The sequence below is a fragment of the Streptomyces sp. NPDC014870 genome (assembly GCF_043081505.1).
Taxonomy (GTDB): Bacteria; Actinomycetota; Actinomycetes; order Streptomycetales; family Streptomycetaceae; genus Streptomyces.
Genome location: NZ_JBIBWQ010000009.1, coordinates 57,419 through 113,456, shown reverse-complemented (window position 1 = coordinate 113,456; position 56,038 = coordinate 57,419). Strand labels below are relative to the sequence as shown.

General features: G+C 72.5%; 51 protein-coding genes (1 of these 51 only partly in view). 26 read left to right on the top strand and 25 right to left on the bottom strand.

Annotated elements, in window-relative coordinates; genetic code table 11:
- On the top strand, positions 1-845 hold the 3' portion of the coding sequence (locus ACF09C_RS25240; protein ID WP_392094534.1) for a hypothetical protein. Its footprint begins 379 nt before the window's first position; 845 of the gene's 1,224 nt are visible here — the last part of the coding sequence; its start codon lies off the left edge, out of view; the stop codon is at positions 843-845.
- Between the two features lie 68 nt (positions 846-913).
- On the opposite strand, the gene ACF09C_RS25235 is transcribed toward ACF09C_RS25240, so the two are convergent.
- On the bottom strand, positions 914-1,801 hold the full coding sequence (locus ACF09C_RS25235) for a PhzF family phenazine biosynthesis protein (RefSeq protein ID WP_392094532.1): 888 nt from the start codon (positions 1,799-1,801) through the stop codon (positions 914-916).
- A 229-nt stretch (positions 1,802-2,030) separates the two neighbouring features.
- On the opposite strand from ACF09C_RS25235, the gene ACF09C_RS25230 reads away from it, so the two are divergent.
- Positions 2,031-2,474, top strand: coding sequence for a hypothetical protein (locus ACF09C_RS25230; RefSeq protein ID WP_392094530.1), 444 nt, complete (start codon positions 2,031-2,033; stop codon positions 2,472-2,474).
- A gap of 255 nt (positions 2,475-2,729) precedes the next feature.
- Here ACF09C_RS25230 and ACF09C_RS25225 read toward each other — a convergent pair whose 3' ends face one another.
- From ACF09C_RS25225 to ACF09C_RS25215, 3 genes are all read right to left on the bottom strand, one after another.
- Positions 2,730-2,870, bottom strand: a complete 141-nt coding sequence (locus tag ACF09C_RS25225; protein WP_392094529.1) for a hypothetical protein — start codon at positions 2,868-2,870, stop codon at positions 2,730-2,732.
- A gap of 65 nt (positions 2,871-2,935) precedes the next feature.
- Positions 2,936-3,118 carry a DUF397 domain-containing protein gene (locus ACF09C_RS25220; RefSeq protein ID WP_392094527.1) on the bottom strand — a complete coding sequence of 61 codons (183 nt, stop codon included), beginning with the start codon at positions 3,116-3,118 and terminating at the stop codon, positions 2,936-2,938.
- Positions 3,115-3,933, bottom strand: coding sequence for a helix-turn-helix domain-containing protein (locus ACF09C_RS25215; protein ID WP_392094525.1), 819 nt, complete (start codon positions 3,931-3,933; stop codon positions 3,115-3,117). The genes ACF09C_RS25220 and ACF09C_RS25215 overlap by 4 nt, the downstream gene beginning before the upstream one ends.
- An 81-nt stretch (positions 3,934-4,014) precedes the next feature.
- Between ACF09C_RS25215 and ACF09C_RS25210 the strand changes: the two genes are divergently transcribed.
- Together ACF09C_RS25210 and ACF09C_RS25205 are read left to right on the top strand one after the other, a co-directional pair.
- A complete protein-coding gene (locus ACF09C_RS25210; RefSeq protein ID WP_392094523.1) occupies positions 4,015-4,425 on the top strand; it encodes a hypothetical protein in 411 nt (136 codons plus the stop codon).
- Positions 4,426-4,518: 93 nt separating this feature from the next.
- On the top strand, positions 4,519-5,781 hold the full coding sequence (locus ACF09C_RS25205; RefSeq protein ID WP_392094521.1) for an FG-GAP-like repeat-containing protein: 1,263 nt from the start codon (positions 4,519-4,521) through the stop codon (positions 5,779-5,781).
- 95 nt (positions 5,782-5,876) lie between these two features.
- Here ACF09C_RS25205 and ACF09C_RS25200 read toward each other — a convergent pair whose 3' ends face one another.
- The 4 genes from ACF09C_RS25200 to ACF09C_RS25185 form a co-directional block, all read right to left on the bottom strand.
- Positions 5,877-6,320 (bottom strand): subtilase-type protease inhibitor, encoded by a 444-nt coding sequence (locus ACF09C_RS25200; RefSeq protein ID WP_392094519.1) that lies wholly within the window; start codon positions 6,318-6,320, stop codon positions 5,877-5,879.
- Positions 6,321-6,621: 301 nt separating this feature from the next.
- Positions 6,622-8,235, bottom strand: a complete 1,614-nt coding sequence (locus tag ACF09C_RS25195) for a transporter (protein WP_392094517.1) — start codon at positions 8,233-8,235, stop codon at positions 6,622-6,624.
- Positions 8,232-9,080, bottom strand: coding sequence for an ABC transporter ATP-binding protein (locus ACF09C_RS25190; protein WP_392094515.1), 849 nt, complete (start codon positions 9,078-9,080; stop codon positions 8,232-8,234). The genes ACF09C_RS25195 and ACF09C_RS25190 overlap by 4 nt, the downstream gene beginning before the upstream one ends.
- A 62-nt stretch (positions 9,081-9,142) precedes the next feature.
- Positions 9,143-9,820, bottom strand: coding sequence for a bifunctional DNA primase/polymerase (locus tag ACF09C_RS25185; RefSeq protein WP_392094513.1), 678 nt, complete (start codon positions 9,818-9,820; stop codon positions 9,143-9,145).
- A gap of 284 nt (positions 9,821-10,104) precedes the next feature.
- Between ACF09C_RS25185 and ACF09C_RS25180 the strand changes: the two genes are divergently transcribed.
- Complete coding sequence (locus ACF09C_RS25180) at positions 10,105-11,490, top strand: transcriptional regulator (RefSeq protein ID WP_392094511.1); 1,386 nt, start codon at positions 10,105-10,107, stop codon at positions 11,488-11,490.
- 18 nt (positions 11,491-11,508) lie between these two features.
- Here the strand turns inward: ACF09C_RS25180 and ACF09C_RS25175 are convergent, their stop codons facing one another.
- Positions 11,509-12,225 (bottom strand): helix-turn-helix domain-containing protein, encoded by a 717-nt coding sequence (locus tag ACF09C_RS25175; protein ID WP_392094509.1) that lies wholly within the window; start codon positions 12,223-12,225, stop codon positions 11,509-11,511.
- A gap of 240 nt (positions 12,226-12,465) precedes the next feature.
- Here ACF09C_RS25175 and ACF09C_RS25170 point away from each other — a divergent pair, with 240 nt between their 5' ends.
- Both ACF09C_RS25170 and ACF09C_RS25165 read left to right on the top strand, forming a co-directional pair.
- The gene (locus ACF09C_RS25170; protein WP_392094507.1) at positions 12,466-13,137 is read left to right on the top strand and encodes a DUF4097 family beta strand repeat-containing protein; all 672 of its coding nucleotides are present in this window, start codon (positions 12,466-12,468) and stop codon (positions 13,135-13,137) included.
- 165 nt (positions 13,138-13,302) lie between these two features.
- Complete coding sequence (locus ACF09C_RS25165) at positions 13,303-14,793, top strand: hypothetical protein (RefSeq protein ID WP_392094505.1); 1,491 nt, start codon at positions 13,303-13,305, stop codon at positions 14,791-14,793.
- A 51-nt stretch (positions 14,794-14,844) separates the two neighbouring features.
- On the opposite strand, the gene ACF09C_RS25160 is transcribed toward ACF09C_RS25165, so the two are convergent.
- A complete protein-coding gene (locus ACF09C_RS25160) occupies positions 14,845-16,143 on the bottom strand; it encodes an ABC transporter substrate-binding protein (protein WP_392094503.1) in 1,299 nt (432 codons plus the stop codon).
- Between the two features lie 225 nt (positions 16,144-16,368).
- Here ACF09C_RS25160 and ACF09C_RS25155 point away from each other — a divergent pair, with 225 nt between their 5' ends.
- Together ACF09C_RS25155 and purU are read left to right on the top strand one after the other, a co-directional pair.
- Positions 16,369-16,815 carry a hypothetical protein gene (locus tag ACF09C_RS25155; RefSeq protein WP_392094963.1) on the top strand — a complete coding sequence of 149 codons (447 nt, stop codon included), beginning with the start codon at positions 16,369-16,371 and terminating at the stop codon, positions 16,813-16,815.
- Positions 16,816-16,860: 45 nt separating this feature from the next.
- Complete coding sequence (gene purU / locus ACF09C_RS25150) at positions 16,861-17,712, top strand: formyltetrahydrofolate deformylase (RefSeq protein ID WP_362411743.1); 852 nt, start codon at positions 16,861-16,863, stop codon at positions 17,710-17,712.
- Between the two features lie 18 nt (positions 17,713-17,730).
- Here purU and ACF09C_RS25145 read toward each other — a convergent pair whose 3' ends face one another.
- Both ACF09C_RS25145 and ACF09C_RS25140 read right to left on the bottom strand, forming a co-directional pair.
- A complete protein-coding gene (locus ACF09C_RS25145) occupies positions 17,731-19,056 on the bottom strand; it encodes a maleylpyruvate isomerase N-terminal domain-containing protein (RefSeq protein ID WP_392094501.1) in 1,326 nt (441 codons plus the stop codon).
- A complete protein-coding gene (locus tag ACF09C_RS25140) occupies positions 19,053-19,634 on the bottom strand; it encodes a sigma-70 family RNA polymerase sigma factor (RefSeq protein ID WP_392094499.1) in 582 nt (193 codons plus the stop codon). The genes ACF09C_RS25145 and ACF09C_RS25140 overlap by 4 nt, the downstream gene beginning before the upstream one ends.
- 219 nt (positions 19,635-19,853) lie before the next feature.
- Here ACF09C_RS25140 and ACF09C_RS25135 point away from each other — a divergent pair, with 219 nt between their 5' ends.
- Both ACF09C_RS25135 and ACF09C_RS25130 read left to right on the top strand, forming a co-directional pair.
- Complete coding sequence (locus ACF09C_RS25135; RefSeq protein WP_392094497.1) at positions 19,854-20,228, top strand: STAS domain-containing protein; 375 nt, start codon at positions 19,854-19,856, stop codon at positions 20,226-20,228.
- Positions 20,229-20,281: 53 nt separating this feature from the next.
- Positions 20,282-20,794 (top strand): EF-hand domain-containing protein, encoded by a 513-nt coding sequence (locus ACF09C_RS25130; protein WP_392094495.1) that lies wholly within the window; start codon positions 20,282-20,284, stop codon positions 20,792-20,794.
- On the opposite strand, the gene ACF09C_RS25125 is transcribed toward ACF09C_RS25130, so the two are convergent.
- Positions 20,776-22,305 (bottom strand): class I adenylate-forming enzyme family protein, encoded by a 1,530-nt coding sequence (locus ACF09C_RS25125; RefSeq protein ID WP_392094493.1) that lies wholly within the window; start codon positions 22,303-22,305, stop codon positions 20,776-20,778. The two genes, ACF09C_RS25130 and ACF09C_RS25125, sit on opposite strands and share 19 nt — an antisense overlap.
- Positions 22,306-22,476: 171 nt before the next feature.
- On the opposite strand from ACF09C_RS25125, the gene ACF09C_RS25120 reads away from it, so the two are divergent.
- The 4 genes from ACF09C_RS25120 to ACF09C_RS25105 all read left to right on the top strand — a co-directional run bounded on the left by ACF09C_RS25120 (position 22,477) and on the right by ACF09C_RS25105 (position 26,571).
- Positions 22,477-23,667 carry an amidohydrolase family protein gene (locus ACF09C_RS25120; protein WP_392094491.1) on the top strand — a complete coding sequence of 397 codons (1,191 nt, stop codon included), beginning with the start codon at positions 22,477-22,479 and terminating at the stop codon, positions 23,665-23,667.
- Entirely contained in the window at positions 23,667-24,800 is a 1,134-nt protein-coding gene (locus ACF09C_RS25115) for an acyl-CoA dehydrogenase family protein (protein WP_392094489.1), read from the top strand. The genes ACF09C_RS25120 and ACF09C_RS25115 overlap by 1 nt, the downstream gene beginning before the upstream one ends.
- A 14-nt stretch (positions 24,801-24,814) precedes the next feature.
- A complete protein-coding gene (locus tag ACF09C_RS25110; RefSeq protein WP_392094961.1) occupies positions 24,815-25,702 on the top strand; it encodes an acyl-CoA dehydrogenase family protein in 888 nt (295 codons plus the stop codon).
- Positions 25,703-26,115: 413 nt separating this feature from the next.
- Complete coding sequence (locus ACF09C_RS25105; RefSeq protein WP_392094487.1) at positions 26,116-26,571, top strand: ATP-binding protein; 456 nt, start codon at positions 26,116-26,118, stop codon at positions 26,569-26,571.
- Between the two features lie 190 nt (positions 26,572-26,761).
- Here ACF09C_RS25105 and ACF09C_RS25100 read toward each other — a convergent pair whose 3' ends face one another.
- A complete protein-coding gene (locus ACF09C_RS25100; RefSeq protein WP_392094485.1) occupies positions 26,762-27,712 on the bottom strand; it encodes a cyclase family protein in 951 nt (316 codons plus the stop codon).
- A 102-nt stretch (positions 27,713-27,814) separates the two neighbouring features.
- On the opposite strand from ACF09C_RS25100, the gene ACF09C_RS25095 reads away from it, so the two are divergent.
- The 3 genes from ACF09C_RS25095 (at position 27,815) to ACF09C_RS25085 (ending at position 31,301) form a co-directional block, all read left to right on the top strand.
- Entirely contained in the window at positions 27,815-28,729 is a 915-nt protein-coding gene (locus ACF09C_RS25095) for an SDR family oxidoreductase (RefSeq protein ID WP_392094483.1), read from the top strand.
- Positions 28,730-28,817: 88 nt separating this feature from the next.
- The gene (locus tag ACF09C_RS25090; RefSeq protein WP_392094482.1) at positions 28,818-29,873 is read left to right on the top strand and encodes a Zn-dependent alcohol dehydrogenase; all 1,056 of its coding nucleotides are present in this window, start codon (positions 28,818-28,820) and stop codon (positions 29,871-29,873) included.
- Positions 29,874-29,984: 111 nt separating this feature from the next.
- Positions 29,985-31,301, top strand: a complete 1,317-nt coding sequence (locus ACF09C_RS25085) for an MFS transporter (protein ID WP_392094481.1) — start codon at positions 29,985-29,987, stop codon at positions 31,299-31,301.
- On the opposite strand, the gene ACF09C_RS25080 is transcribed toward ACF09C_RS25085, so the two are convergent.
- Positions 31,249-32,223: a GlxA family transcriptional regulator gene (locus ACF09C_RS25080; protein WP_392094480.1), complete on the bottom strand. Its 975-nt coding sequence runs from the start codon at positions 32,221-32,223 to the stop codon at positions 31,249-31,251. The two genes, ACF09C_RS25085 and ACF09C_RS25080, sit on opposite strands and share 53 nt — an antisense overlap.
- 135 nt (positions 32,224-32,358) lie before the next feature.
- Between ACF09C_RS25080 and ACF09C_RS25075 the strand changes: the two genes are divergently transcribed.
- The 4 genes from ACF09C_RS25075 (at position 32,359) to ACF09C_RS25060 (ending at position 36,942) form a co-directional block, all read left to right on the top strand.
- Positions 32,359-33,624, top strand: a complete 1,266-nt coding sequence (locus tag ACF09C_RS25075) for an MFS transporter (protein WP_392094959.1) — start codon at positions 32,359-32,361, stop codon at positions 33,622-33,624.
- A 38-nt stretch (positions 33,625-33,662) separates the two neighbouring features.
- Positions 33,663-34,178, top strand: coding sequence for a helix-turn-helix transcriptional regulator (locus ACF09C_RS25070; RefSeq protein WP_392094478.1), 516 nt, complete (start codon positions 33,663-33,665; stop codon positions 34,176-34,178).
- Between the two features lie 124 nt (positions 34,179-34,302).
- Complete coding sequence (locus ACF09C_RS25065) at positions 34,303-35,511, top strand: DUF2306 domain-containing protein (RefSeq protein ID WP_392094476.1); 1,209 nt, start codon at positions 34,303-34,305, stop codon at positions 35,509-35,511.
- Between the two features lie 123 nt (positions 35,512-35,634).
- Positions 35,635-36,942 (top strand): MFS transporter, encoded by a 1,308-nt coding sequence (locus ACF09C_RS25060; RefSeq protein ID WP_392094474.1) that lies wholly within the window; start codon positions 35,635-35,637, stop codon positions 36,940-36,942.
- Here the strand turns inward: ACF09C_RS25060 and ACF09C_RS25055 are convergent.
- Positions 36,917-37,468 (bottom strand): DinB family protein, encoded by a 552-nt coding sequence (locus ACF09C_RS25055; protein ID WP_392094472.1) that lies wholly within the window; start codon positions 37,466-37,468, stop codon positions 36,917-36,919. The genes ACF09C_RS25060 and ACF09C_RS25055 overlap by 26 nt on opposite strands.
- A 101-nt stretch (positions 37,469-37,569) precedes the next feature.
- Here ACF09C_RS25055 and ACF09C_RS25050 point away from each other — a divergent pair, with 101 nt between their 5' ends.
- Complete coding sequence (locus ACF09C_RS25050; protein WP_392094470.1) at positions 37,570-37,893, top strand: hypothetical protein; 324 nt, start codon at positions 37,570-37,572, stop codon at positions 37,891-37,893.
- Positions 37,894-37,907: 14 nt separating this feature from the next.
- On the opposite strand, the gene ACF09C_RS25045 is transcribed toward ACF09C_RS25050, so the two are convergent.
- The 4 genes from ACF09C_RS25045 to ACF09C_RS25030 form a co-directional block, all read right to left on the bottom strand.
- Positions 37,908-38,510 carry a flavin reductase family protein gene (locus ACF09C_RS25045; protein ID WP_392094958.1) on the bottom strand — a complete coding sequence of 201 codons (603 nt, stop codon included), beginning with the start codon at positions 38,508-38,510 and terminating at the stop codon, positions 37,908-37,910.
- Between the two features lie 78 nt (positions 38,511-38,588).
- A complete protein-coding gene (locus ACF09C_RS25040; RefSeq protein ID WP_392094956.1) occupies positions 38,589-39,311 on the bottom strand; it encodes an enoyl-CoA hydratase/isomerase family protein in 723 nt (240 codons plus the stop codon).
- An 82-nt stretch (positions 39,312-39,393) separates the two neighbouring features.
- Positions 39,394-41,625: an acetate--CoA ligase family protein gene (locus ACF09C_RS25035; RefSeq protein WP_392094468.1), complete on the bottom strand. Its 2,232-nt coding sequence runs from the start codon at positions 41,623-41,625 to the stop codon at positions 39,394-39,396.
- Between the two features lie 135 nt (positions 41,626-41,760).
- Positions 41,761-42,909, bottom strand: a complete 1,149-nt coding sequence (locus ACF09C_RS25030; RefSeq protein WP_392094467.1) for a flavin-containing monooxygenase — start codon at positions 42,907-42,909, stop codon at positions 41,761-41,763.
- 213 nt (positions 42,910-43,122) lie between these two features.
- Between ACF09C_RS25030 and ACF09C_RS25025 the strand changes: the two genes are divergently transcribed.
- Positions 43,123-43,575 carry a DoxX family membrane protein gene (locus tag ACF09C_RS25025; RefSeq protein ID WP_392094465.1) on the top strand — a complete coding sequence of 151 codons (453 nt, stop codon included), beginning with the start codon at positions 43,123-43,125 and terminating at the stop codon, positions 43,573-43,575.
- Positions 43,572-44,012, top strand: a complete 441-nt coding sequence (locus ACF09C_RS25020; protein WP_392094463.1) for a Zn-ribbon domain-containing OB-fold protein — start codon at positions 43,572-43,574, stop codon at positions 44,010-44,012. The genes ACF09C_RS25025 and ACF09C_RS25020 overlap by 4 nt, the downstream gene beginning before the upstream one ends.
- Here ACF09C_RS25020 and ACF09C_RS25015 read toward each other — a convergent pair.
- A complete protein-coding gene (locus ACF09C_RS25015; RefSeq protein ID WP_392094461.1) occupies positions 44,001-45,980 on the bottom strand; it encodes a protein kinase in 1,980 nt (659 codons plus the stop codon). The two genes, ACF09C_RS25020 and ACF09C_RS25015, sit on opposite strands and share 12 nt — an antisense overlap.
- A 167-nt stretch (positions 45,981-46,147) precedes the next feature.
- Here ACF09C_RS25015 and ACF09C_RS25010 point away from each other — a divergent pair, with 167 nt between their 5' ends.
- Complete coding sequence (locus tag ACF09C_RS25010; protein ID WP_392094459.1) at positions 46,148-46,555, top strand: SSI family serine proteinase inhibitor; 408 nt, start codon at positions 46,148-46,150, stop codon at positions 46,553-46,555.
- Between the two features lie 43 nt (positions 46,556-46,598).
- Here the strand turns inward: ACF09C_RS25010 and ACF09C_RS25005 are convergent, their stop codons facing one another.
- From ACF09C_RS25005 to ACF09C_RS24990, 4 genes are all read right to left on the bottom strand, one after another.
- Positions 46,599-48,848, bottom strand: a complete 2,250-nt coding sequence (locus ACF09C_RS25005) for an FG-GAP repeat domain-containing protein (protein WP_392094457.1) — start codon at positions 48,846-48,848, stop codon at positions 46,599-46,601.
- A gap of 120 nt (positions 48,849-48,968) precedes the next feature.
- Entirely contained in the window at positions 48,969-51,233 is a 2,265-nt protein-coding gene (locus ACF09C_RS25000; protein WP_392094455.1) for an FG-GAP repeat domain-containing protein, read from the bottom strand.
- 64 nt (positions 51,234-51,297) lie between these two features.
- The gene (locus tag ACF09C_RS24995) at positions 51,298-53,544 is read right to left on the bottom strand and encodes an FG-GAP repeat domain-containing protein (protein WP_392094453.1); all 2,247 of its coding nucleotides are present in this window, start codon (positions 53,542-53,544) and stop codon (positions 51,298-51,300) included.
- Between the two features lie 69 nt (positions 53,545-53,613).
- Positions 53,614-55,884 (bottom strand): FG-GAP repeat domain-containing protein, encoded by a 2,271-nt coding sequence (locus ACF09C_RS24990; RefSeq protein WP_392094451.1) that lies wholly within the window; start codon positions 55,882-55,884, stop codon positions 53,614-53,616.
- Positions 55,885-56,038 lie beyond the last annotated feature (154 nt).

Genomic DNA, 56,038 nt, shown 5'->3' with positions numbered 1-56,038 from the left:
TCGCCGCCTCGCTGTGGCAGGGGCCCCGTGCCGCGGGCGAGGCCGGTCTGGACGGCCTCGTCGACCGCCACGGCGTGGCCACGGTCCTCGCGGACCTGGGCACGGACCGCCCCGAGGACCGCCTCTTCCGCCTCCGGATGCGCTACCGCGCCGACGAGGACGTGACCGACGCCCTCGCCGACCCGGACCGGCAGGTCGCGCACCGCGCCCAGTGGTGCGCGGACGACCCGGACCGCCTGCGCGCCTACCTCGCCGAGGCACCGACCACCGAGGCGAAGCTGTGGGCGGCGTACGCGCTCCACGGCCTCACGGAGGACATGGCGGAAACCCGGTCGCTGTACGAGCGCCTGGGCCGCCCCCGCGTCGAGGTCGAGGACCTGGACGAGGACATCCGCGCCGCGATCGTCCACGAGTACGTCCCCGGCTGCGAGCCCACGAGCGACCCGCGGTGGCGGATCGAGGCCCTGTGCACCGAACCGCCCGCCCGCCCCGACGTCGACGACCGACTCCGCCGCGCCACGGCCGCCCTCACGGCCGCGGGCCTCGATCCGAAGCCCCCGGTCTCCTGCGGCGAGGACAACCAGCAGGGCGACGGGACGTACCACGTCATCGAGGCCGCCGGGCGCCGCCTCCACATCAGCACGCTGGGCCCCTTCGCCACGGACGAGGAGGAGGGTTACGAGGGCTCCCAGACCTCCGGCGCCCGCGAGGCCCTCGAAGCGGCGGGCTTCCACTGGATCGACTGGGACACCGGCGCGACCGTCGTCACCGACCTCTGCGTCTACTTCTTCGGCTCCCGCGGGCCCCTCACGGTGGGGGCGCTGCTCTTCTACTGGCAGGACTAGGACGGCCGTCGGCGGGAGCGGCCCTGACAGCTCGCTCCCGCTCCCACCAGGGCCGCCCGTCGTTCGGATCAGGCCGGGATGCGGGTCCCCGCGCCGCTGACCCGGATCCGCCGGTCGCCCGCCCGCAGTTCCACCGTGAGGACGCCGGGGCGTCCCATGTCCTCCCCTTGGTGGAGGGTGAGGACCGTGGCCTCGGGCACGAGTCCGAGCTCACGGGCATACGCGCCGAAGGCGGCGGCCGCCGCCCCGGTCGCCGGGTCCTCGACCACACCGCCCACGGGGAACGGGGCCCGGACGTGGAAGACGTCCGCGGAGGCGCGCCAGACCAACTCCAGCGTCACCAGGTCGAGCCGGTGCATGAGGGCCTCCAGGCGGGCGAAGTCGTACGCCAGGTGGGCCAGGCGCTCGCGGCTCGCGGCGGCAAGGACCAGATGGCGGGCGCCCGCGAAGGCGATGCGCGGAGGCAGGGCGGGGTCGAGGTCGCCGGCCGGCCAGTCGAGCGCGGCGAGTGCCTCTGCCAGGTCATCGGCCGCGATCTCCTCGACGTGCGGTTCGACGCTCGTGAGTGTGGCCCGCAGTACCCCGCCCTCGCGGGTCACGGTGACCGGCACAAGTCCGGCCCGCGTGGTGAACACCAGGGCGCCGGGGCCGATCCGCTCGCCGAGGGCCACGGCCGTCGCGACGGTGGCGTGACCGCAGAAGGGCACTTCCGCCTTGGGGCTGAAGTAGCGGATGGTGTACGCGCGCCCGGCGTCCGACGCGCCGGAGCCCGCTCCCTCGGACGGCGCTGTCAGGAACGCGCTCTCGCTGTAACCGACTTCGGCGGCGATCGCCAGCATGTCGTCGTCGCTGAGGCCCGTGGCGTCGAGAACGATTCCGGCGGGATTGCCTCCCTCGGGGTCGTCGGAGAAGGCGGTGTAACGCAGGACGTCGGGGGTTTCCCGTGTGGAGTTCATGTCGGCGCAACGGCGGGTATCCCCGGGGTGGTTCCCCAGGTGGGGACCGTCTCGGAACTCCGCTCCGTGGACACGATCTCCGATCCCGCCCTCGACGACTTGGAGGTGGTGCGCCATCGCACCGGATCGGACCATCGGTGGCCCGTACGGCGATCCGCTCCAGGACTTCATCAACCGCGGCTGGCCTCCGGGATACAGCCGGAACCTGGTCGCTCTCCTGCAAGGAGACGTGCTGGAGCGAATATGCGCTCTCGTGCCAGGAGTCGAGAACGGTCGGGCAGCGGAATGGCTCTGGGTCGCGGCCCATGTGCCGGCCGTGCGGGCCATGGAGTTCACCGCGCGTTCCGACGTGCTCGACGTGCCCGAACAGCACGCTCATGCCGCGGGTCTCACCGGGGACCTGCTCACAGCGGTGGCGACCGGACTGCGCGCCCGCCGCAGTCAGTCGCCGTCGGCGCCCTTCAGGGTGCTGCTGACGCCGGCTACCGTCCCCTGCTCACCCTCACTCGAACTCACCTCCTTCCTGGCGGAGGTAGAACCCGTCGTCGACCACTACTTCGACTCGGTACGGGCGGAAGGCGGCGCCGAGGCGGTGGCCGGAGGAACCGTGACGGCGATGCGGGACCAGTTCACCATCCTCGGCGAGCCGTGCGAGGAGGACCGGGGAGGCTGAGCGCTGCTCGCCACGATGATGACGTTCGAGGAGTACGGAAGCGCACTGCCGCAGCCCGGCCGCCCGCGGTGGCGGATGCCGCACAGGCGAAAGCGCGCCGAGTGGGCCGGGCGAGCGCATCAGGCGGGACGGATGTTCACGGCCGCTGCCGCGCTCGGACTGCTCCGTTTTGCCGATGAGGCCTTGCAGGCGATGCCGGATGGACCTTGGTCGCCTCGATCTCCGGGCGAGCGACCAAGGTCCACAGGGCGTGCCCTAGGCCTGCTGGCAGTACCAGACCGCGCCGTCCCACACCCAGTCGCCGCAGTTGATGTCGGCGTGACTGGTACCGGCGAAGCCCAACGAGATCACCGCGGTCATGGCCAGGACCGTGAGTGACTTGCGGAATGCGGACATGGTTCCCCCCTCGAATCGAAGTGTCGGCCCAAGGTAGGCCCCAACTCGCTCTAGGGGAGGACGAGTTACAGCCACTCACTGCCCGAAAGGAACCGGCTCCAGGCGTCGGGGGAGACGGTGAGGGCGGGGATGGCGGTGTCCTTGGAGTCCCGGACGTGGACGGTGTGGGGGCAGGTGGCGACCTCGACGCAGTTGCCACCCTGCTCGCTGCTGTAGCTGCTCTTGAACCAACTGAGGTCGTTGCTCATAGCTCTCGTGCCACCTGTTCGATCAGTGCTGCGGAATCTTCCGGGGTGAGGGCTTGTGCCCGCAGGGTGCCATACCGTGCGAACGCGTCACCCACGTCGGGTTGCTCGCTCAGAAAGTACCGGCCGCTCAGGCCTTCGACGTAGACGAGTTGGCTCCGCCGTTCAGCCGTCTCCAGCAGGATGAACGGTCCGCTGAGGCCGGCATGAACCTCGCGGTCCTCAGGCATCACTTGAATCTCGACATTGCGGAGTCGACCGACTTCGAGGATGTGCAGCAGGTTCTCCCGCAGGACCTTTCGGCCCCCGATGGGCCGGGTGAGCGCCACCTTTTCCAGGACGAACCTAATCAGGGGAGCCGGCTTGCGGTGGAACACGTCGTGCCTGCTCATCCGGGCGGCGACCATGTCCTCCAACACGTCGTCCTCCCATGGTGGACTTGCGCAACGGAAGACGGCTCGGGCGTAGTCCGGTGTCTGCAAGAGGCCGGGAATCAAGTGGTTCTCGTACGAGTGGATACCCGCCGCTTTCGCCTCCTCGGCCAAGTAGTCCTCGAACCAGGCGGCGACAGCGCTCGCCGTCACCTGTGGGGCGACCGCCAGAAGTGCACCTTGTGCACCCAGGTAGGCATCCGCGATCTCGACGAACTCCCCCTTGGCCCGTCGTTCCCCGCGCTCGATCATCGCCACCTGGGACTTGGAGTATCCGGTCTGCCGCCCCAGACCCTCTTGTGAGACCCCCGCCCGTTCACGGTAGAAGCGGAGGAGAGCGCCGAAGACCTGTGCGGCTCCCATGCTCTTCTTCTTCTCGTTGTTCACAACCGTCCTCCCGATCGCACAGCCCTGCACAAACAGGCTGTGGCCCTGGTCACAGTAGAGCGACGCCGCAAAGCTGGTGTCATGAATTCGCGCAAGTCACTTGACAGGGTGCCCTCTTGGGTTCCAGCCACCGGTCACGCCCTCCGTCACGCCGGCGTGCACTTCGACGCGGTCCGCATTGGCGGGTTCCTCGGGGAGGACGTCGCGTACCGGCTCATGGAGTTCACCGACTTCCGCGCCGGGCCGATCGTGCGGGAGGCCACCGGGGAGCGGAACCTGTACTTCCTGCTGCCCCCGCAGACCGCCGCCGCGCACGCCTGGCCGGCGCCCGCGCGGGCGCTGAGTCGGAGCGGGCGGAGCGAGGCGTTCGTCGGGGTGCCGGCGCTCGACGGGGCGACCTGGCCCCTGGACTGGCGGTCCCGGCCCACGGAGGAGGACCCGTTCGTGGAGCCGGGGCTGCTGCACCTGATGGTGACCCGCGCGGTGGAGTGACAGTCCTGCCCTGTACGGTCCCTGCCACGGCGTTCGGGTTGGGGGAGCCCTTGGGGCTCGGCTCGACGCCGCACTTCGGAGGGGTACCCGTACATGTTCAAGCTGTCCCGGCGCCGCCGAGGCGCGAAGGCCACCAGACCCGCCGCCCTCGGCCTTGCCGCGGCCGCCGTCCTCACCACACTCGGCCCGGCGGCCACGCCCGCCCAGGCCGCGCCCGAGGACTGCCCGAAGGGCTACTACTGCGTCTGGAAGACCGATCACGCCACCGGCGAGATGCTCAAGCTGACGAAGGACATGCCCACCCTCGGGTCCTGGGACAACAAGATCAGGGCGCAGTCGAACCGCACCAACAAGTACGTGTGCCAGTACGACGAGCCCCACTACCGGTCCTCGTACTGGAGCATGTCCGTCACGGAGCCCGATCCGGGCGGCACCGAGTGGGGCTACGCGGTTCCTTCGATGAGCTCGCTGAAGTTCGTCCCCACCTACCGGGAGTGCAGCGGACCCGCCTACCCTTCGTGGTCCACGTCCTTCGAGTCCCCGAACCGTTCCTCCTTCGCCAACCTGGACGGCGACCTCCGGGCGGATCTCGTGGTGCGCGACAAGGTGGGCCGCCTCTGGTTCCTCCCGGGTGACGGGACGGGGAAGCTGATCGGCTCCGGCGGCTGGAACGCGATGAACGCGCTTACCCGGCACGGCGACTTCTCGGGCGACGGCAAGGAGGACGTGATCGCCCGCGAGGCGTCGACGGGCAAGCTGTGGCTGTACCCCGGCACCGGCACCGGCGCCCTCGGGAGCCGCAAGCTGATCGGCTCCGGCGGCTGGAACTCCATGACCCAGATCACCGCCTTCGGGGACCTGTCCGGGGACGGTCGCTCGGACCTGCTCGCCATCGAGAAGTCCACGGGGAAGCTGTGGCTCTACCCGGGTACCGCCTCCGGCGCCCTCGGCGCCCGCAAGCTCGTCGGCTCCGGCGGCTGGAACACCATGAACGCCCTGGCCGCGCCCGGCGATCTGAACGGTGACGGGACGCCCGACCTGCTCACCCGGGAGGCGTCCACCGGCAAGCTGTGGCGCTACCCCGGCAAGACGGGTGGCGTCGGCTCGCGCGTGCTCATCGGCGGCGGCTGGAACACCATGGCCACGCTCGTCGGCGTCGGGGACACCGCTCGGGGGGACGGCCGCAACGACCTGATCACCATCACCAACAGCAGCGCCAGCACGTCCCTCACCGGCAACTCCTGCTCCGCGGCCGGCTGCATGATGGTCTACGCGGGCAAGGGCACAGGGGGCCTGGAGAAGGGGTACGGCGACGACTCCGACTACAACTGGGACGACATGAATGCCGTCTTCTAGGACCTGATCGCGCCGGAGGAGCCGGCGACGCCGTTCCGGTGAGGACGGTCCTCGGACCTCACCGGAACGGAGCACGCTCAGAACTCTTGGAACGGTCAGAACTCGAAGACCGTGCTCTTCCACATCCCGACGCTCATCTCGCAGGTGTTCCCGTACGTCGCCGACCACGTCACCCGCTTGCCCTTCCAGATGCCCTCGCCGGTGACCGTGACCGGGTCCCAGATGCGGGTGCACGGGGCGGCGGCGTTCAGGCGGGTCAGGCGGGCGAAGTCCCCGTCCACGGCGCTCAGCTCCTTGCAGGCCGCCGCCGGCGACGGGTGCGTGCCCTCGGCCGTGGGGGCGCAGCTCAGGGTCACCGCGCGCTCGACCGTCGCCGTCGCCGCGGACTCGCCCTTCGCCACGGAGAGCACGAGCGCCGACGGCGGGTACAGGCGCGTGGGCTCGGCCTGCGCGGAGGCCGGGGTCGCGGCGACACCGATCAGCGCGAGGCCGGTGGCGAGCGCGGTGGTGAAGGCGGTGTCACGGAGCAGGGGACGCATGGGAGATTCCTTTCGGGGCGGGTGCTGCCTGATTGCGCCCCGGAGTCTTGCCGATGCGGAGGGTGATCGCACATCCGTCGCCGCTTTCCGGTCACGACCGAACGTTCGGCCTGTTGGGGACGGGTGCGCCCCTCGCTGAGAGCGCTCCTGGCGCAGCTGGTCCAAGGTGGAACGACCAACTGGCCTGCGAAGATAAAGAATTGGTTCGAATTCGCACGACATTCGGAGGCGTCTGTTCGGCCGGAAGCCCGCGCCCGTGCACCTGCACGAGCACGGGCTTCCGGCCGCGTCAGCCGAGTCGCTACCCCTTGCTCACCGCCGCCAGGATCTCCGGCAGCCGGCGGGCCGTGCGCGGGGCCGCCAGTTTGAGGCCGATCCACAGGAACAGCGCGCCGTACAGCGTGCCCAGCGGCAGCAGGAGCCACAGCAGGGACGTCTCGTCCGTGACGTTCAGGTAGATCGCTGCGCCGATGACCGGGGCGCACAGCAGCGCCGCCGCGAACATGCCGCCGATGATCGAGATCCACGCGAGACCGCCCTGGCCCGGCGCCACGTTCTTGTACGCGCTGTCCTGCGGGATCGAGTACGGGAACATCGCCGAGGCCAGCGCCCCGACCCCCAGCATCGTGCCGAGCAGCGCGAAGGCCACGCCCAGCGCGTCCGGCAGCGACGACCAGGCGCCGGACACGGCCGCCGTGCCCACCGTCACCAGGACCGTGAACGGCATGGTGATCACCAGCAGCGTCAGCGCCCGCGCCCGCAGTTCGGCGTACGCGTCCGCGGGCGTGGAGATGGTCTGCGCGACCATCCAGAACGCCGAGGTGTCCTGCCCGAACTGGTTGTACATCAGCATGCCGAGCATCCCCGAGGCGAAGCAGGCCCAGTAGACCGAGCCCGCGCCCTGGAGCGCGTTGAACATGGGCACGATCGCGCCCATCGCGAGCGAGGTGATCCAGGCCATCTTCGTCTTCGGGTCGCGCCAGATGTAGCGCAGGCTGCGCTCCATCACCGGTCCCGTACGCCCGCCGGGCAGCAGCCGCGCGAGCCGGCCCGTGGACTCCCGGCCGCCGCCGGCCGTGTCCGGGGCCGCGCCGATGGTCGAGCCGTCCGGCTCGGTCATCAGCCGCACCAGGCTCCGCTGCCACCAGTAGAGGAGCACCCCCAGCGCGACGGCCGTGAGCAGCAACTGGGCCGCCGCGACCGCGTAGTCGCCCTGGCTCGCCGAGTCCACCGCCGCGACGGCCGACGCGGGCGGCAGCCAGCTCACCACCGCCGTCGCCGGTTCGAGCGACGACAGGCCGCCGGCCTGGCTGAGCCGCTGCGCGCCGAAGTTGACCGCCTGGATCCCGAGCGCGATCACCAGACCGCTCAGCACCGCGAGGTCACGGCCCTTGCGCGAGGTCAGCAGCCGTACGTTGGCGGCGGCGACGGCCCGCGAGAGCGCCACGCACACCAGGACCACCAGCGGCACGGCCAGGACCGCCGTCACGACGCCGCCCGTGCCGCGCGCGAGCGCGAGGGCCGCGCCCAGGCCGACGAGCACGGTGAACGCGGGGCCCGTGCCCACGAGCGAGGCCACGAGCAGCGCGCGGACCAGCGGCCGGGGGTGCAGCGGCAGCATCACGAGCCGCGACGGGTCGAGGGTCTCGTCGCCGCTCGGGACGAAGAGCGGCATCACAGTCCACGCCAGCGCCGTCACGCCGGTCAGCAGGATCGCGAGCGAGGCGGCGTCCGCGTACCCGCGCAGCAGGACGAAGCCGAGCAGCAGCAGCGCGCCGAAGAGGGCGGTGACGACGAGCGAGGTCACGTAGACGGCGGTCCGGGCGGCGGACTGCCGCAGCCCGTTGCGCAGCAGCGACAGCTTGAGCCGGACGAAGACCGACGTCAGAGAGTCGGGGGCGGGCGCCGTGGTCATCGGGCCGCACCTCCGCCGAGCCAGTCCAGGGACTGACCGGCCGACTCCCGCCCGTTCGCGCCGACCAGCTCCAGGAACGCGGCCTGCAGCGACGGCGCGTCGCCCCGGACGTCCGCGAGCGGGCCCTGGGCGCGGATCCGGCCGGCGGCCATCACGGCGACCCAGTCGCAGAGCGACTCCACCAGTTCCATGACGTGGCTGGAGAAGACGACGGTCGCGCCCGAGCCGGTGTACCGCTCAAGGACGCCCCGGATGGTCTGCGCGGACACCGGGTCGACGCCCTCGAACGGCTCGTCCAGGAAGAGGACTTCCGGGTTGTGCAGGAGCGCGGCGGCCAGGCCGATCTTCTTGCGCATACCGGTCGAGTAGTCCACGACCAGCTTGTTCTGCGCGCCCGCCAGGTCGAGTACGTCGAGCAGCTGCGCGGCCCGCTTGTCGACCTCGGCGCCGGGCAGCCCCCGCAGCCGCCCGGTGTACGCGAGGAGTTCGCGGCCGGAGAGCCGCTCGAAGAGCCGGAGCCCCTCGGGCAGGACGCCGATCCGGGCCTTGACCTCGGCGACCGATTCCGGGTCGCGCCACACGTCGTGCCCGGCGACCAGGACGCGGCCCGCGTCCGGCCGGAGCAGACCGGTGATCATGGAGAGGGTGGTGGTCTTGCCGGCCCCGTTGGGCCCGACGAGCCCGATGAACTTGCCCGCGGGCAGCACGAGATCGACGCCGTGCACGGCGATCTGCTGCCCGAAGCGCTTCCACAGCCCCTCGACGCGAACGGCGGGCACCGCTCCCGGCTCCCCGGGGGCGCTGCCCGCCTCTTCGTACATTCCGTCAGATGCCTGGTCAGGCATGGTCCGTCAGCCCTTCGATGGTCCCCGTAAACACGTACGAGGGTCACCCTAAGGGCCGTCTCTCAGGGGCGTCGGGCCCGTGCGGCCGCCGCTTCCCTTCCGCAGGCGTACGCGAGCGGGCTGATGAGTTCCTCGGCGTCCGGCAGCCAGCGGTTGGCCGGGGTGGGCCTGCGCGCCCACTGCACGGCGCCGTGCCCGCCGACCCGGGTGGGCGGCGCCGCCACGTAGAAGCCCTCGCCGCGCGTGGTCAGGTCGATCGACGCGGGGGCCCAGCCCAGCTTCCGTACCAGGTCGGGGACCTTGGCCGCGGCGCCCGGCAGGACGAAGAAGAACATCCGGCGGTCCGGCGTACAGGTCACCGGGCCGAGCGTGAGCTCCATGCGCTCCATCCGGGCCAGCGCCAGGAAGCCCGCCGACTCGGGCACCTCGATCGCGTCGAAGGTACGGCCCGTCGGCAGCAGGATCGACGCCTTGGGCTGCTTCGACCACATGCGCCGTGCCCCGACGGCGCTGCCGGTCGCCTGGGTCGACCAGTCGGGCCTGGCCGGGTGCGCACCGGGCGACGCGCACCCCTCGGCGCCGCAGGAGCACCGCTCCCGGCCTTCGACGGCCTCAAGCCAGGTCCCCGGGAACACGTCCCAGTGCCGCTCTTCCGCATACCGCACGGCGCTGTCCAGCAGCTGCTCGCCTCGCTGCTTGGGGATCTGTGCGGCTTCCGTGACTCCGATGGTCTCTTCCACGGTGAACTCAACTGCCGCCGTCACCTGGGGTTACGGGCGGCGTGCCGCGTCGTGTGGAGCATCGATCCTGCACGACGGGGCGCATGGGTGCACGGACGGGGGCGCGCGTGGGGCCGGGGAGCGGTGCCGGGGTAGCCAGAGGTGGGGGGTGTCGGCCGTGCCCCGCGCGAGGGGGTGACCCGTGGCCGATGCGTCCGGTTTCGCGTGTTCACATCGGCATTGACCGGATATCCGCCGGGCAGTGATCAGTTCTCTTCGATCACTCACGGCCTCAGGGGGTAGTCATGTCAGCAGCCAGGCCACTTGTCGCCCGCCAGCCGAACGAACGGCTGCAGGCGCTCATTCAGGAGGCCGCGTGTTCCAACGCGGGCCTCGCCCGCAGGGTGAACATGGTCGGGTCCGAGCGCGGTCTCGACCTGCGGTACGACAAGACGTCGGTGGCGCGCTGGTTGCGCGGGCAGCAGCCGCGCGGGCGGGCGCCGGGCATCATCGCGGAGGCGCTGGGCCGCAAGCTGGGCCGGACGGTCACGATCGACGAGATCGGGATGGCGAACGGCAGGAACCTGGCGGCGGGCGTGGGGCTGCAGTTCGCGCCGACCGTACTGGGCGCGATCGAGCAGGTCTGCGAGTTGTGGCGGTCCGACGTGGGGCGGCGGGACTTCCTGTCCGGTTCCACGGTCGCGGCCTCGGCGCTGGTGGAGCCGAGCCGGGACTGGCTGATCACGGGCGCGGACACGCATGTGGCGCGGTCGGCCGGGGCGCGGGTCGGGGTCTCGGACGTGGAGGCGGTCCGGGCGATGACAAGTGCGCTGGTCGACCTGGACCGGCGGTTCGGCAGCGGGCACGTGCGGCCGGTGGTGGTGCACTACCTGAACAGCGTGGTGGCGGGGCTGCTTTCGGGTTCGTACCGGGAAGTGGTCGGCCGGCAGCTGTTCGCGGCGGTCGCGCGGCTCACGGAGCTGGCCGGGTACATGGCGGTGGACACCGGGCAGCCGGGGCTCGCCCAGCGGTACTACATCCAGGCGCTGCGGCTCGCGCAGGCCGCGGGGGACCGGGCGTACGGCGGCTATGTGCTGGCCGCCTCGATGAGCCACCTGGCGGCCGAGCTCGGCAACCCGCGGGAGATCGCGCAGTTGGCGCGGGCGGCGCAGGAGGGCGCGCGGGGACGGGTGACACCGAGGGCGGAGGCGATGTTCTTCGCGGCGGAGGCCCGGGGGCACGCGCTCCTCGGGGACGCCCACTCCTTCGAGGCGGTCGCGGGGCGGGCCGTACGGGCCCTGGAGCGGGCGGAGCCGGAGTCGGGCGACGACCCGGCGTGGATCGCGCACTTCGACCACGCCTACCTCGCCGACGAACTGGCCCACTGCCACCGGGACCTGGGGCAGGCGGAGGCGGCGGCGCGGGCGGCCGAGGAGTCCCTGGAAGGCCACCCGGAGACGCGGGCCAGGCGGCGGGCGATCGGTCTGGTGCTGCTCGCCTCGGCGCAGGTGCAGCGGCGCGAGGTGGAGCAGGCCTGCCACACGGGCACGCGCGCCCTCGAACTCCTCGCGACGCTGCGGTCCTCGCGCGGGGCGGAGTATCTCGACGACCTGAAGGAGCGTCTCGACCCGTTCGCGGGGGAGCCGGTGGTGCGGGAGTTCGGGGCGCGGCTTGCGCTGCACGCGGCGTGACGGCGCGGGCGGTGCGCCTCAGGGTGTGGACTTCGTGTGGAGGACCTCGCGGGCCTGTTCTGCGGCGCGCGTGATGCTCTCGGCGACGAAGTCCATGAAGCGGGCGATGTTCTCCAGGCGTTCGGCGGCCGGGGTGTCGGCGCCGAGGACGCGGACGCCCTCGCGCGCGGTCGCGGCGAACTCGACGTTGGCCTTGGCGGCGGCCACCATCGACTGGTACCAGACGTCGGCGTCGGCGAAGTAGCGGTCGCGGCGGCGCTCGTCCCGCTCCCGGCGGACCAGGCCCTGGCTCTCCAGGAACGAGATGGCCTTGGAGACGGACGCCGGGCTCACCTGAAGGCGCTGGACGAGCTCGGCCGCCGTGAGGCTGCCCGTGTCGGTGGTGAAGATGCAGGTCAGAATCGACGCGGTCATCTTGGGCAGGCCCTGGCTCATGAGGAGGGTGGTGAACTGCTCCTCGTACGCGCGTACCGCCTCGGCGTCGCGGCCGTAGGGCTGCGGCGGCGTCTCCGTGCCCTTGGGGGTGGCCGGCCTGCGCCGGTGCGCGCGGTGCTCGGTGGCGCGGTGGGCCAGGTCGGCGCGGTAGCCGCTGGGGCCGCCGTTGCGCATCACCTCGCGGGTGATCGTCGAGGTCGGGCGGTCCAGGCGCCTGGCGATCTCCGCGTAGGCGAGGTCGTCGGCAAGGCCCAGCGCGATCTGCTGGCGTTCCTGCTGGGTGAGTCTGCCTCCCGGCACCGCGATCTCCCTTCGATCTGTTCTCCGTGGCGGCCAGCATAGCGTTCACTTCCCATCCAATGCAACGCGCGAGGATTGGTCCGTTGCGTTATCGCCTAGGTCGTTGCAATGAAATATGGGCTCTGGCCTGCACTAATGCTCATTGAGTGCAACGACCTTGTTGCGTGATCCGTGAACACAACGTAGCGTTTCTCTTGTCAGAAACACGGAGCACGGCACACGGAAGCCAGGAGAGAGACCATGAACAAGTTCGCCACCACCGCCCCGATCGCCGCCGTCGTCGACATCGCCGCCGGGCGCGTCCAGGTCATCGCCGCCGACCGGGCCGACGCCACGGTCGAGGTCCGGCCGGCCAACCCCGCGAAGAGCCGCGACGTGAAGACCGCCGAGCAGACCGCCGTCAGCTACGAGGACGGCGTGCTGCGGGTCACCACCCCGCCCGCCAGGAACGGTCTCCTCGGCAACGTCGGCTCCGTCGAGGTCACCGTCCAGGTGCCCGCCGGCTCCCGCGTCGAGGGCAAGGCGGCCGCCGCGGAGTTCCGGGGCGTCGGGCGGCTCGGTGACATCGCCTTCGACGGCGCGCACGGCGCGGTCAAGATCGACGAGGCCGCGAGCATCCGGCTCACCGCGCTGGGCGGTGACGTCACCGTCGGCCGGCTGAGCGGCCCGGCCGACATCAGCACCCTGAAGGGCGACATCCGGATCGCCGAGGCCACCCGGGGCGCGGTCGTCCTGTCCACCCAGTCCGGCGACCTGTCGGTCGACGCGGGGCGCGGGGTCTCCGCCACCCTCGACGCCGGCACCACCCTGGGCCGCGTCCACAACTCCCTCGCCAACGCCGTCGGTGCCGCCGCCGAACTGAACATCAAGGCGACCACCATCCAGGGCGACATCACCGCCCGCAGCCTCTGAACGGTACGAACGGGGGCGATCGGGCCACAGCGGCACGGGAGTTGACGGTGAGACCGGTGCGGGCCCGTTGTGGGTCTGTTACCGGTCTCACACGTGTGTGCGCGGCCCTGGACGCACCCGGTAGCGTGAGCCGACGATTCCGTAGGTCCATCAGTAGGAGTCCCGGTGACGCAGAGCGGACAGGGGCCGGAGCCGCAGTATCCGGCGGTACGGCCGACGCACGAAGGTGTCGTGCTGCCCGCGGAGGGCGGCGTGGAGACCGGCCAGGGCACAGGCCCGGCCGGCGGCACGCCGTGGGGCGGCGCCTGGGGCCCCGGTGGGGCGCCGCAGGGGCAGCAGCCCCCGCAGTACCAGTCGTCCGCGCAGCCGCTGCCCCCGGCCCAGCCGCTCCCGCCGGAGGCGGTGCCGGGCGGGGCCTCCGACATGCAGGCGACGCAGTACATCGCGCCGATCCCGCCGCAGGGCGCGCCGCCCGCCGGGCCCGGACCGATGCCGGGCGCGATGCCGGGCGCGATGCCCGGGGCGCACGGGCAGATACCCGCCGACACCCCGCCGCCCGGCGGCTACGGCTACCCGGCGCCCGCCCAGCCCGCCGGGGGGCCCGGCTACGGCTACCCGCAGGCCGCGCCCACGCCGCCCGTCGCCGACATGCAGGCCACCCAGCACATCCCGCCGATCGCCGCCCAGGGCGGCGGCCAGGACACCCAGTTCCTCGGCACCGGCCCGCTGGGGGCGCCGCAGCAGCCCGCCGGGGCGTCCGACGCCACCCAGTACATCGCCCCCGTGCCCACGCAGGGGCCCGGCGAGCGGCAGCCGCCCGCCGAGTTCGACAACCTCTTCCGCAGCGACGCCACGCAGCACCTGCCGCAGCCCCCCGCCGCGCAGGCGCCGTACGGCCGGCCGGCCCCGCAGCCCCCGCAGCAGCAGTTCCAGCAACAGCAGCAGTTCCACCAGCAGCCGCCCGTGCCGCCGGCCTTCCAGGGCGCGTACCAGGACGACTACGACGACGAGCCCGAGCCGCGCCGCAGGTCCCCCCTCGCCCTGATCGCCGCCGTCGTCGTCGGCTGCGCCGTCGTCGGCCTCGGCGCCGGGGCGCTGCTCAGCGGCGGGGACGACGAGAAGGACAAGGGCCCGGCACAGAACGTGGCCGCCAGCTCCGGCACGCCGTCGACCGGGCCGACCTCGAAGGGCACCGACCCCGTCGCGGCGCAGGCGGAGGCCCTCGACAAGCTGCTCGCCGACAGCAACAACAGCCGTGACGCGGTGATCCGCTCGGTCGAGGCCATCAAGCAGTGCAAGAACCTCGACCAGGCCGCCACCGACCTGCGGGACGCCGCCGGGCAGCGGCGCGGCCTGGTGACCCGGCTGCAGGGCCTGACCGTCGACAAGCTCCCGGACAACGCGGCCCTGAACACCGCGCTCACCAAGGCCTGGCAGGCCTCGGCGTCCGCCGACGACCACTACGCCGCCTGGGCGGACCAGGTGAAGGGCAACAAGAAGCTCTGCAAGGGCGGCAAGGCCCGGGGCACCTCGCACACGGTCGAGGCCGGCAAGCAGAGCTCCGACGCGACGGTCGCCAAGCGTCAGGCGGCCAATCTGTGGAACCCCACCGCGGAGAAGTACGGCCTGTCGAAGCGGACCGCCACCCAGCTGTAGCGCGGGGCGCAGCCCGGGCGGGGTCCACCGCCCGGGCTGGGGTCAGCGCCGTTACGGAGCGCTGAGGACGGTGTCGCCGACGTCGACGAAGCCGGGCTTCTGCGCCACGAGCTGCCCCTTGCGGACCACCTGGAACGTCACCTCGTGGTTGACGATCCGGGGGAAGCGGGGGGCGCCGAGCATGTCCTCGTAGCGCCAGCGCAGCGTCGGCGTGAGGCCGCCGGTGTCGATCTGCACCCCGCGGTCCAGGGCGTGCGCGACGGCGGCCGCCGAGATCGAGTCGGTGTCGAGCGACTCGATCACCTTCTTCAGGACGGTGTACGCGATCCAGGTCGTCTGGACGCCCGCGTCGGTCGGGTCGACCCGGTTGTCGACGAACGCGTGCTCCTTGATCACCTTGCGCATCGGCGCCCAGCGCTGGTCGTTCGCCTCCGGGTACCAGCCGGTGACGTACGCGCCCTCGAAGGGGCTGTGCGCGCCGCCGGTGCGGTCGACGACGGGCTGGCTGACGCTGCCGAGCACGGAGGAGATCCGTACGGTCTCCTCGCCCTTGTCGTCCTGGCCGTCGTCGCTGCCCCCGCCGTTCTCGTCCTCCTGCTCGGGGAGGCGGCGGAAGGAGTCGAAGAAGGTCTGGGTGCGCTCGCCGAGGACGGCCGCGACACAGCCGTCCTCCGTGCCCGCCTTGGAGCGGGCCCGCCTGGCCTGGGCGGTGTACTCGGCGGCGTCCTCGACGGCCGGGATGTCGGTGGCGCCGTCGTGGCTGCTCTTGCGGAGCCCGGAGTTGAGCAGGTCGGGCAGCTTGTCGCCGGCGAGCGTGTCGGGCCGGACCAGGGAGACCTTGCGGCAGGACTCGGCGAGCTGCATGCCGTGACCGGCCATGAGCGAGGCGAGGCCGCCGTTCACGGGGTAGGAGAGCGGGCTGGTGAACTCGTCCTCGGAGACGCCGTACCCGCCGATGTACGGGATCTCGGCGGCCTCCAGGGGCGCCATGAAGGCCCGGCCGTTCTGGCTGTAGGAGCCGACGACGGCGACGACCTTCTCGCTGACGGCCCGGCGGGCGCAGGCGGCGGCGCCGGCGGAGGTGTTCTGTTCGTTGCAGGTGAGGATTCTGAGCTCGTGGCCGTCGATCCCGCCGGCTTCGTTCACCCAGCGGGCGAACGCCTGGGCCATGGCGGGCATGCCGGGCTGGTTGGTGGCGCGGGTCCCGTCGGGTGCCCAGGTCATGACGGTGACGGGTTCCCTGGACCCCCCCGAGGTCCCAGGGATCACGCCACAGCCGGTGAGCAACGACGCACCCGCCGCTGTCGCCGTGACGTACGCGAGAAGTGAGGTCAGTCGCCTACCGGTCATGAGCACGCACAATTCCGCCTCACGGGTAACGCAGAAGTGTGCATGGTTCAACGGCGGGTGACGCGAGGGTGAATTACCGGGGTCGATGCCTGGTGGGGGGCGTGCGGGAAGAGGGAGCGAAGGGTGCTGGTCGGGCGATCTTGAGGGGGAACGTATGATCGAACGGTGTCCACTCCAGTCTCGGGTTCGGTGAACTCTTCCCGTCGTGGCCGTCGCTCCTCCACCATGGGCGGCATGCCGCTCAACGACTTGCCGTGGTGGCGCTGGCGCAGCAACGTGCGCTCGGCGCTGCACATGCTCTCCGACCCCGCGTTCCACGAGACCACCTGGCTGACCGGCCAGGAGGGGTACGGCGACGTCACCGACGCCGTCTACCGCCTGGTCGAGGACACGTGGCTGGACAACTGGTCCGCCGAGAAGTACGTCGGAACGATCTTCCGCGACTCCGGCGAGGCCGCCCTGGTGGACGTGGCCGTGCTGCGGGTGCTGCGGATCATGCACCAGGTCGGGCCCGACGCGCCGTTCTCCGCGTACATGGAGCACCACGGGTGGCCGGAGGCCGTGCGCGCCGCCCGCGAGGCGCACATACGGATGGCGTCGGCGGACGGCGAGGACCCGGACACACCCCCGCGCTCCCTCGACGTGCTGCGCATCATGACCGGGTCCGTCTGACGGACGCCAGGTCGGCCAGGTGGCCGGATGTGAAAGGCTACGGGGATGACCGACCAGTACGTCCTCACGCTCTCCTGCCCCGACAAACAGGGCATCGTGCACGCCGTGTCGAGCTACCTCTTCATCACTGGCTGCAACATCGAGGACAGTCAGCAGTTCAAGGACCGGGACACCGGCCTCTTCTTCATGCGCGTCCACTTCTCCGCGGAGGAGCCGGTGACCGTGGAGAAGCTCCGGGCGAGCTTCGCGGCGGTCGGCGACTCGTTCACGATGGACTGGCACATCAACCGGGCCGACGAGCGGATGCGCGTCGTGCTGATGGTGTCGAAGTTCGGCCACTGCCTGAACGACCTGCTCTTCCGCTCGCGGATCGGCGCGCTGCCGGTCGAGATCGTCGCGGTCGTCTCCAACCACACGGACTTCTCCGAGCTGGTGAGCTCGTACGGCATCCCGTTCCGGCACATTCCGGTGACGAAGGAGAACAAGCCGGAGGCCGAGGCCGAACTGCTCGCCCTCGTCCGTGAGGAGAACGTCGAGCTGGTCGTGCTCGCCCGTTACATGCAGGTGCTCTCCGACGACCTGTGCAAGCAGCTGTCGGGCCGGATCATCAACATCCACCACTCCTTCCTGCCGAGCTTCAAGGGCGCCAAGCCCTACCACCAGGCGCACGCGCGCGGTGTGAAGCTGATCGGCGCGACGGCCCACTACGTGACGGCCGACCTCGACGAGGGCCCGATCATCGAGCAGGAGGTCGAGCGCGTCGGCCACGAGGTCACCCCCGACCAGCTGGTGGCCGTCGGCCGCGACGTCGAGTGCCAGGCGCTCGCCCGCGCGGTGAAGTGGCACGCCGAGCGCCGCATCCTGCTCAACGGCCGCCGCACGGTCGTCTTCGCCTGACCGGGATCCCCGCCGCCCTCACAGCCTGCTGAGCGAGGCCGCCGCGAAGAGGACGTCGCGGATGGCCTCGCGGTCGCCGTCCTGACCGGCCGCCGCCTCCTCGGGCGGGATGTGGCCGGCCACGAGCTGGCAGAACTCGACGCCGTCCATCGCCACCTGGGCCACCGCGTGGTCCGGGGAGCCGACGGCGGCGGGGGAGTCCAGGGCGATGTACCAGTGGCCGCCGCCCGAGCCCTCGACCTCCAGATGGAGCGAGCGGCCGGGGGCGCCCGCCGCGACCAGCTCGCGCGGCGGTGAGGCCAGACCCGAACGGCGCCGGCCGGCGAGGGCTGCCGGGAGCAGCCGGGCCGCCAGGTCGATCATGCCGTGCAGATGCGCGCCGCTCGGCGGCTCGTACGGGTACGCCACCGCGTTCGCGATGTCGTCGGCGTGCACCCAGCACTCGAAGGCCCGCTCCAGGAGCGAGTCCCGCATCGGCAGCGCGAAGTCCCCGTACGTCACCGTCAGGTCGGCGACCCCGCGCCCGGCGAACGAGACCGTGCGGATCAGGGTGTGGCTCTGCTCCCGCCACGGCTCGCGCACCCCGCGCGTCGGCGGGTGGAACGAGCCCCGCCAGTACTCCTCCGTGCGCTCCACGGGCGTGACCGCCGTCGCCTTCGCGCCCAGCGGATCGTCCAGGCCGAGCGCGCTGGACACCAGCCCGTCCACCGTCAGGAGATGGCCGATCACGCCGGCCACCGTCGTCTTGCGGCTGACCGGGCGCTCGCCCTCGAACCACTTCAGCCGGACCGGCGCGTGCCACTCGGACTCGCCGATGTCCCGCAGCAGCGCGTCGAGCCGGGCGGTCTCCGCGTCGTACGGAGTCGCCCAGGCCGGCACCGGGATGCGGGCGGGGCGGCGGCCCAGGCAGTTCTCCAGGACCCGGGAGCGCAGCAGCGGATCGAGGTCCAGGTCCCGCTCGGAGTGCAGCAGCCCGACGGCGTCGCGCAGCCGCAGCGCCTCGTCGGCGCAGGGTGCGCACTCGGTCAGGTGGTCCTCGACGGCCTGGGTCTCCTCGGACGAACAGGCCGAGAGCGCCCACGCGCCGAGGAGCGATTTCAGGACACCGTGCGGCGGCGCGGCAGGCGGCGGAGGAGCCACGGCGAGCACCGGCTCCTCGGGCGGCTCCGCCGCGTCGGCGGTCGGTCCGGCGGTAGGGTCGGCCGCCGGTTCCGTGGCCGGTTCCGCCGCCAGGTGGGCCGTCAGGTCGGCGGTCAGGTCCGCGTGGTCGTCCGCGGACACGCGGGGTCCCGGTATCCGGGGAGCGCGCGCCACGTCGTCGGGCGTGTCGTCGGGGCCGTTCACAGGGAGCGTCCGTACCCGGGCGGCGAGGAGCCCTCCAGCGGGCGGGTGTTCGCCGTCGAGAGCAGCTGCAGCCCGAGCCGCAGCCTGCGCCGCGCCTCGTCCTCCGTGACCCCGAGGTCGGCGGCGGTCTGGCGGTAGTCGCGGCGCTGGAAGTACGCCAGTTCCAGGGCCGCGCGCAACGGCGCCGGCATCGACGTCACGATGTAGTCGGCGCGGGCCGCGACCGAGGCGCGGCGCACCTTCTGCTCCAGCTCCTCCGCCGAGCCCTCGCCGGTCTCCGCGTACGCCGTCGCCTCCGTCTGCCGCAGCCGGTGCACGGCCTGACGCTGGGTCAGCTTGGCGACCCAGGAGCGCATGTTGCCCTGCTTGGGGTCGTAGGCGTCGGGGTTCTCCCAGATGTAGCCGAAGACCTCGCGGGTGACCTGGTCGGCCGCGCTGTCGTCGTCGAGGACCCGGTGGGCGAGGCTGTGCACCAGGGAGGCGAACCGGTCGTAGAGCTCGCCGAGCGCGGCGGCTTCACCGCGCGCCAGCCGCTGCTGCATCCTGCGGTCCCAGCGCGGTGGTGTGTCCTTCGCCATGCGTCGACCTCCCGACCCGAGTTCACCCTCCAAAGTAATGCGCCGTCGATGGGTGCACGCCCCTTTGTGACAAGTACGCCCCCACGGGCCCTACCGGATGGTAAGGAAACCGCCGTTCGTCATCCGGGGGGTTTCGGGCCGCGCTCCCGGGGCAGCGGCAGAGGACGGGAACGACCGCCTCCGCTTGATATCACCGCTTCCTCCCGAAGGGTGCGCAGTGTGAACCTCCATGTCGACGTCGAAGAGCTGGGCCGCTGGACCGTGCTGCGGATCCGCGGGGAGCTGGACCTGCTGACCTCGCCCCTGGTCAGGAGACGCGTCCACGACGCCGTCGCGGGCGGCCGGCACGACGTCGTCCTCGACCTCTCGGGGGTGCTGTTCTGCGATTCCAGCGGGGTCGGTGTGCTGATCGCCGCGCGCCGCCTGATGCGTTCCTGCCAGGGCCGCCTCCGGGTGGTCCTGCCGGAACGGGGGTCGGAGGACGCGTCGCACGTCAACCGGGTCCTCGCCGCCCTCGGGGTGCGCCGCCTCTTCGACGTCTACGGGGACGCGGCGGAGGCCGTCGACGAGGAGAGGCAGCCGCTCTCGGCATGACCGGCCGGCCACCCACTCGGCACGGCGGCCCGGATCGTCGTACCCTCCCAGGAATGCAGCCCATGGAACCCGAGCAGACCCCCGGACAGCTCTTCGAGCAGCGGATCGCCCGCCGCTTCGCCGCCTTCGACCAGGACGGCGACGGGACGATCTCGCGCGAGGACTTCAGCACGGCGGCCAAGCGCCTCCTGACGGAGTTCGACGTCTCCTTCCGCTCCGACCGGGGCCAGGCGCTGTGCGACGGCGCCGAGGCGTTCTGGCAGGGCATGGCGGGGATCGCCGACATCGACGGGGACCAGAAGGTCAGCCGCGCGGAGTTCCTCGGCGGCGGCGTGAAGCGGCTGCACGACCACCCCGAGCGGTTCGCCGAGATCGCCCGGCCCTTCCTGCACGCCGTCCTCGCCATCGCCACCACCCCGGCCGAGGTGGAGCGGGCCCTGCTCGTCCTCGGCATCCCGCCGGTCCAGGCCGCGCTCAGCGCCCGCACGCTCCCGGTCGGTGCCTCCGGGTCGGTCGACGAGCAGGCGGCGGTGAACGCCTTCGCGCACTACTTCATGACCGAGTAACGCTCCCTGAGCCGGTACTTCAGCACCTTCCGCAGCGTCTCGTTGCGGGGCAGGGCCTCGACGACCTCCAGCTGTTCCGGCAGCTTGTGGACGGAGAGGCCCTGCGCGCGCAGGAACTCCGTGACGGCCGCGAGCGTCAGCGGTTCCGCGCCCGGCGGCTGCTCGACCACCGCGCAGACCCGCTCACCGCGCTCGGCGTCGGGGAGCCCGATCACGGCCGCGTCGCCGACGCCCGGGTGCTCGTGGAGGAGGTCCTCGATCTCCTTCGCGGAGATGTTCTCGCCCTTGCGGATGATGATGTCCTTGATCCGCCCGGTCAGCACGAGATGGCCGCTCGCGGTGACGTGTCCGACGTCGCCGGTGACCAGGAAGCCGTCCTCGTCGAAGGCGGCGGCGGTCTGCGCCGGGTCCAGATAGCCCTGACAGACGGCCTCGCCGCGCAGCCTGACCTCCCCGTTGCCCGAGCCGTCGTCGGCGATCCGGATCTCCATGCCCTCGGGCGGCCGCCCCTCCGTGGTCGCCAGGTTCTCCACCGTGTCGTCCGGCGACCCCATCGTGATCATCGGGACCTCGGTCATGCCGTAGCCGTGGGTGAGCTGGCAGCCCATCTCGCGGACGACCGCGTGGTAGATCTCCGGTGGCTTGGGTGCCCCGCCGCCCGCGAGCAGCCGCAGGCTCGGTATCAGCTTCTCGCCCGGCGGCAGCTTGCGCTGCTCGGCGAGGAACATCGAGTAGAAGGCGGTGGATCCGCCGGCCACGGTCACCCCGTGCCTGCGGTACTCGGCGAGCGCGCCGGGCAGCGCGAACTGCTCGAACATCACCGCGGGGAAGCCGTACAGCAGGAGCATCACCGTGTAGTCGGGCCCGGCGATGTGGGCGTAGGGGAAGGCCATCGAGCCGATGTCGTCCTCGGTCAGGTGCAGCGCGTGCGCGAGGCACGAGCCGCCCGCGATCAGGGAGCGGTCGGTGTGCAGGACGCCCTTGGGGTCCGAGGTGGTGCCCGAGGTCCAGTAGATCCACCGGACGTCCGTGCCGTTCGCGGGGGGCGGCGGGAGGACGGCCGGGTCGCCGTCGGGCAGCGACTCGGGTCCGTACGCCTCGAAGACCCCGCGCGCGCCGAGCCGGTGGGCCATCCCGGTGTGGTCGAATCCGCGCCACACGCCCGGCACGGCGAAGAACTCGGCCTTCGACTCGCGCAGCGCGAAGCCCACCTCGCGGTCCCGGTAGAACGGGATGACCGGGGTCTGCACGGCGCCGAGGCGGGCGAGCGCGAAGGAGAGCACCGCGGTCTCGATCCGGGTCGGCAGCTGCCAGGCCACGACCGTGCCGGGCCGCACCCCCATGCCGTACAGGCCTGCGGCGCAGCGCTCGGCGCGGTCGCGGAGTTCGCCGAAGGTGAGGGTCCGGTCCTCCTGGAGCAGGACGGGCCGGTCGGGGGTGTGCGCGGCACGGCGTTCGGCCAGCTCCCAGAGGGTGCGGGAGGTGCCCAGGGTGTGTGCGGTGTCGGTCATGACGGTCCCCTCCGCGTCCGGTGCCCGCCCTAGCTGACGGCCAGTCAGATCCGAGGGGGAGCGTAGAGGTCCGCCGCTTGTCGGTCCAGGGGGCTGGGGCTAACCTGAGCCCGACCGCTATCTGACGGGTCATCAGAAATCAGGGAAGTGCAGCGGCGACGGGAGACTCTCATGGCGGAACTTCCACGGATCATCAGCGTCGACGACCACGTGATCGAACCGGCCCACCTCTTCAAGACCTGGTTGCCGGCCAGGTACCGCGACCGGGGACCCCAGCCGCTGACCGCCGGTATCGGCGAGCTGGCCTACGTCGGCGGGAAGTACCAGATCACGATGGACCCCGACGGCCCGCCCACCGACTGGTGGATCTACGAGGACCTCAAGTTCCCGTACAAGCGCAACATCGCCGCCGTCGGCTTCGACCGGGACGACATGACCCTGGAGGGCATCACCCGCGAGGAGATGCGGCGGGGCTGCTGGGACCCGGCGGCGCGGCTCAAGGACATGGACCTCAACCACGTCGAGGCGAGCCTCTGCTTCCCGACCTTCCCCCGCTTCTGCGGCCAGACCTTCGCCGAGGCCAAGGACAAGGAGGTCGCCCTCGCCTGCGTCCGGGCCTACAACGACTGGATGGTCGAGGAATGGTGCGGCGACAGCGGCGGCCGGCTCATCCCGCTCTGCATCATCCCGCTCTGGGACATCGACCTGGCGGTGGCGGAGATCCGGCGGAACGCGGCCCGGGGCGTCAAGGCCGTCACCTTCTCCGAGATCCCGACCTACCTCGGCCTGCCCTCGATCCACTCCGGCTACTGGGACCCGTTCTTCGCGGTCTGCCAGGAGACCGGCACGGTCGTCAACATGCACATCGGCTCCAGCAGTCAGATGCCGGCCGCCTCGCCCGACGCCCCGCCCGCCGTCCAGGCCTCGCTCAGCTTCAACAACGCGATGGCCTCGATGATGGACTTCCTGTTCAGCGGCGTCCTGGTGAAGTTCCCCCGGCTCAAGCTCGCCTACAGCGAGGGCCAGATGGGCTGGATCCCGTACGCCCTGGAGCGCGCCGACGACGTGTGGGAGGAGCACCGGGCCTGGGGCGGGGTGCGGGACCTGATCCCCGAACCGCCGTCCACGTACTACTACCGGCAGATGTTCTGCTGCTTCTTCCGCGACAAGCACGGCATCGCCTCGCTCGACGTCGTCGGCCGCGACAACGCCACCTTCGAGACCGACTACCCGCACGTCGACTCGACCTTCCCGCACACCAAGGAGGTCGCCCTCGACCACGTCCAGGGCCTCGACGACGAGACGGTCTACAAGCTGATGCGCGGCAACGCCATCCGCATGCTGGACCTGGGCATCGTCTGATGGACCTCGCGGACGGTGCGGGCGAGGAGGAGTTCCGGGCGCGGTTGCGGGAGTGGCTCGGGACCGTCCTGCCGACGCTGCCGCCCCGGCCCGACCCGCTGGACTGGCCGGGCCGCCGGGCGTACGACTGCGGCTGGCAACGGCGGCTGTACGACGCGGGCTACGCGGACGTGCACTGGGACGCCCCGCCGACCCAGCGGCTGATCTTCCTGGAGGAGACCGAGCGGGCGGGCGCCCCGTACGTGGGCGCGAACTTCGTCGGGCTGCTGCACGCCGGGCCGACCGTCGCCGCCGAGGGCACGGCCGAGCAGCGGGAGCGCTGGCTGCCGCCGGTGCTGCGCGGCGACGAGGTGTGGTGCCAGGGCTTCAGCGAGCCGGACGCCGGATCGGACCTGGCGAGCCTGCGGACCCGGGCGGTACGGGACGGTGACGACTACGTCGTCTCGGGCTCGAAGATCTGGACCTCGCACGCGGAGGTCGCCGACTGGTGCGAGCTGCTCGTCAGGACCGAATCCTCCGGTCCGAAGCACCGGGGCATCACCTGGCTCGCGATGCCCATGGACACGCCCGGGATCACGGTCCGTCCGCTGCGGACGCTCGCCGGGTCGACGGAGTTCGCGGAGATGTTCCTCGACGACGTCCGGGTGCCGGTCGCGAACCGCGTCGGGCGGGAGAACGACGGCTGGCGCGTCACGATGGTGACCCTGTCCTTCGAGCGAGGCACGGCCTTCGTCGGCGAGGTCGTCGCCTGCCGGCGCGTCCTCGCCGAACTCGCGGGGGCCGCGCGGAAGAACGGCACCTGGGACGACCCCGTCGTCCGGCGCCGCCTCGGGCGGCTGAGCGCCGAGTTCCGGGCGCTGTGGCGGCTGACCCAGTGGAACGTCAGCGAGGCGCAGGCGGTGGGCGGGGTGCCCGGCATCGGCGGCTCGGTCTTCAAACTGCGGTACTCCCACGCCCGGCAGGAGCTGTACGACGCGGCGGCAGAGGTCCTCGGCCCGGACGCGCTCGACCTCGGGCGGGAGTGGAACCTCGACCGGCTGTCCTCGCTCTCGTACACGATCGCGGCCGGCACCAGTCAGATCCAGCGGAACATCGTCGCCGAGCGGATACTCGGCCTGCCGAAGGGGCGATGAGGGGTGGTGGTCTCGTGGACTTCCGGCTGACGGACGACCAGAAGGCGCTGCGGGCGGGCGTACGGGAGCTGCTGGCACGCCGCTTCGACCGGGACGCGCTGCGAGCGGCCGTCGACACCCGGGCGCTCGACCCGGCGCTCTGGCGGGAGCTGGGCGCCGCGGGGTTCTTCGCGCTGCGGCTCCCGGAGGCGGCGGGCGGTGTGGGGCTCGGGCTGCCGGAGGCGGTCCTCGTCTTCGAGGAGGCGGGGCGGGTGCTGCTGCCGGGTCCTTTGATCGCGACCCACCTCGCGGCGGGCACGGTCGAGGGCGCCGCCGAGGGCGAGGCCGTGGTGACCGCCGTCGACGGCGGTCTCGTGGAGTGGCTGGACGCGGCGGACGTGGTCATCGGCGACACCGAAGGGGCCGTACCCGTGCGGTCGGTGGACCCGCTGACGCCGCTGCACCGGGTGGCGGGAGACGGGCGTGCGGGCGGGGGCACGGGCGGGGGTACGGGCAGGGCGTCGACGGCGGCCCTCCTCAGCGCCGCCGAACAGCTCGGCAGCGCCGGGCGCACCACCGAGACCGCCGTCGCGTACGCCCGTGAGCGCGAGCAGTTCGGGCAGGCCATCGGGGCGTTCCAGGCCGTGAAGCACCTCTGCGCGGAGATGCTCGTACGGACCGAGGTGGCCAGGGCGGCCGTCTACGGAGCCGCCGTCACCGGCGACCCCGTCGAGATCGCCGGGGCGAAGCTGCTCGCGGACGAGGCGGCGGTGGCGTGCGCGCGTGACTGCCTCCAGGTGCACGGCGGCATGGGGTTCACCTGGGAGGCGGACGTGCATCTGCACCTCAAGCGGGCCTGGGTGCGGGCCGAGCGCGGCCCGACCAGGGCGCGGGCGGAGGAGGCGGAGGCGGCCGCCCTGTAGACGCGCGCGGCGGCACCCGGTGCGCGGGCGCTCACGGAGCGTCGATATCGGGTTGTGTCCTTCGGGCGGGCCGTCACGGCCCGGAGTCGGGGTCCCGCTCCGGTACTCTCCGTGGGATGCGAGTGGTTGTGAGCCCGGATCGTCCCGGTGTCGCCGAAGCGGTGACCCCGGATCGGGCGATGCCCGCCGCTCGTACCCCGTGGAGGCGCTGGACGCCCTCCTGTTCGACTCCCCGCAACGCGCGTCGCACAGTATGGACCATGCGTACTCCTTCGCGCTGGAATATGCCCGAAGCGCTTGTTGCGGTGACTGTACGTCAACCATGCTGTCTCACAAGGGAATCACGTTCCGTGAGGGCGTCGATGGCTGTGAGGCGCGAGGCGATGTGTCCGCCGGTTCGGATGGTGTGAGCGGTGCAGGTGCTTCAGGTTCAGTTGGAGGTCGGGCCCGACCCGGCGGAGGTGGGGCGAGCCCGGCGATGGGCGCGTTCGAGGCTCGCCGGGTCGGGCATAGAGGATGACGAGCCGCTGGCCGAGACGCTGGTGCTGCTCATCTCCGAGCTCGTGACCAACGCCGTGGTGCACACGGGCTGTCCGGCCGTGCTGCGGATGCTGTTCGGCGCGGGCTGCCCCGAGGCGGGCACGGTACGGGTGGAGGTCGCCGACTCGAGCGACCGGCCGCCGCAGCCCCGGCACGCCCAGGGCGAGGACACCAACGGGCGTGGTCTGGAGCTGGTGGACGGCCTGGCCGACCGGTGGGGCTGGCAGCGCGAGGGCGCCGGCAAGAGCATCTGGTGCGAGGTGGACCGGGGGGTGCCGACGAAGCCCGCGACGGCGGCGTCCGGCCCCGCGGCCTCGGTGCACTGTTGACGGTTCGTGGCGGTTTGTTCACTCTGGGGTGAGCGATTCGTTGCGAGGGGACGACGAGGGCGGGCGTGGAGGTTCCGCGGCCCTCGACGAGTACGGGTCGTGTCCGGGTGGCGGCGGCTCGTGTCGTGCTCGGGGCGCGCGCGAGTGCGCCGCCACCCGTACGTAGGCCGCCGTTGGTTCGGCCGGAAACTCAGAGGACGGCGACCGGTGCGACCGGTGTGCCCGTACCGCCCACGAAGGGCTCGGGCATCGCGGAGAGCAGGAACGCGTACTGCTCGCGCTGTGCACAGGCTGTGGACAGACTCTCCAGATTCCAGTTCTGCCCCTGGAGCATCCCCATCTCGACCAGGTCGAGGGCGTGCACGGGCAGCCAGAGGTTCTCGATCTCCGGCGGGAAGATCTCGAAGGTCAGCGTGTCGTTGGCGACCGCGGCCACATCGCGGGCGTGGAACCACTCGGGCGTACGGACGGAGAGGCCCGGGGACGGGAACGCGTAACCGTGCTTGTCACCGGCGAGGTACAGCTGGATCTGCCCGGTCCGTACGAGCACGATGTCGCCCGCCCGGACCGTGACCCGGCCGAACGCGGCGGCCTCGTCGAGGTCTTCGGGGGTGACGGCGTGATCGCCCGGCAGCCGGTCGAGGCCCTTGGCGGCGGCCGCGTCGAGCAGGACGCCGCGGCTGACGATGTGGCGGGCGGTGTGGATGCCGCTGTACGCGGAGCGGCCGTGCGGGGTGATGGTGGCGGCGGGGCGGCCGTTGTAGATCTTCCCCGAGTGCGAGACGTGGGTGAGGGCGTCCCAGTGGGTGCCGGCCTGCAGGCCGAGGGTCACGGCGTCGTCGCTGGTGGCGACGGTGCCGGGACCGAAGAGCTCCTGGTTGATCTGGACCATGACATGGAGCGGGTTGACCCGGCCGGGGATCATGCCGGTCTGCACGCCGTCCTGCTTCAGGTCCAGGGCGAGGGGGACGCGGTGGCCGGAGCGGACGGTCGCCACGGCGTCCCGCACCACCTCGTCGGTGATCAGGTTGAGCGTCCCGATCTCGTCGTCCCGGCCCCAGCGGCCCCAGTTGTTGACGCGCTTGGCGATGTCGTGGAATTCGGCCGGGAGTGAGGAGGGGTGGGGCACGGGATCTGACATCGGGGCCTCCGCGGGTCTTGTTCTCCGGTATCTGACGGGTCGTAGAATCCAGCTGACGAACGAATCTAACGGACCGTCAGAAAGTGCGGGAAGGGGCCGGGCGTGGGGAACTTCTTGGCAGGCAAGGTCGTGGCGGTGACGGGCGCGGGGCGCGGGATCGGCCGCGCGGTCGCCCTCGCCTGCGCGGCGGAGGGCGCGAAGGTCGTCGTCAACGACTACGGGGTCTCCATCGAGGGCGGCGAGCCCACGTCGGAGATCGCGCTCGCGGTGGTGAAGGAGATCGAGGCCGCCGGGGGTTCGGCGGTCGCGGTCGCCGACGACATCTCGACGATGGCGGGCGGGCAGCGGATCGTCGACGTCGCGCTGGCCGAGTACGGCCGGATCGACGGGGTCGTGTGCGTGGCCGGCATCCTGCGCGAGCGGATGCTCTTCAACATGTCCGAGGAGGAGTGGGACCCGGTCGTCGCGACGCACCTGAAGGGCACGTTCACGGTCTTCCGGGCGGCCTCCGCGGTCATGCGCAAGCAGGGCGGCGGCACGCTCATCGGCTTCACCAGCGGCAACCACCAGGGGTCGGTGGCACAGGCGAACTACTCGGCGGCCAAGGGCGGGATCATCTCGCTGGTGCGGTCGGCCGCGCTGGGCCTGCACAAGTACGGGGTCACGGCGAACGCGGTGGCGCCGGTGGCGCGGACGCGCATGTCGGCGAACGTGCCCATGGAACTGAAGGAGATCGGCGAGCCGGAGGACGTGGCGGCGCTCGTCGTCTACCTGCTCTCGGACCGGGCGCGCGAGGAACGGATCACCGGCCAGGTCTACACGATCGCGGGGCCCAAGATCGCGGTCTGGGCCCAGCCGCGGGAACTGCGCGCGGGCTACGCGGAGTCCGGCGCCTGGACCCCGGAACGCATCGCGGACTTCCTGCCCGGAACGGTCGGCACCGACCCGATGCCGATGCTGGCCCGCCTGGAGGAGATGGCGAAGGCCGCGGCGGAGGGTGCGAGGCCCAACGGGTGACACGGCGACCCGGGGTGGCCGTCTCGCCCCGGGTGTGAGTTCCGCCCTCTGCCCACCGACTCGCGCGACAGACAGAAGGAGCACGCACATGAGAGGTGTCGTCTACGACGGCAAGCAGGTCCAGGTCGTGCACGACCTGGAAGTCCGCGACCCAGGCCCGGGCGAGGTGCTCGTGCGCGTCGCCGCCGCCGGGCTCTGCCACAGCGATCTCGCCGTCATCGACGGCACGATCCCCTTCCCCGCCCCCGTCGTCCTCGGCCACGAGGGCGCCGGAGTCGTCGAGGCCGTCGGCCCCGGCGTCACCCACGTCGTCCCCGGCGACCATGTCGCGCTCTCCACGCTCGCCAACTGCGGCGCCTGCGCCGACTGCGACCGCGGCCGGCCCACCATGTGCCGCAAGGCCATCGGGATGCCCAAGCAGCCGTTCTCCCGGAGCGGCTCCGGCCAGCCGGTCTACCAGTTCGCCTCCAACTCCTCCTTCGCCGAACGGACCGTCGTCAAGGCCGTCCAGGCCGTGAAGATCCCCTCGGACATCCCGCTCACCTCCGCCGCGCTCATGGGCTGCGGCGTCCTCACCGGCGTCGGCGCGGTCCTCAACCGGGCCAAGGTCGACCGGGGCGAGAGCGTCGTCGTCATCGGTACCGGCGGCATCGGGCTCAACGTCCTCCAGGGTGCCCGGATCGCCGGCGCGCTCACGATCGTGGCCGTCGACACCAACCCGGCCAAGGAGGAGACCGCCCGCCGCTTCGGCGCCACGCACTTCCTGGACTCCGCCGAGGCCGTCCGCGACATCCTCCCCACCGGCGCCGACCACGTCTTCGAGTGTGTCGGCCACGTCGGCCTGGTCCGGCAGGCGATCGACCTCCTCGACCGGCACGGCCAGGCGATCCTCCTCGGCATGACCGCGCCCACCGCGGAGGCGAGCTTCCCGCCCGCCGCGATGTTCCTCGACAAGTCCATCCTGGGCTGCCGCTACGGCTCCTCCCGCCCGCAGAAGGACATCGCGCTCTACGCCGAGCTCTACCGCGAGGGCCGCCTCCTCCTCGACGAACTGGTCACCGCCACGTACCCCGTGGAGGAGTTCGCCCGGGCGACGGAGGACGCCGAACAGGGCAAGGTCGCCCGCGGGGTGCTGACCTTCTAGGGGGGTGGGGGCGGGGCGAGGCCTTTCAGGGAAGAGGCGTTCCAGGGGAGTGGTGCTCCCGGGGAGCGGCGTACTCCCTGGGACGGTGGGGCCGCGACTACGGTCATGGTCATGGCATACCGCGACCTCGTCACCCGCCCCGTCCTCGCCTGGTCGGCCGTCGCCGTCGGCGCCAGGCTGCCGGTCGCCATGGCGCCGCTCGCGCTCGTGTTCCTGGTCCGCGAGCGGCCCGGCGGCTACACCCTGGGAGCCGTCCTGGCCGCCGCGTACGTGCTCGGCGAGATCGTCGCCGCCCCCGTCCTCGGCATCCGCCTCGACGCCGAACGGGCCAGGCCGCACCTGGCCGTCGGGCTCGCGGTCGGCGCGCTCGCCTTCACCGGCCTCGGCCTCGGGCTGGCCGGGACCGGCCACCCGGTCGCCCTGGGCGCCCTCGCCTTCCTCGCGGGCGCGGGCCCGGCCGCCGCGCCCGGTGGGCTGCGCGCGCTGCTGACCGGCATGGTCCCGGAGAAGGCCGTCACGCAGGCCCTCTCCATGGAGTCCGTCCTCACCTTCGGCATCTGGGCCGCCGCCCCCGCCCTCGCGACCGGCCTCGCCCTCGGCGTCGGCCCCGGCGTACCCCTCCTGCTCCAGGGCGGGTTGATGGCGGCCTCCGTCGCCGGGCTCTGGGCGCTGCCCGCCGGCTGGCGGGTCGAGGCGAAGGGCTCCGGCGGCGAGCCGATGCGCCGCGTCCTCGTCCGGGCCTGGCCCGTCTACGTCACGGGCGCGGCGAGCCTGACCCTGCTCGCCCTCGCCGAGCTGATCCTCCCGGCCCTCCTCGAACAGCGGGCGATCGGGATCGGCTGGGCGGGTCCCCTGCTCGCCGGGTTCTCGATCGGCTCCGCGGTCGGCGCGTTCGTCTACGGGCTCCGCGGCGGCTGGCCCGGCCCGCTGCCCGTGCAGAGCGCGCTCCTGATCCTGGGCGTCTCGGCGGGCGTCGCGCTGGTCGCCGTCCTGCCCTGGACGGGCGCCGTCGCCACCGCCCTCGTCCTCGCCGGACTGCTCCAGGCCCCGGCGATGCTCACCCGCAACCTGGCCCTCCGCCAGATCCTGCCGCCGAACGCCCTGGCCGCCGGGTACTCCGTGATGTACGCGGCCGTCGGCGCCGGTTACGCCGCGAGCGGCACCCTGGCCGGCGGCCTCCTGAAGGTCGTGGCGCCGTCCACGGCGATCCTCTGGGGCGTCGCCCTGACGCTGCTCCTGACCGCGATCGGCGTGGCGGGCGAGTGGCGGCGGGTGCGCCGGGGCGCCTGGCGGGCGACGGAGGAGGGTGCTCCCGCCGGTGCCGGTGCCGGTGCCGGTGACGGTGACGGCTCCGGCTCCTCCCGGGAACGGTCGGCTAGCTCGCCGCCGCACCCGTCCGGAACGTCCGGCGGTACGTCGTCGGGGTGACGCCGATCGCCGTCTGGAGGTGGGAGCGGAGCGACTGGGGGGTGCCGAAGCCGGCGTCCCTGGCCACCTGGTCGACCGGGAGGTCCGTGGACTCCAGGAGGTGGCGGGCCCGCTCGACCCGCTGCTGGGTCAGCCACTGACCGGGGCTGATGCCGACCTCCTCGCGGAAGCGGCGGGTGAACGTCCGTACGCTCGTCGACTCCCGCACCGCCAGGTCCCGCAGCTGGATCGGCTCGTGCAGATGCGCGAGGGCCCAGGCCCGCGCCGAGGTCGTCGTCGACGCGCCCGCCTCGGGGAGCGGGCGCTCGATGTACTGGGCCTGCCCGCCGTCCCGGTGCGGGGGTACGACGGTCCTGCGGGCCACCTCGTTGGCGACGGCGCTCCCGTGGTCCCGGCGCACGATGTGCAGGCACAGGTCGATCCCGGCCGCGACGCCCGCCGAGGTCAGCACGTCCCCGTCGTCGACGAAGAGGACGTCCGCGTCGACCCGCACCTTCGGGAAGAGCCGCTGGAAGTGCGCGGCCGAGGCCCAGTGGGTCGTGGCGGGACGCCCGTCGAGGTACCCGGCCGCGGCGAGCACGTAGCCGCCCGTGCAGATGGAGACGAGCCGGGTCCCGGGCCGGATGCGGGCGAGCGCGGCCGCCAGCTCGTCGGTCAGCCGGCCCTCGTCGTACACCGGGCCCAGCTCGTACGAGGCGGGCACGACGACCGTGTCCGCCGTGGCGAGCGCCTCCGGGCCGTGCTCCACCTGGATCGCGAAGTCCGCGTCCGTCGGGACAGGTCCCGCGACCGGGGCGCAGGTGACGATCTCGTACAGCGGCCGCCCCTCGGCGTCCTTGGCGCGGCCGAAGATCCGGTGGGGGATGCCCAGCTCGAAGGGGAGGAGACCGGGCAGGGCCAGGACGGCGATACGGTGCGGCACGAGAAAATCCCTTGGTGGTTTAGACCACTTCTGCTAGAAGTCGGAGCCGTGACGGACAAGCCGACGGACAGCCGCGACCCCTCCTACGAGTCCTATCAGCCCTACGAGTCCTACAAGTCTGCGGGCCGGGACCCGATTCCCGGAACCCCCCCGGACGCCCTTCGGGGCGCCGTCCCGGACTCCCTTCCGGGCGCCGTTCCGGTCGAGGCCCCCGCGCTCTGGAACCGCGACTTCCGGCTCTTCTTCGTGGCCCGGGCCGCCGCCGTCTTCGGCGAGGGCATGGTGCCCGTCGCCCTCGCCGCCGGACTCCTCGGCGCCGGGTACCCAGGCTCCTCCGTCGGCTACGCGCTCGGCGCCTGGATCGGGCCCTTCGCGCTGTTCGTCATCGTCGGCGGGGTCCTCGCGGACCGGTTCACCGCGCGCCGCATGATGGTCCTCGCCGATCTGCTGCGGCTGCCGGGCGCGGCCGTCCTCGCCGTCGCCTTCGCCCTCGGCAGCCCGCCCCTGTGGGCGGTGTACGCGCTCAGCGCCCTCAGCGGCATCGGCGCCGCGCTCTTCCAGCCCGGGGTGGCCTCCACGATCCCGCGCATCGCCCCCGACGTGCAGCGCGCCAACGCGGTGCTGCGGGTCGTGGAGTCGCTGATGACGATGGCCGGTCCGGCCGTCGCGGGTGTCCTCGTCGCGCTCACCGGCGGCGCGGGCGCCGCCTTCGGCGTCAACGGCGCGACCTTCGCCGTCAGCGCGGTCTGCCTCACCCTGATGCGGCTCCCCGCCCTGCCCGCCGACACGGCCCGGCGCGGCTCGCTGCGCGCGGAGATGGCCGTCGGCTGGCGGGAGTTCACCGCGCGCAGCTGGCTGTGGGGAGTGATCGCGATCTGGACGGTGTACGGCTTCACGGTCGCCGGGCCGATGGTGCCGCTGACCGCGACCCTGGTCACCGGCGACCACGGCTCGGCCACCTACGGCTGGCTGATGGCCGTGGCGGGCGCGGGCAACGCGGCCGGCGGGCTGCTCGCCCTGAGGCTGCGGCCCCGCCGACCGCTCGCGGCGGGCGCGGTCGCCCTGCTCGGCCTGCCGGTCAACCTCGCCCTGCTCGGCTTCGGCGCGCCCGTCACCGTGCTGGCCCTCGGGCAGTTCCTGGGCGGCGCGGCCTTCGCGTTCTGGCTGGTGATGTGGTCGACCTCGGTCCAGACACACGTGCCGCAGGACGCGCTGAACCGGATGCACGCCTACGAAGTGGCGGGCTCGCTCCTGATGATGGCGGCGGGCCGTGCGCTCGCGGGCCCGGTCGCCGAGGCGGTCGGCACGGAGGAGGTCCTGCTGGCGGGGGCCGTGATCGCGGTCCTGGTGGTCGTGGCGCTGCTCGTCGTCCGGCCGATCAGGACGCTGCCCCGGGCGTAGCGGGCGTGAGGGCGGGTGGCAGCCGGTACGGTCCGGGCATGTCTGAAGTCCGGTTGACCACGCCCTCGTACCTCGTGCTCGGCATCGTCGACAAGCTCGGCGAGGCAAGCCCGTACGACGTGAAGGTGGAGGCGGCGCGCACGGTGGCGCCCTTCTGGTCGATGCCGCACGCGCAGGTCTACGCCCAGTGCGACCGCCTCGTGGAGGCCGGGCTGCTGTCCGAGGCGCGCCAGCCCGGTGGGCGGAACCGGCGTCTGATGCGGCTCACGGAGGCGGGCGCGGAAGCCCTGGCCGGCTGGCTCGACGACCCCGCCTTCGTGCCGGTCGAGGCGCGTGAACGGGGCATCCTCAAGCTCTGGTTCGGGGCGAGCCCGCGCGTGCACGCGCCGGTCCAGGTCGAGGAGCACCGGCGGACCCTGGACGAGTACGAGGCGCTCGCGGGGAGCGTGGGGGAGCTGCTGACCCGAGGGCAGCGCGAGGCGCTGGAGTTCGGCATCCGGTACGAGCGGATGATGGTCGACTTCTGGCAGTGGGTCGAAGAGCGCGAGCCCTGAGCTTCGGGCGGACACGGCCCCTTCGCGCAGACCCGTTGACCGCCGGTAACACCCGCCCCTACCTTCCTCCCTAGCCCCTCAATAGTCCAGAAAGGACTATGGGCAAGGTGCGAGGGAGTGGCTGATGGACGTCCGGTGGGGGAGGGTGGCCGCCGTCGCGGTGGCCGTGAGCTGCGTGGCGTACGCACCCGTCGCCATGACCCAGTTGTTGCCCTACGCCTCGCCGGGGGCGCCCGCCTTCGGCGAGTGGATCATGGGCCGGATGGTGTCGCCCGAGTACGTCGCCGAGGTCGTGCGGGACCGGATCGGACCGTACGGCCGCAGCCTGCTCCCGCTGATCGTCCACTCGGTCCTGGGCGGGCTGCTCATGCTGCTCGGCCCGCTCCAGTACCTCACGGCGGTCCGCCGCAGGCGCCGGCTGCACCGGGTCGCCGGAACCGTGTTCGCGGTCACCGTGTACGCCTCGATGGCGGGCGCCGCGCTCTACCTGGCGCGTACGGCGCCCGAGGACGCCTTCAGCGGTGCCGCGTTCTGGGTCGTCCTCGCCACGATCCTCGTCGGCACCGTGGGCAGTGTGACCCTCGGCGTCCTCGCCGCCCTGGGCCGCTTCCCCGATCTGCACCAGCGGTGGATGCTGCTCTGCTACGGCTACCTGATGACCGCGCCGCTGCTCCGGCTCGAATGGGGCGGCCTGCCCTGGCTGTTCCCCGGCCTCTCCATGGCCGAGATCAACCGGATCGCCGTCATGCACCTCGGCTCCGTGGTCGTGTTCGGCGCGCTGCTCGCCTCGCGCGGCCTCGACCGGCGGACCGAGGCCCCCGGCGTCCGGGGCACCTGGTGCCCGACGCCTGTCCTCGTCGCCGCGCACGTCGCCGGCGCGGGCGGGCTCGCCTGGCTCACCGTGGCCCTGCTGGACGGCGGCCCGGGCGGTGAGGGGTCGCGGCTGCTCCTCGGCTACCTGGTCCCGTACGCGGCGACCTACGCGGTCATGGCCGTCGCCCACGTGCGCGCGGGGCGGCGGGGAGACGGGTGGGCGCGGGAGGAGTGGCGGCTGCACCTCGCCGCGCTCTGCGTGGCCCCGGCCTTCTCCACGGGCGCGGCGCTCGTCCTGGAACGGCTCGTCCGCCTCGACCCGTGGACGTCCCTCGTCGCGGGCGCGGCCATCGGCTGCGGCGTCATGGCCTTCGCGGCGACCGCGGTGGTGAGCCTGCGGGTGATGCACGGCCGCGAGGCGCTCGCGCGACGGGAGCGGACGCCGGCAGAGGTAGAGGCCGATGCGGATGCGGCGTCGGGAGCGGGGGACGCTTCGGGGGCGGAGGCCGCGCGGGCATGAGCGGCGGGGTGGGAGCGCGAGGGCTGATGTCCCGATCCTATCCCCGACTCTTGTCCCGATCCTTGCGAAAGCTGTCATTCGGGCCAATGGTGGGGGAGGGGCCGCGTCACGAAGCTGTGTGACGTGACCCAGACAACCGACACCGCCAACGCGGCCTCCGCTCCGAGCCCCGCCCCCGCCCGTACGCCGCGGATCCACCGCGCGTGGTTCGTCGCGGTCGTCACCTTCGTGACGATCATCGGCGCGGCGGCGTTCGCCTCGCTGCCGGGGCTGCTGATCGAGCCGCTGCACGCCGAGTTCGACTGGTCGCGCGGCACGATCGGGTTCGCGGTGTCGGTGAACCTCGCGCTCTACGGCCTGACGGCGCCGTTCGCCGCCGCGCTGATGGACCGCTTCGGTATCCGCAAGGTCGTCGCGGTCGCGCTGAGTGTGATCGCGGTCGGCTCGGTCCTGACGGTGTGGATGACGGCGCCCTGGCAACTCGTCCTGTACTGGGGCGTCCTCGTCGGGCTCGGCAGCGGCTCCATGGCGCTGGCGTTCGCGGCGACGGTGACGAACCGGTGGTTCGTGGCCCGTCGTGGCCTGGTGACCGGCATCCTCACCGCGGCCGGCGCGTCGGGCCAGCTCGTCTTCCTGCCCCTGCTGTCCTGGCTGGTCGAGAACGAGGGCTGGCGCCCGGCTGCCGTGACCGTCGCGCTCGCCGCGCTCGCGGTCGTCCCCTTCGTCTGGCTGCTCCTTCGCGACCACCCGGCCGACGTGGGTCTCGCTCCCTACGGCGGGGAGTACGTCCCCAAGCCCGCCCCGGTCACGGGCGCGGCGCGGCGGGCCGTGACCGTCCTCCTCAAGGCGGCCAGGACCGGCCCCTTCTGGCTCCTGGCGGGCACCTTCGCGATCTGCGGCGCCTCGACGAACGGCCTGGTGAAGACCCACTTCGTACCGGCCGCCCACGACCACGGCATGCCGATCACGGCGGCGGCCGGACTGCTCGCCGTGATCGGGGTCTTCGACGTCGTCGGCACGATCGCCTCCGGCTGGTTCACGGACCGCTTCGACGCGCGCCGCCTGCTGGCGGTGTACTACGCGCTGAGAGGCGTGTCCCTCCTGTTCCTGCCCATGCTGCTCGCGCCCACGGTCCACCCGCCGATGCTCTTCTTCATCGTCTTCTACGGCCTGGACTGGGTGGCCACGGTCCCGCCGACGATCGCCCTGTGCCGCGAGCACTACGGCGAGGACAGCGCGATCGTCTTCGGCTGGGTCCTCGCCTCCCACCAGGTCGGCGCCGCGGCCGTCGCCTTCGCCGGGGGCGTGGCACGCGACGTCTTCGGCTCCTACGACGTCGTCTGGTACGCCTCCGGAGCCCTGTGCGCGGCGGCGGCCCTGATGGCCCTGGTCATCCGGCGCCGTCCTAGCCCTGCGGGTCCTCGCCCGTGAGCCCGTCGACCGACTCGCGGATCAGGTCGGCGTGCCCGGCGTGGCGGGCGTACTCCTCGACCAGGTCCAGGAGGATGCGGCGGAGGTTGGGGCGCTCGCCGCTGCGGGTCGTGAAGGCGCCGAGCTGGTCGAGGCCGCCCGCGCGGAGCGCCTCGTCGACGACGGCGCGGGAGCGGGCGACCGACTCCCGCCAGAGGGCGTGCAGTTCCTCGGGGGTGTCCTCGGCGGCGGAACGGTAGTCCCAGTCCGGGGTGGCCTCCCAGTCGACGGAGTCCCAGGGCGCGCGGACGGGGGTGTCGAGCCAGAGCCGGGCGAAGTGGCTGTCCTCGACGTGGGCCAGGTGCTTGAGCAGCCCGCCGAGCGTGACGGTGGACGCGCCGAGCGTGGCCCGCAACCCGTCCGCGTCCAGGCCCGAGCACTTCCAGGCCAGCGTGGCCCGCTGCCGTTCGAGCGCGCCGACGACAGCGGCCGCCTCACTTCCCGCGAGCGGGGGTTCGGGCCAGGGTTCGATCGTGGGTTCGGTCATGGGTGCCGACTCTAGCCAAGGCGCTCGATCACCGTGCGGAACCCAGGAGTTCATGGTTCCGACGCCCGGACCGGGGGACGGGCCGGGCTACAGTGCGCGCCATGGACATACCCGACTGGGCTGTATGGGCCGCCCTCGGCCTCTCCGTGCTGCAGGGCCTCTCCGTCGCCACCGTCGTCCGCCGACTGCGCCGAGCCGACCCCGAGGCGCGCACCAGGGCGCGGCTCGACCTGCTGGACACCGTCGGCGGCCTCGCGCTCTTCGCCGGTGTGATGCTGACCCTGCTGGTGGCGGACCACTGGTTCTGGCTCACCCTCGTCGGCGCCGCGCTCATCGCCGCCGCCTACACCGTGAAGGGCGTCCTGCTGCTCCGTGCCCGCCGCACCGCCCAGACCGGCACCCCTCAGGGGCCGTCTACCCGCTGAACCTCAGGAGCCGTCTACCCGCTGAACCGCCCGAACCGCCCCCGGTGGAACAGCAGCGGCTCGCCCGCCGCCGCGCCCCCGTCCTCGGCGGGGGTGCCCAGGGCCTCCACGCGGCCCACCACGATCAGGTGGTCGCCGCCCGTGTGGACGGTGGAGATCGTGCAGTCGATCCAGGCCGGGGCGCCGGTCAGCCGGGGGGAGCCGGTCGCCGGGGCGGCGTCGTAGGGCACCCCCGCGAACTTGTCCGTGCCGCTCTTCGCGAAGCCCAGGCACAACTCCCGCTGGTCCGCGCCCAGGACGTTGACGCAGAAGACGCCCGCCCGGGCGAGCCGGGGCCAGGTCGTCGACGTACGGGCGACCATGAAGGCCACCAGCGGCGGGTCGAGGGAGAGCGAGGCGAAGGACTGGCAGGCGAAGCCGGTCGGCCCGTCGGGATCGAGGGCGGTCACGACGGTGACGCCGCTCGCGAAGTGCCCGAGGACCCGCCGGAACTCGGCCGGATCGACGGGCAGTCGCTCGTCCTCCCCGACCGCGCGCAGCCGGGGGCGGGGGAGCAGCGGTTCCACGGCCGTCGGCGATCCGGCCGATCTGAGGTATCGGACGGCGGTGGCCGCCATCCCAGCGTGTCCCATCACATCTCCCATTGAAGCTGACGGATCGTCAGATGAGAAGCCTCGTACGACGGGCAACGAGCCTCAACGGCCCTCGTACCGCGCCGTTCTGCGCTCCACGAAGCTCGCGACGCCCTCGTTCGCGTCCCGGGTCGTCATGTTGATCTCCTGTGCCGCTGCCTCCGCCGCGAAGGCGGTCGTGCGATCGCTGTCGAGGGAGGCGTTGACCAGCTGCTTCGTCAGGGCGAGGGCGCGCGTCGGGCCCTGGGCCAGGCGGTCGGCCCACGCGCGGGCGGTCTTCTCCAGCTCCTCGGCCGGCACCACCCGGTTCACCAGGCCCAGCTCCCTCGCCTCCTGGGCCGTCACCGCGTCGCCGAAGAACATCAGCTCCTTCGCCCGCTGCGGCCCGATCAGTCGGGGGAGCAGATACGCCCCGCCGCCGTCCGGTACGAGGCCCCGGCGCACGAACACCTCGATGAACTTCGCCGGTTCCGCCGCGAGGACCAGGTCGCAGGCGAACGCCAGGTGCGCCCCGATCCCGGCCGCCGTGCCGTTGACCGCCGCGATCACCGGCTTCTCGCAGTCCATGACCGCGCCGATGAAGCGCTGCGCCCCGAGCCGGATGGTCCGCGCCACGTCCCCGGGGACGCGTTCACCGGCCGAGGCCGGCGCCCCGCGCAGGTCCGCGCCCGCGCAGAAGCCCCGCCCGGTGGCCGTCAGGACGACGGCCCGTACGTCGGGGTCGGCGGTGGCCTCGGTCAGCAGCGCGATGATCCGCTCCCGCTGGTCCCAGGTGACCGCGTTCATCGCCTCCGGCCGGTTGAGCGTGATCCAGGAGACGCCGTTCTCGACGCCGTGCAGCAGATCGTCCGTCACGACAGAGCCGCTCCTATCGGCACACCGCGAGCGCGTCGAGCGCCACCGCGCCCTGCCCCCGGGGCAGCACCATCAGTGGGTTGATGTCCAGTTCGGCGAGGTCGCCGTCCAGCTCAAGGGCCATCCGCTGCACCCGCAGCACGACCTCGACCAGCGCGTCCACGTCCGCCGGCGGAGCCCCTCGTACGCCCTTCAGCAGAGCCCGCCCGCGCAGCTCCCCGAGCATGTCCCTGGCCTGGTCCTCGCCGAACGGCGGCACGCGGACGGCCGCGTCGTTCAGGACCTCCACCAGGACGCCCCCGAGCCCCACCGTGACCGTCGGGCCGAAGAGCGGGTCGCGGGTCACGCCCACCACCATCTCGACCCCGCGCCCCACCATCTGGCAGACCAGGATCCCGTCCAGGTCCACCCCCTCGTAGCGCGCGATGTCGGTGAGCTCGCGGTAGGCGTCCCGCACCTGACTCGCGGAGGTCAACCCGACCTTCACCAGGCCCAGTTCGGTCTTGTGGGCGATCTGCGCGCCGGAGGCCTTCATCACCACCGGGTAGCCGACGAGCCCGGCCGCCCGGACCGCCGCCGCCGCGCTCGTGACCAGCTGCTCGCGCGGCACCCGGATCCCGTACGCCCGCAGCAGCTGCTTCGCCGCGTGCTCGCTGAGCTGCCGGCCCGGCCGCATCAGGGCCTGTGCCTTGCGGAAGGACGGCGACGGGGTGCGCGGGGCCTCGTCGAAGGGGGAGCGGTAGGCGGTGGTGAAGCGGTGGTGGTCGAGGTACGCCTTGACGGCCCCGATGCAGTTGGCGAACGTACGGAAGGTGGCGACGCGCGAGGAGCCGAGCAGGGTCTCGCGGTAGGCCGCCTCCGTCCCGACCGGCGACCCCCACACCACGCACACCAGCTTGTCGGTGGCCTCGGCGGCGTCCACCAGGTCCTGGGCGAGCTTGTCGCTCATGGGCGGGAACGGGCCCGTGATCGGGCAGATCAGCACCCCGACGGACGGGTCGGCCAGGATCGCGTCGATGATCTTCCGGCCGCGCCAGTCGCCCACCGGGTGGCCGCCGTTGTCGACCGGGTTCGCGACGTTCAGATAGTCGGGGATCCACTGGTGCAGCTCGTCCTGCTTGGCCTGCGGGAGCGTCGGCAGACGCAGTCCGGCCGCCGTGGCGAGGTCGGAGAAGTGCGCGCCGGTCCCGCCGGAGATCGAGTACACGACGACCCCGTCCGCGACCGGCTTGCGCGCCCGGGCCAACAGGGCCGAGGTGTCCTGGAGCTGGTCGAGCCCGTCGACCCGGATCACCCCGTACTGGCGCATCGCCGCGTCCACGACCTGGTCCGCGCCGGTGAGCTTGCCGGTGTGCGAGGCCGCCATCCGCGCGCCGGTCTCGGTCCGCCCGACCTTCACGGCGACGACGGGCACGCCCTCGCGGGCCGCGCGGTCGGCGGCGAGCAGGAAGGAGCGGCCGTCCTTGAGGCCCTCGACGTAACAGGCGATGGCCCCGACCTCGGGCCGGGTCGCGAAGTACGAGATGAAGTCGGCGGTCTCCAGGTCGGCCTCGTTGCCCGTCGGCGCCCAGTGGGAGAGCCGTACCCCCAGCTCCTGGAGGGTGTGGACGGGCCGCCCCTGGTGGCCCGACTGCGTGATGAGCGCGATCGCCGGGCCTTCGAGGTCGTCGCGGAACCGCTCGAAGGCGTTGAGGTTGGTGTTCGGGCCGAGCAGCCGGATCCCCGAGCGCCGTACGGCGTCGGCGAGGCGTTCCTGCGCGGCGGCGCCCTCGCCGCCGGTCTCGGCGAACCCGGAGGCGAAGGCGACGGCGAACCTGACCTTGGCCTCGGCGAGTTCCTCGATCACGGGCAGCGGGTCGGCGACGAGCAGGACGGCGAGGTCGACGGGCTCGGGGAGCGCGCCGACGGACGGCACGCAGTCGATCCCGAACACGGTCGTACGGGTCGGGTGCACCGGCACGAGCCGGGCGCCGACCCGCTCGGCCCAGGCGATCAGCTGGCGCGTGATCCCGGTGTTGGGCCGCCCCTCGGCGTCCGAGGCCCCGACGACGGCGACGGACCCGGGCCGGAAGAACCGGTCGAGGTCCGGCACGGCCGCGTGCAACGCCCGCCCGCTGCAGTCCACATCGCCCTCGACGGCGGTCACGCCGTGCACGACGTGACCACTCGGCCCGGGATGCTCGCCGCAGGCGACCACGCGGGCGCGGAGATCGGTGGTGAAGGTGCCGTGAGTCGATCCGAGCATCGTTCTGCTCCACCCTTCCGCCCATGACCAGATACCTGACGCCTAGTCAGATTACAGAACTGACGGCAAGTCAGGAATGGTCGAGACGTGAGGATCTCGGGCAGGCGTGCCTGCCCCCGGGGTCGCCCGCGTCGACTACCGCGCCTTCCCGATCGCCCGCGCGATCCGCTCGGCGTCTCTCGCCATCTCCCGGATCATCCCGCTGATCGGGTTGGTGAACCCGGTGAAGTAGAGACCCGGCGCCTCGCGCGGCGTCCGTGCCCCGTGGGTCACCGGCCGCCCCCGTTCGTCCAGGACGCCCAGATGGCCGACCAGGGGTTCGAGGCCCCGGCGGTAGCCCGTCGCCGCGATCACCGCGTCCGGGGTGATCGCCGAGCCGTCCGCGAGGACGACCTTGTCGCCGTCGAAGGAGGCGACGGCCCCCACGACCTCCACGGCGCCCCGCCGTACCGCGTCGATCAGGCCGACGTCCTGCACCGGGATCGCGCCCTCCCGTACGCGCGAGTACAGCCCCGTGTCGGGGCGGGGGAGCCCGTGTTCGGAGAGGTCCGGCACCGCGACGCGGGCCATCAGCTCGCCCGCCTTGTCGACCAGCCGCACCGGAAGGCGTCGCACCAGGATGCCCGTGCGCTGGGCGGGCCACCCGGCCGTCGAGCGGCGCACGATGTGCGGGACCGTGCGCACCGCGAGCCGTACCCGCCCCGCCCCGCCCTCGACGAGGTCGGCCGCGATCTCGGCGCCCGTGTTCCCGGCGCCGACGACCAGGACGTCTCGCCCGGCGTAGGGGGCCGGGTTGCGGTACGCGCTCGCGTGCGCGAGCTCGCCGCCGTACGCATCGAGTCCCGGCCACTCGGGCAGGTGCGGCGTGTGGTTGTACCCCGTGGCGACGACCACGGCCCGCCCGGTCAGCCGGCGCCCGCCGGTCGCGTGCAGCAGCCAGTCCTCGCCGGCCCGCTCGACGCGGCTGACCTCGACGCCGGTCACGATCTCCAGCTCGTGCACCTCGGCGTACTTCTCCAGGTACCGCACCACGTCCGCGCGGGCGACCCAGCGGCCGAAGGAGCGGGGCATCGCGAGGCCGGGGAGCGCGGAGAGCCGGCGGGTGGTGTGCAGCCGCAGCCGGTCGTAGTGCGCGCGCCAGGAGGCGCCGACGGCGTCGGACTTCTCCAGGACGACGGCCCGGACGCCCTGCGCGCGCAGCGAGGCGGCGACGGCGAGGCCGCCGGGCCCGCCCCCGATGACGTAAACGGGGTGATCGGGTCTGGATTGGGGGGTGTTGACCATGAGTGCTCAGCGTAACGAGCTGCTCACTTGTTGGGTCTCGGTCAAGAGGGGGTTCGGTTGCGAAACGGTCACGCGTGGGTGGGATGCGTGGAGGCGCGTGGGGGTGCGTGGAGGCGTGCGGGGGTCTTGCGCGGCCGAGCCCCCATCCGCTGAACTGACGTCCTTAACTGACGTATCGTCAGATCGGAATCTCGGGAGGGGCAGGTATCGCCGATGCAGACCGTCTGGCTCACCGGCGCCGAATGGCTCGCCGTCCTCCGCATCGGCCTCGGCCTGTGGTGGCTGGAGAGCTGGCGCCACAAGGACAAGAAGGGCTGGTTCGAGCGCGGCACGGGCATCGCGTGGGCCGCGGACGTCGCGGGGAAGCACCGGTGGCCGTTCGTGAAGCGCGGCTTCGACGCGGTCGTCGCGCCGCGCCCCCAGCTGATGGCGTACGTCGTCGTCTACGCCGAACTCGCCCTGGGCCTCGGCCTGATCCTCGGCTTCCTCACCCCGGTCGCCCTGATCGGCGGCCTGCTCCTCAACCTCCTCTACCTGGTGCTGATGATCCACGACTGGGCCGAGCAGGGGCAGAACGCGATGATGGCGCTCATCTCGCTCGTCGCCCTCTTCGCGCTGTCCTGGCAGACCTGGTCCCTCGACCACGCGATCGGACTCTTCCTGTGACGGCCGCCGACCCCGACATCGACTCCTTCACCCGTCCCTACTGGCAGGCCGCGGGCGAGGGCCGGCTGCTGCTCCGGCGCTGCGCCTGCTGCGCCCGCGCGCACCACTACCCGCGCGAGTTCTGCCCGCACTGCTGGAGCGAGGACGTGACCTGGGAACCCGCGAGCGGCCGGGCCACGCTCTACACCTGGTCCGTCGTCCACAGGAACGACCTCCCGCCCTTCGGCGACCGCGTGCCGTACGTGGCGGCGGTGGTCGACCTCGCCGAGGGCCCCCGGATGATGACCGAGGTGGTGGGCGTGGCGGAGGCCGACCTCCGGATCGGGATGGACCTGGAGGTCACCTTCCGCGTGGAGGGCGAGGTCGCCGTCCCCGTCTTCGGCCCGGCCTCGCGCCGGCAGGAGCCGTCGCACCGGCAGGAGCCGTCACACGGGTGAGATGTTCCGCCAGAGCTGGCCGCGGTTGCCGGAGTCGCAGGCGGCCGTGGTCAGGAACGGCGGTCCGACGACCATGCACTCCCCGTTGGCGACGTTCTTGATCGTCCGGCCGGACGACGTCGTGTGGTGGATCTTCCACAGCTGGCCGCTGGAGCCGTTGCAGGCGGCGACGCCGACACCGCCGGGGTTCCCGCCCGACTGGAGGCAGTTGCCGGTGTTCTTGCTGACCAGCCGGAAGGCCCCGTTCGCGCCCGCCGAGTAGGTCCAGGAGTACGAGGCGCTGCCGCTGTTGTTGGGCAGGACACCGCACTCGTGGGTGTTGGCGAAGATGCCGTACCCGGGGTTGTACTCGACGAGGCACTGGCCGTTTCCGGCGTTCTCCAGGGAGTACGTCCCCGAGGTCGACGAGCCGCCCCCGGAGGGCGGGGGCGCCGGGCGCGTGGTCTTCGGGGTGGTCGGCTGGGAGCCGCCCCCGGACGCGCCCCCGCCTCCGCTGCCACTCCCGCTTCCGGTGCCGGGTGCGGTTCCGGTGCCGCCGCCGGCAGCCGCGCCGCCCGCGCCCCCACCGGCCGCGGCGCCGCCGCCCGCCGCGCCGGAACCGCCCGGCCCGGTCCCGGAAGGCGTTCCGGACGGGGAGGAGGGGGCCCCTGACGAGGGCGACGCCGAGGCGGACGGGGTCGCGGTGCCCGTCGGCGGCGCGGAGGTGCCCGGCGAGGCCGACTGCGACGCGGAGGCGGACGGCGGCCGCGCGGCCGAGGCGTCGGGCCCGCCCTGGCGGCCGATCTGGTACGGCCCGAGAGCGACGGTCAGGGTGGTGCCGGTGGCCACGACGACGGGCACGGCGAGCATGACGAAGCGGTTGCGGCGTCCTTCCCGCCTGCCGGTGGGCGCCGCCACGTCGGCCCCCGTGGTGGCGGGCTCCGTCGACGGCCGCTGCACGAGCGCCACGGTCCCGATGTCCTGACCTGTGTCGTCCGTCGCCGCTTCGGGCCCGTCGCCCGCGAGGTCCGCGAGGTCCGCGAGCTCCTCGGCCGTGGGCGCGGTCGCGGCGAAGGCGTCCCGTGCCGCGACCGGCGCCATGACGGCGGCCGGCCACGGGGTGTCGTCGGCGTAGTCCTCCGTCAGCTCGACGACCTCGGCGGCGGTGGGCCGGGCGGCCGGGTCCTTGGCGAGGCAGGACTTCACGAGGTGGGCCAGGGCGGGAGCGGTCTCCGTGAGCCGCCCGAAGTCGGGCTCGCCGTGGACGACGCGGTAGAGCAGACCGGGTCCGGAGCCGTCGCCGAACGGAGGGCGACCGGTCGCCGCGTACAGCAGCAGGCTGCCGAGGGCGAAGACGTCCGCCTGTCCGGTCAGCCGCGGGTCGGCGACCGCCTGCTCCGGCGCCATGTACGCGGGCGTGCCGATGACCATGCCGGTCCGGGTCAGCCTGCTCTGGTCGGCGGCGCGCGCGACGCCGAAGTCGATGAGCGACAGACCGCCGGAGGTGAGCATCACGTTGGACGGCTTGAGATCCCGGTGCACCATGTCGGCGGCGTGCACCGCCCGCAGGGCGGTCGCCGCCTCACGCAGCAGCCGCCACAGTGCCTCGGTGGGCAGCGGGCCGCCGTGGAGCCTGACGGCCTCGTTGAGGGTGACCCCCGGGATGTACTCGGTCGCGAACCACGGCGGCTTCGCCGTCCGGTCGCTCGCGAGCAGCCGCACACTGGCCCCGGCGGGCAGCCGGGCCAGGTTGTCCAGCTCGTGCCCGAAGTGGCTGAGGAAGTCCGCGTCCTCGGCCAGCACGGGCAGCACCCGCTTGACCGCCGCGAACTTCCCCGGCACGGCGCCGAGATAGACCCGCCCCATGCCGCCGGAGCCGAGCACGCCGAGTAGCTTGAAGGCGCCGATCCGCCGTGGGTCCCCCGGTTCGAGCGGTAGGGCTCCGCTGCCGTCCAGGCGCGCGCTGTCGATGTCCGCATCCCCCTGCATGATCAACAGGATAGCGAGACTATCCTGCGATCCGCATCGCTCTTCAAGTCACAGAATCGTACGGATAGTTGGCCCATCAGAGTGCCAGGCGCGGCGGAGCGGATGAACCTCGCGGGCAACCGGGTGGCGCCCGGTGACCCGCGACGGCACCCTTCGTTGCGCGGGGCATGAAGAGCACCCTCGCGTTCACGCTGGCCACGGCCGCCGTCGCCGGCGCCGCCCTCACCGGCGTCGCCCTCGCCGGGACCGCCGGCGCCGCCGCTCCCGCCCCGGCCACCCAACTCCTCCTCACGGTCACCTCCGACGCGACCGGCGACATCGAGGCGGCCCTGCTCGGCTGCCGCCCGACCGGCGGCAACCACCCCGAGGCCGAGACGGCCTGCGAAGAACTCCGCACCGCGGGCGGCGACTTCGAACAACTCCCGGTCACCCCCGACGCCATCTGCCCGATGGTCTACGACCCGGTCACGGCCAGGGCCGAGGGCACGTACGACCACGAGCCGGTCACGTGGAAGAAGACGTACGCCAACGCGTGCCTCCTGAACGTGGAGACGGGGAAGGTCTTCGCGTTCTGACGGCCGGCCGCCCGACTCCCCGGGCGGCCGGCCGTCAGCCGGCTCAGAAGAGGGTGACGACCCCCGTGCCGAGCTCCTCGGGGTTGTAGACACCCTGGCGGGAGCCGAAGGGCGCGCGCCAGTCGCCCGTGCCCTCGTAGTGCGCGAGGGTCTCGTGCGTGCCGCCCATGACGCCCTGCACGACGAGGTCGGGGCGGCCGTCCCTGTTGGTGTCGCCGACTCCCACGATGTCCGTGTACCGGTCCCAGCCGGCGCCGACCTTGATACGGGGCGCGAAGGTGCCGTCGCCCTTGCCGAGGTAGAGCCAGAGGACGCCGGCCCTGTCGCGGGCGACGAGGTCTCCCGCGGGGGCGCCGGCGATGTTGCCGGTGGCGGTGAGCTGGTTGTAGATGCCCCAGCCGAAGCCGATCTTCTGCCGCGGGGCGAAGGGCGCGGCGGCGTTCCCGGTGCCCTTGTACAGGTACAGGTCCCCGGCCTTGTCGGCGGCGACAAGGTCGGGCCGGCCGTCCCCGTTCAGGTCGCTGCCACCGGTGAGCCGGTCGTAGACCTGCCAGCCGGCGCCGATCTTCGTACGCGGCGCGAAGCTCTTGCCGTCGCCCGTGTGGAGCCACAGGACGCCCGACCGGTCACGTCCGAGCACATCGGCGTGCACGGAGCCGCCGATGTTCCCCGGGGCCGAGAGACGGTCGTAGGTGTTCCAGCCCAGGCCGTGGTCGACCTGCTCGCGCTTCGCCGGGTCGCCCCACTTCCCGGTGTGGTACAGGGTCTGGCGGGCGTCGTAGCCGATCAGCCGACCGGAGCTGTCCTTGACGAGCAGGTCCGGGGAGCCGCTGTCGGAGAAGTCGTGCGGTGCGGGCTTGTTCGCGACCTTGAGCGTGCCGGTCTGCTCCACCACCGGGCCGATGCCGTCGGAGGGACGGACCGTCATGCGCCAGGTGTAGTCGCCGTTGTAGGCGGCGGTGCTGTCGTCGAACAGGCCGCTCCAGCGCACTCCGCTGACGCCGGGCGAGGAGCGCTTCTGGGACGCGGAGGTCCATCGCTTGCCGGACGCGGTGTGGGTCAGCTGGAGCGTCAGTTCGGTGTTGCCCCGGTTGAGCCCCCACCAGAACTCCGCGTCACCGCTGCCGAGGTCGACGACCTCGGGAAGCGGCTTGTGCACCCTCGCCTCGATCACGATGGGCTCGTCCATGCTCGCCACGAGGGTGGCGACAGGGGTGCCGTCCGCCCCGAGCGAGATCCGGTAGAAGCCCCTGCCGTGCTCGACCGTGCCGCCCCGCACGAGCAGCCTGCCGTCAATGTCGGGGACGATGGTCCGCACGCTGTCCAGGAGCTTGACGGTCTTCCCGGTCGTCAGAGAACGGGCCGTCAGGCCGTAGAGGGAATTGGGGTGGTACTGCCCGATCTCGTCCACCCCGTACGTGACCCAGTCCTCGCCCAGCAGCTTGACCTGGACACTGCCCGAGCCCAGGAGGACCCGCTCGGGCGCTGTCGAGGTGTCGCCCCGACGGGCCACCGCCAAGGTCACCTGCTGGGGATCGGCGACCTCGGCCCAGGCCACATGCGTGGCGGACGTGCTGCTCGCGCCCTCGACACGGGCGGTGGGCAGGACCCGGTCCTCGACGACCGAGCCGGTGGCCATGTCCACCAGGGCGAGGTGCTGCTCGGTCGTGCCCGCAATGACGAACCTGAGGATCAGGGTGTCGACGGAGGACGTGGCGGTCAAGGGGATCGAGGCGTTCGCGGGCAGCCCGGTGACCTTGCGGTCGAGGACGGTGTCCGCGGGCTTGCTGACCAGGTGGACCTCGGTGCCCCCGGCGCCGTCGGGCTTCGTCATGACGAGGGTGGCGCCCATCAGCTGCCGGAACTGCGCGTCCGGGCCGAGACTCGCGGTGTCGATCGTCACGGGATCGGCGCCGGAGCCGAGGTCGTACAGCGTGTGCACGCTGCCGGCCGACCGCACGGCGAAGTCCGTCTGGTTGCCGCCCCGGTACGGGCCGGGCGGCAGCAGGGTCGTGACGCCGTCCGCGTACCGCGTCCAGCGGTACTCGACGATCCCGCCCGGCGTCGACAGACTCGTCAGGAACCCCGAAGCACCGGCGCTCGCCAGGCGCGAGCCGGCCGGCAGCGCGGGGACGTCCTGTTGCGTGGCCGTGGCTGCGGCGGGGGCGGCCGTCGAGCCGTCGGACGAGGGAGTCATGGCTCCGGCGGGTGTCGTCAGACCCGCCGCCGTGACGGCGAGGACGACCATGGCGGCCGCGGCGATCCGTCGCCGGGGCGGAGGAACGTGGAACAAGGGGGCCCTTCCTGGTGGTGTGAGGAAGCCGGGGGGAGGCGGGTGACGACCCGCCGCTCTCCGCTCCTCCCTGGAGGGAGGAGCGGAGAGCGGCGGGACCGGACCGGGCGCGGAGCCCGGTCAGAACACCGTGGGTGCCTGCGTGGTGTGCAGGCTGCTGTCGGCGGCCGGCTTGAACGGGGCCGCCGTGGTGCCGGTGCCCGCGTAGAACTTGGCGCCCGACGCGCCGATCGCGTAGAGGTCGGCCCGCCCGTCGCGGTTGGCGTCGCCGATGCCGACGAGGTGGGTGAACGCGCCCCAGCCCGCGCCGATCTTCGTACGGGCGGCGAAGGTGCCGTCGCCCTTGCCCTCGTACAGCCAGAGGACACCGGTCTTGTCGCGGGCGACGAGGTCGCCGGCGGCGGTGCCGGCGATGTCGCCGGTGGCGGTGAGCTGGTTGTAGATGTCCCAGCCCCAGCCGATCTTGGTGCGGGGCGCGAAGGGCGCGGCGGTGTCGCCGGTGCCCTTGTACAGGTACAGGTCCCCGGCCGTGTCGGTGGCGACGAGGTCGGCGCGCCCGTCGCCGTTCAGGTCGCTGCCACCGGCGAGCGACGTGTACACGTTCCAGCCGGCGCCGATCTTCGAACGGGTGGCGAAGGTGCCGTCGCCCTTGGCGACGTACAGCCAGAGGACACCGTCCTTGTCGCGGGCGACGAGGTCTCCGGCGGTGGAGCCCGCGACGCTGCCGACGGCCTCCAGCTGGTTGTAGATCTGCCAGCCGGGGCCGACCCGCACCTGGCCGGTCGTCATGCCGTCCGGCCATTCGGACGACGTGACGGAGTCCTCGCGCCACAGCACACCCGCGGCGTCGCGGGAGAGCAGGTCCGGGCTGCCGTTGTCGGTGTAGTCGTGGGCGCCCGCGGTGCGGGTGACCTTGAAGGTGCCCGACTGCTTGACGTCCGGACCGATGCCGTTGAGCGGGGACGCGGTGAAGTCCCAGGCGTAGTCGCCGCTGGACGCGAACTCCTTCACGCCTTCGGCGTTGAAGAGCCGCCCGTCCCAGAGGAACTCGACGGAGGCCTTGCCCTCGTAGGGCACCGCCTGCGAGAAGACGTGCGTCATGCTGCGGCCGGTGGCGACATGGCGCACCGTCACCGAGCCCTTGGCGTTGGTCCGGGAGAGCACCCAGCGCAGCCGGGTCTCACCGTTGTTCTTGTCGAGGTCGATCACCGGGGGAGTGGCCGCGGTGTACAGCGTGAGCGCGGTCGGCTGGCCGTTCCCCGCGACCAGGGTCGCGGCGGGCTTCCCGTCCGCCCCGAGCGCGACGCGGTAGATGCCCTCGCCGTGGGCGACGGTACCGCCGCGGACCAGGAGCGCGCCGTCCGTCGTGGGGACGGAGGACGAGGCGTGGTCGAGGAGCTTGACCGTGGAGCCGTCGGTGGCGTTGACCGCGGTGAGCGCGTGGTGCGGGGAGACACCGGTGGCGGTGTCGCCACCGGGCGCGGCGTACGTCACCCAGTCGCCCAGGATGCCGACGTGGGTGCGGATGGCGTTGCCGAGGGCGACCGCCTCCGTGGCGGGCGAGGTCTCCGACCCGTCGCGGGCCGCGTACTTCAGCTTGGCGTCGGCGGTCGACGCCGCCTCGACCCAGACCCAGCGGTCGCCGGAGACCGCCGCGTCGAGGCCGTACGGGGCGGCGCCGATCTCGTACCGCTCGCCGGCGGCGCCGGTCGCGACGTCCACGACGGTGAGGTAGTAGCGGTCCTCCGGGCCCCCGCCGGACGAGCTGTAGCGGACGAGCAGCTTCGAGTCGGAGAGCACCTCGACATCCTGGAACCGGAAGTCCGCCGGGAGGCCGGTGACCTCACGGTCGCTGCCCGGCTGGTTGCCCTCGCCGATCAGGCGGAGCTGAGACTTCTGGGTCGTGCCGTCGTAGTGGGCGAAGACCAGCGTCCGGCCGACGACGCCCTGCCAGGAGAGACGGGTGTCGGGCTGCACGATGACGACGGGCGCGCTGCCGGGCTGCGTCATGTCCTGCAGCAGGTAGTTGGTGGTGCCGTCCTCCTTGGCCACGACGACGTCGGACGCGCCGCCGCGCCAGCCACTGGACCACTCCGGGAGCTCGGTGGTGGTGCCGTCGACCGTGCTGGTCCAGAAGTAGTCGTTGCCCTGGGGCCAGCCGGTCCGCTGCACGGAGCTGAGGAAACCGGTCGGTCCGGCGCTGAGGATCTGCGACGGGGCGGGGAGCTTGATGGTGTCGCTGACACCGGCGGGCACGGCGTTCCCGACGGCCGTGGGCGTCGCGGCGGTCGCCGGCGCCGTCGCGAGAGCCGTACCGGCGGTCACGGCGAGGACGGCGGTCACGGCTGCGGCGAGACGGTGCCGCGGTATGCGGGTTCTGATCACGTTCGGTTCCTCAGGAGGAGAGAGGGAGAGGGGGAGAGAGAGGGGGAGAGCGCCCGGAGGGCGGTCAGGCGACGGTGGGGTTCAGCGTCAACCTGCCGTCCACAGTGGTCAGTTCCCGCCCCTTGAAGGGGGCGCGCCAGCTGCCGGAGCCCTGGTAGAAGGATCCGCTACCCATGCTGTACTCGGTGCCCGGGGTGTACGCGTACAGGTCGTTGCGGCCGTCGCGGTTCGCGTCGCCGATGCCGACGAGGTGGCTGTACGTGTTCCAGCCGCCGCCGATCTTCGTGCGCGCGGCCAAGGTGCCGTCGCCCTTGCCGAGATAGCTCCAGAGGACGCCGTTCCTGTCGCGGGCGACGAGGTCCCCTGCGGAGGCGCCGGCGATGTTGCCGACGGCGGTGAGCTGGTTGTAGATGCCCCAGCCGTGGCCGATCTTCACCCGGCCGGCGTACGGCGCACGCCAGTCACCGGTGCCCTTGTAGAGGTAGAGCCCGCCGGCTGCGTCGGTGGCGAGGAGGTCGGCCTTCCCGTCGCTGTCGAGGTCGCTGCCGCCGGTGATCTTGTTGTAGGCGCCCCAGCCGGCGCCGACCTTCAGACGGGTGGCGAAGGTCCCGTCGCCCTTGCCGAGGTAGAGCCAGAGGACGCCGTTCCTGTCGCGGGCGACGAGGTCCCCGGCGGGGGCGCCGGCGACGTTGCCCACGGCCTCGATCTGGTCGTAGATGTTCCAGCCCGAGCCGATGACCTTCTGCTCCGCCTCCAGCAGCTGACCGGTGATGTTGACACCCGGGTGGTAGTAGCTGTCGACGCGGATCAGCCGGCCCGACGCGTCCCGCAGGAGGACGTCCGGCGAGCCGTTGTCGTCGTAGTCGTGCGGTGCGGGCTTCCGGACGACCTTGAAGGCGCCGGAGGCGGTGGCGTTCGGCCCGATGCCGTTCAGCGGCCTGGCGGTGAGCTGCCAGGTGTAGTCGCCGTTGTAGGCGCTGCGGGCCCAGTCGAGGTCGCCTTCCCAGTCGAACGTGTACGACGGCGAGTCCGGCTGGTCGTAGAGGTACGCGACGCTCGCCTTCCCGGTCCGGGTGTGGCGCAGGGTGACGGTCACCTCCGCCTGGCCGCGGGAGAGGGTCCATACGAACGGAACCCGGCCGCCGTTGGCGTCGAGGTCGATCGTGCTCGGGACATTGTGGTCGACGAGCGTGAGCTTGGTCGGTTCTCCGGTGCCGGCCACGAGGGTGGCGGCCGGGACGCCGTCGGAGCCGGGCGCGATCCGGTACACGCCCTCGCCCTGGGCAACCGTTCCGCCGCGCACGGCCTGCGTGCCGTCGGGCGCGGTGGCGGCGGACGTCAAATGGTCGAGGAGCTTGACGGTGGTCTTCCCGTCGGTGAGGTTCCGGGCGGTCAGCGCGTTCGTGGGGCGCGGGCTGCCGTTCGCGAGCGCGCCCCGCGCTCCGTACGTCACCCAGTCGCCGACCAGGCCGACCTCGATGTTGCTCGCCCACACGTCGTCGAGCGTGACGCGCTGGTCCCGGCCGGTGGAGCGGTCGACGACGACCACCGCCGTCCGGTACGCGGCGGGGGCCTCGACCCAGGCCACGTGCGTCGCGGAGACGGCGATGTCCTCGTTCACGGCGGCTGCGGGACGGGCGTACGTCTCGGTCACCGCGCCCGTGGACACATCGACGAGGCTCAGGAAGTACTTGGTTTCCGCGCCCGTGCCGGTGGAGTAGGTCACCAGGCCGTGGTCGGGTGTTCCCGCCCGGACGGCGATGGACTCCACGCCGGCAGGGAGGCCCGTCACCTGCGTCTCTCCGACGGACCGGTGCAGGTGGAGGTCGCGGCTCCCGGTCCCGTTCTCCGAGGTGGTGAAGAGGGCCTGGCCGGCCGCACCGACGTACGTGCGGAGCGTCTCGCGCGGGCCGAGGAACGCGCGCGTGACCTCCCGGCCGGTGGAGACGTCCAGGAGGATCGCGTCGGAGCCCACCCGCGTGCCCACGAGGTTCCCCGAGCCGGTGCTCTGGAGGGGGTTGCTCGACGACAGCTGCTTCGGAGCGGATCCGTCCACCGGTACCCAGCGCCGCTCGACGAGGGTGCCCCCGCCGGGGTAGTTGGAGGTCAGGAAGCCCGACGAGGTGGCCCCGAAGATCTTGTCGCCGCGCGGGAACGCGATGACGTTCTGTGCGTCCGTCCTGCCCGCCGTCGAGCCCTCGGTGGCGGGGGCGGCCGTAGCCGGGACCGTGAGGGCGGTCGCGCCGAGGGTCACGGCGAGAACGGTGGTGACGGCCGCGACGAGTGGGCGACGGGCGGGGCGTGCGTGCATCAAGGTGTGCGTTCTCCTCGGAGGTGCGACGAGGCGTATGTGTCGTGCGACGACGGGTGTGACTGACGATCAGGCGAAATGGTTGTACCGGCGGTCGGTGCCGTCGGAGTACACGCCGACCACCTCGCGCGGGCGGAAGGGCGCGCGCCAGTCGCCGGTGCCCTTGTGGAGGTAGGTCCCGTCGGCACCGCTTGCGTACAGGTCGGGGCGGCCGTCCCGGTCGGCGTCGCCGACGCCCAGGAGGTGGCCGTAGCCGCCCCAGCCGCTGCCGATCCTCGTACGCGGGGTGAAAGTGCCGTCGCCCCTGCCGGTGTAGAGCCATAGGACTCCCGCCTTGTCGCGGGCGACGAGGTCTCCGGGGGCGGCTCCGGCGATGTTGCCGGTGGCGGTGAGCTGGTTGTAGATGCCCCAGCCGTGCCCGATCTTCGTCCGGGCGGAGAAGGGGGCCGTGGGGTTCCCGGTGGCCTTGTACAGGTACAGGTCGCCGGCCGTGTCGGTGGCGAGCAGGTCGGGGCGGCCGTCGCCGTTCAGGTCGCTGCCGGCGGTGAGTTGGGTGTACGCGTTCCAGCCCGCGCCGATCCTCGTACGGGTGGCGAAGGTGCCGTCGCCCTTGCCGAGGTAGAGCCAGAGCACGCCTGCCTTGTCGCGGGCGACGAGGTCCCCGACGGGCAGCCCGCCGAGGTTGCCCGCCGCCTCGATCCGGTCGTAGACCTGCCAGCCGGCGCCGATGAGTTCGACGGGAAGCTGATCGAGCTGGCCGCTCTCGGAACGGTAGAAGGCGTCGCCCCGCCACAGCCGTCCCGACGTGTCACGCGCGAGGACGTCGGGGGAGCCGTCGTCGTCGTAGTCGTGCGGCGCGGGCGCGTGGGTGAGGTCGAAGCTGCCGGAGGCCACCAGGTTCGGACCGATGCCGTCGAGCGGCCTCGCGTCGATCGTCCACGTGTACGTCCCGTTCGGCGCCCCGGTCGGCATGTCCGGTTCGTTCTTCCAGGGGACGTCGCCCTGCCAGTCGAAGCGCATGGCGTGCGGGTCGTCGAGGAGGTCCCCCGAGGGGTACAGGTCCTCGGTCCTCGTCTTCCCGCTCTGGACGTGGCGCAGTGTCACCTTCGCCACCACGTTGACCCGTGACAGCCGCCAGTCCAGCCGGATCACGCCGTCGCCGGGCGCGGGGGAGACCTGCGCGGGGATGTCGTGACCCAGCAGCGTGACCTTGGTCGACTCGCCGGTGGAGGCGACCGGTTCGGCGACCGGGACACCGTCCGCACCGGGGGCGATCCGGTAGAGGCCCTCGCCCCGGGCGACCGTGCCGCCCTGGACGAACTGCGCCCCGTCGGGCCCGGGTCCCGCCCACTTCACGTGGTCCGTCAGCGTCCGGGTCGCGCCCGTCGTCAGGTTGCGCGCCCGCAGGGCGCCCCACGGGTTCGGGTGGTAGTCGCCGAGGGCGTCGCGGTCCGCGTACGTCACCCAGTCGCCCACCAGGCCGACTTCGACACGGCTCGCGCCGACCAGGGGAACGCGCTGCGTCGTCCCCGTACCCCGCTCCAGGGCGACGACCGATGCCTTCTGGGTCGCGTCGTACTCCACCCACGCGACGTGCGTCGCCGACAGCGCGACCCTGCCGGTCCACTGGCCGGGGCTGACGATCTCGCGCGTCTCGGTGACAGTGGCGGTGGCTCGGTCCATGAGTGCCCAGTACCGCTTCTCCGCCGCGCCGGACCTGGTCATGTACGTGAGCAGAACGTGGCCGGATGTCCTCGAACCGGTGGCGTACACCGATGTCGCGTCGGCGGGCAGGCCGGTCACGACCCGGTCGGACAGTTTGTCGCCGTCCTGGCTCAGGATGTGGACGGTCTCGCCGCCCGGGCTTCCGGGGGTCCGGACGAGGAGCATCGATTCGACGGTTCCCGCGTACTGTCCGCCGTGGGTGCCCACGTTCCGCAGGTCGACGCTCAGGACGTCCTTCCCGGCGGCCATGTCCCGCAGGGTGACGTGCGAGCCCTGGTTCAGGGTCACGACGTCGGAGGCGGCGGACGCCGTGACCCAGGAGGGGCCGCCGGCCAGGACCGTCGACGAACCGTCCGCGAAACGTGTCCACCGCTCTTCCACCGCGCCGCCCGATACTCCCCAGGTCAGGAAGCCGGTGCTGCCCACGCCGACGATCCGGGCGTCGCGCGGGTACGCGACGTCAGCGGTCTCGTCCCGCTGCGTCGCGTCGGCGTCGACGGCCGTGAGAGCGAGCGCGGGGGACGGCACGGCGAGGGCACCGCCCACGGTCAGGGCCAGGACGACCCCCACCGACAGAGTGAGCCGCCGACGGCGCGGGACAAGGACGTGGTGCACGGGCGGGCCTCCCCTGGGGCGACCGCGCACGCGCCGGAACGGACTCGCGGACGGTCGGAAGGACACGGAGGCGGCCGAAGGGTCCCCCCCATCCGGATCATCGCCCCACGTGAAGTGATCGCCGGAGAATAGCAAGCCCGTGCGACGACGTCAC

Bases quoted from the DNA above. Each gene is read 5' to 3' on its own strand.
- ACF09C_RS25100 (WP_392094485.1), bottom strand. From the start codon at position 27,712: ATGTCAGATCCCGTGCCCCACCCCTCCTCACTCCCGGCCGAATTCCAC.
- ACF09C_RS25030 (WP_392094467.1), bottom strand. From the start codon at position 42,909: ATGGTCAACACCCCCCAATCCAGACCCGATCACCCCGTTTACGTCATC.
- ACF09C_RS25115 (WP_392094489.1), top strand. From the start codon at position 23,667: ATGGACCTCGCGGACGGTGCGGGCGAGGAGGAGTTCCGGGCGCGGTTG.
- ACF09C_RS25200 (WP_392094519.1), bottom strand. From the start codon at position 6,320: ATGCGTCCCCTGCTCCGTGACACCGCCTTCACCACCGCGCTCGCCACC.
- ACF09C_RS25055 (WP_392094472.1), bottom strand. From the start codon at position 37,468: ATGACCGAACCCACGATCGAACCCTGGCCCGAACCCCCGCTCGCGGGA.
- ACF09C_RS25025 (WP_392094465.1), top strand. From the start codon at position 43,123: ATGCAGACCGTCTGGCTCACCGGCGCCGAATGGCTCGCCGTCCTCCGC.
- ACF09C_RS25090 (WP_392094482.1), top strand. From the start codon at position 28,818: ATGAGAGGTGTCGTCTACGACGGCAAGCAGGTCCAGGTCGTGCACGAC.
- ACF09C_RS25180 (WP_392094511.1), top strand. From the start codon at position 10,105: ATGTCAGCAGCCAGGCCACTTGTCGCCCGCCAGCCGAACGAACGGCTG.
- purU (WP_362411743.1), top strand. From the start codon at position 16,861: ATGACCGACCAGTACGTCCTCACGCTCTCCTGCCCCGACAAACAGGGC.
- ACF09C_RS25170 (WP_392094507.1), top strand. From the start codon at position 12,466: ATGAACAAGTTCGCCACCACCGCCCCGATCGCCGCCGTCGTCGACATC.
- ACF09C_RS25035 (WP_392094468.1), bottom strand. From the start codon at position 41,625: ATGCTCGGATCGACTCACGGCACCTTCACCACCGATCTCCGCGCCCGC.
- ACF09C_RS25225 (WP_392094529.1), bottom strand. From the start codon at position 2,870: ATGTCCGCATTCCGCAAGTCACTCACGGTCCTGGCCATGACCGCGGTG.
- ACF09C_RS25015 (WP_392094461.1), bottom strand. From the start codon at position 45,980: ATGCAGGGGGATGCGGACATCGACAGCGCGCGCCTGGACGGCAGCGGA.
- ACF09C_RS25195 (WP_392094517.1), bottom strand. From the start codon at position 8,235: ATGACCACGGCGCCCGCCCCCGACTCTCTGACGTCGGTCTTCGTCCGG.
- ACF09C_RS25070 (WP_392094478.1), top strand. From the start codon at position 33,663: ATGTCTGAAGTCCGGTTGACCACGCCCTCGTACCTCGTGCTCGGCATC.
- ACF09C_RS25220 (WP_392094527.1), bottom strand. From the start codon at position 3,118: ATGAGCAACGACCTCAGTTGGTTCAAGAGCAGCTACAGCAGCGAGCAG.
- ACF09C_RS25120 (WP_392094491.1), top strand. From the start codon at position 22,477: ATGGCGGAACTTCCACGGATCATCAGCGTCGACGACCACGTGATCGAA.
- ACF09C_RS25140 (WP_392094499.1), bottom strand. From the start codon at position 19,634: ATGGCGAAGGACACACCACCGCGCTGGGACCGCAGGATGCAGCAGCGG.
- ACF09C_RS25235 (WP_392094532.1), bottom strand. From the start codon at position 1,801: ATGAACTCCACACGGGAAACCCCCGACGTCCTGCGTTACACCGCCTTC.
- ACF09C_RS25210 (WP_392094523.1), top strand. From the start codon at position 4,015: ATGAATTCGCGCAAGTCACTTGACAGGGTGCCCTCTTGGGTTCCAGCC.
- ACF09C_RS25160 (WP_392094503.1), bottom strand. From the start codon at position 16,143: ATGACCGGTAGGCGACTGACCTCACTTCTCGCGTACGTCACGGCGACA.
- ACF09C_RS25205 (WP_392094521.1), top strand. From the start codon at position 4,519: ATGTTCAAGCTGTCCCGGCGCCGCCGAGGCGCGAAGGCCACCAGACCC.
- ACF09C_RS25040 (WP_392094956.1), bottom strand. From the start codon at position 39,311: ATGAACGCGGTCACCTGGGACCAGCGGGAGCGGATCATCGCGCTGCTG.
- ACF09C_RS24995 (WP_392094453.1), bottom strand. From the start codon at position 53,544: ATGCACGCACGCCCCGCCCGTCGCCCACTCGTCGCGGCCGTCACCACC.
- ACF09C_RS25190 (WP_392094515.1), bottom strand. From the start codon at position 9,080: ATGCCTGACCAGGCATCTGACGGAATGTACGAAGAGGCGGGCAGCGCC.
- ACF09C_RS25125 (WP_392094493.1), bottom strand. From the start codon at position 22,305: ATGACCGACACCGCACACACCCTGGGCACCTCCCGCACCCTCTGGGAG.
- ACF09C_RS25050 (WP_392094470.1), top strand. From the start codon at position 37,570: ATGGACATACCCGACTGGGCTGTATGGGCCGCCCTCGGCCTCTCCGTG.
- ACF09C_RS25045 (WP_392094958.1), bottom strand. From the start codon at position 38,510: ATGGCGGCCACCGCCGTCCGATACCTCAGATCGGCCGGATCGCCGACG.
- ACF09C_RS25010 (WP_392094459.1), top strand. From the start codon at position 46,148: ATGAAGAGCACCCTCGCGTTCACGCTGGCCACGGCCGCCGTCGCCGGC.
- ACF09C_RS25155 (WP_392094963.1), top strand. From the start codon at position 16,369: ATGGGCGGCATGCCGCTCAACGACTTGCCGTGGTGGCGCTGGCGCAGC.
- ACF09C_RS25065 (WP_392094476.1), top strand. From the start codon at position 34,303: ATGGACGTCCGGTGGGGGAGGGTGGCCGCCGTCGCGGTGGCCGTGAGC.
- ACF09C_RS25130 (WP_392094495.1), top strand. From the start codon at position 20,282: ATGCAGCCCATGGAACCCGAGCAGACCCCCGGACAGCTCTTCGAGCAG.
- ACF09C_RS25085 (WP_392094481.1), top strand. From the start codon at position 29,985: ATGGCATACCGCGACCTCGTCACCCGCCCCGTCCTCGCCTGGTCGGCC.